Source organism: Pedobacter sp. KACC 23697, assembly GCF_045348445.1.
In the GTDB taxonomy this organism is placed as follows: Bacteria; Bacteroidota; Bacteroidia; order Sphingobacteriales; family Sphingobacteriaceae; genus Pedobacter.
Genome location: NZ_CP157485.1, coordinates 4,383,032 through 4,440,702 on the forward strand (window position 1 = coordinate 4,383,032; position 57,671 = coordinate 4,440,702).

Consider the following 57,671-nt stretch of genomic DNA (forward strand, 5'->3'; position numbering starts at 1 on the left):
TCCTGGTTGATGTACGCGAAGATTACGAACATGAAGAAAATAATATTGGCGGAGTGAATATATCTTTATACGAATTAACCAATGCGCTTGAAAACATTCCAAAGAATAAAAAACTGGTATGCTATTGCCAAACGGGGCAAAGAAGCAAAATGGCGGTGCAATTATTAATAGGTATTTATGATGGAGAAGTGTATAGTTTGAAAGGAGGGGTTTAGTTAAGTTGTTCATTAGTTATTAGTTTATTGGTCCTTAATGATTTCCTGGCAAGGTTAATTGATTAATATGCGTTGCGCCTAAAGCCAAGTGAAGAGAACACCAGGCCAGATCATTATCTTCATATGCTTAACCTCTTAATGGTAAAAACATCTTTTGTAAACCAACGCCAAACGCCGACGCTCGACTGATCAATGTACCAGGCACTTAAGTGATCTTATATTTCTTATATGGTAAAAACCCAAAAACGGCTCAATCTTTGCTTCTACCGAAGCTTAAATTTCATAAGGAAAACCCATTTAGATCATGAACAAATTACAAGCACTAGCCCAAAAATCAAGATTCGCTTTTTTAATCCTCTTTACACTTTTTTTATCCTCGTGCTCAGAAACTCCTGAACGCTTTTTCGACATCGCCATCCTGAACACGAACATGATCAACGATTTTGCCAGCGCAGATCTGGCCCGTCATATCAACGATGAAACGAAAGAATACCCTGATATTCCATCCAGTAAAAAGAAAGGTGACGAAGCGGCCATTAACGTCAAGAACAAAATATTATACCTCGAGCAATCGCTCGATAAAGTGAAAAAACTTTCGGCTTCAGGAGAAGAAGAAAAAGAAATTAAAGCCCTCTCCCAGCAATTATATGAGCTCGTTATCCCGGTGTATAAAAACGAATACCTGGCTTACGCTAAATTATGCGACAGTAAAGGCAGCCAGGCCGCTAAAGATGATATCATTAAAAATATTGATGAAAAATACGGCACCCGTTTTGAGCAAAACTTTAATGCCTTAATGGAAAAAGGCAAAGTATATGCCCAAAAACACAATATCCAGGTAAACTGGGGACAATAAAGTAAAATTAGATGGTTTAATTCAGGTTTGAAAACTTGGATTAAACCATTTTAATGTCCAAAACTCCCTATATATTTTCACAAATGCTACGCATTGGTAGCCTGCAGCTCGCTGCTGTGAAATTCTGGTATTTCTTCTTTCTCAGTCTCTGTTTCTATTTCTTTTACAGGGGGCTTAACTTCTTTCTCTAGCCTACTCACTGCAAAACCGCAGAGGCTTATAAAAAAAGCGGCACATATAAACCATACTAAACGGGTAAGCATATACCTGTAATTGGAAGTATATTTGGTTAAAATATTATTAGTGAGTGGCTTTAATACTCTTTGTAAATCTTGAGGATACGCACCGCTATCTGTAAAAAACTCATGATCCTTTCCATGCCCTTTATACCACACTTTACCAATTGAATAACTGGTCAAGGTATCGGGTAATGTTATTTTCTGTTGCTGCGTTAGTGTTTTTTTATTTAAAGGAATGATTGGCGCACCAACATTTTGTTTTCCATCCTTAACCGGCTCATAGTGATCTTCATCCCAGTACATAAATTTTTCATCTGGTTCTGGTAGCCTAATTTTATTCCAGCGTTCCCAAACCGCAAAAGAAGTGGTGCCAATAATTAATAAAATGATGCAGAAAATAGTGATATAAGGCTGGGAGAATTTTGGCACATAAACTGGTTCCTTAGGTTCTTTAGGGTCGTGCTGTTTGGTACCACCACCAGGCGGAGTTGAATGAGGAAAAAGATCATCTATGGGCACCCCACCTATTTTGATTGTTTTATCTGGGCTCAAATAATAAGAGCTTCTCGGTCTAGGTTCCAAATCTATTAACCATGCTAAAAGATCACTATTTCTCTCATCGGTTGTAAATGTTTCACCTCTTATATGCTTCCAAAGGGCTTTATAATCATCTGGATCAGAATCATTTAAAGTTTTTTCGAAATCGCAACCCATTTTATCTACTTCAAAAAACGTTGCAAGTATATCCACATCCTTTGGATCGAATCTATTTTGGTAAACCTTCAAGCACGCGCTTCTTAATTTGGTAGTTGTTTCTCTAGGCAGAATTGCGCTCAGCTTCCCATTATCTCTCATCATTTTATAGGCAGCCAATACTATGTCTTGATAATCTTCAGGCATTTTTCAAAAATTTAGGCGTAAAAATAGAAATGGAATTTTTGGAATCTTTACGGGTTTCCGGAATTCTCTGGAATTTAAAAAGAATTCTTTAGAATCTTTGGAATTATCTGAAAACTAGCATTTTGAAGCTTGGATATTTGTCCCAACAATTAATTCAAGCAACGATTCAAACGATAATCCAAGCAAAGAACTAAATGTTAAAAAAGAGTAGAAATCGCGGTAGTCATTAGCCGGTTTGGGAAGCAGTTATTGGCTCCCGCGAAAGACACTCAAACACTTCCCAAATTTTCAGAAGGCCTTCTGATTTACAAACTGCAGAAAGGCCCGCGAATGGTCGCGGGTACTCTGCCTAATAAATCAATTCTAAAAATTTAAGAAATGTTCATTCCATTATTTATTGCTATCCTACTAGGATTGGCAACGCCTACAAATACAAATAACAATTGCGGCCACAACGGTGGTACAGTAACGACTAATGATAACAATCCTGGTGATCCGGGAAGTAATGACCCAGGAAATGGTGGTGATACCGGTGGAGATAATGGGCATTTACCTCCTCCAAAAATCGACTAAAAATAGAAAGGGCGGCACCATAGTCGCCCTTTTCTATTTAAATATATTATAATTATATAGCGGTATTTAGCTCATAAATAACTTCGATTAATTTCGTAATTTAGATAAAAATCTAATCAATTGAAATATTATCATTTTTCGCTCATTTTATTACTACTGTTTTCTTGTTCACAAAATAGACCGAGAAAAGAGGAGGGAACAATTAACATTTATTACGATCAGGCATTCGATTTCAGACAAACTAATAGCCCCGATAGTGCCTTTAAATATTTTAGCAAAGCTAAAGATCTCTTTTCACAACAAAAAGATAGTTTAGGAATTGCAAAATGCCTGGTAAATATGGCTTTAATTTCTATTGACAGGGGGGATTATTTTGGTGGTCAAGAATTTTCATTAGAAGCTTTACGTTATTTTAACGTAAACGAAAAAAAACAATTCGTGTATTTTGAGTCAAATCTACACGAACTTGCACTAGCCTCCTTTTACTTGAAAAATTACGATCAGGCCATAAAATATTATAATCTCTCCTTAAAATATGCTCCCGATAGTATTTCAACTTTAACGACGAGAAACAATATTGCAAATGCTTATATAAATAAAAAAGAATATGCTAAAGCATTAGAAATTTATCAACATGTTTTACAGCAAAAAATCATCAGCCCAGAAATTTACGCTATGACGCTAACAAATTTGGCTTCGGCTAAATGGGAACGAAATGAAAAATATAATGCTGTACCAGAATTATTAAAGGCACTACAAATTAGAAAAAGAGAGAATGATATTTGGGGTCAAAACTCAAGTTACTCACACCTGGCAGATTATTACTTTAAAAGTCATCCAGACTCAGCTCTTTTCTATGCTACTCAAATGTACCATATCGCACAGAAGATAAAAAGTCCCGACAATCAAATAGAAGCCTTACAAAAACTTATTAAATTAAGTCCAAATGAGGAAACAAAATATTTCTATAGTGTTTATGAAAAATTAAATGATAGCGTTCAAACCGCTCGAAGTGCCGCCAAAAACCAATTTGCCCTTGTTCGTTATGATGTCGAAAAAAGCAAAGCCGATAACCTGGTACTCCAAAAAGATGTTTCTGCCAAAAGATATCAGTTAATTATAATTATCTCAATTGCGTTGCTCTTATTTAGTTACGGAATACTCTGGTATAGAAAAAGGAAACAAAAGATAGAATTAAAAGCTAAAAATGCTATCCGTGAAAACCAGCTCCAAACTTCAAAAAAAGTACATGATAAAGTGGCCAATAAAATTTATCGGGTAATGTCGGAAGTGGAGAATAAGGATGATTTAAACAAAGACCATCTGCTTGATCAATTAGAATACATTTATAATACCTCAAGAGATATTTCTTATGAAATCACTGAAAACAGACAGCTCAAAACGTTTAGCCAACAGCTTTCAGATCTGTTTTCTGCCTATATTTCTAATACATGTTTAATAGAGGTAATGCATAATGAAGAAGAGCTTTGGGCTAATGTCCAGGAAAAAATTAAAGGAGAAATCTTTATTGTGTTATTAGAGCTCATGAACAATATGAAAAAACATAGTGGCGCCACAAGGGTCAAAATTGAGTTCAAAAGACATCAGAATATCATATCCATAAATTATCAGGATAATGGCATAGGGTTACCCAAAAAAATGACATTTAATAATGGGTTAAGAAATACGGAAACCCGTATAGAAAATATTTCTGGCACCATTACTTTTGAAACCATGAACAAAACTGGTTTAGGAATCTCTATTTCTTTTCCAATTCATTAAACAAAAAATTATGTTTCAAAAAATATTGATTGCCGAAGATCACCAGGGAATGAACTATTCCATACAAATGACACTGGAAAAATTAGGGATTAAGCACGATTTAAAAAGCTACGTTTTTGATTGTGATAGTGCCCTTAGCCGTATCCGGAAAGCCAAATCTGAAAACAACCCTTACGAACTGATCATTACAGATCTATCTTTTAATGAAGATTTCCCCAAGCAACAAATAACAAATGGCACACAATTAATAGAAGCTGTAAAAGAAGTACAGCCAGACATCAAAGTAATTGTATTCTCTAGTGAGGGCAGACTGTCTGAGGCACAAGTTCTTTTTGAAAATTTTAATATAGATGGGTTTGTGCCGAAAGGGCGAGGTGATGTTAAAGATTTGGAAAGTGCCATCCAAACTGTTTTTGCTAATAAAAAACATGTCTCACCCAACCTCAAAAAAACAATAAATGACAAGGTATATCACTTCGAAAAATTGGATATAGCCATTTTGAGATTACTTGCTGATGGTGTGCCTCAGAAAACGATGAAAGAGCACTTGGAAAAGATGGGCATTGAACCAAATAGCTTAAGCAGTGTGGAAAAACAATTAAAAAAAATGCGGGAAGGCCTTGATTTTCAGAACAACCCACAATTGATCGCCTATTGTATAGATCGAAAGATCATATAAAATATTGGCAAGACTTTAATTATTGTCTGTTTCCTGTAAGGAACCATCAAAACATTCTCGTATAAATGAAGCAAATGTTATAAAGCGTGAGCCAAGGAACCACTGAGTGCTCACATAAAAGGCAAAGCCCTTATAAATACTTAATGCCAGCGCTTTAAGATTAGCTTCGCTGAGCATTTCGTGGTTCCCGCATGAGCTTGATCCGATAACCATGGATGACGACCTCAACGTTAGGTTCTATCACTGGTAGTGTAGGCGAAGATCTCTAATGATGAAAATGAAGTAGCCCATTTTGTAAGCTGAGCGTCAAGTTCAATTAACCAGTTTCAACAATTAACCAATTTACCTAACCTTTTAACCAAACCTGCTACGGTTTCCCGTAAGAATAACATCTTCAGCTGCTTTACTTTTGATCAACAAACCAAAGCAAGCCTAAATGGACCTTAAACTTAAGTTAGAACAACTCCACCAGCGGGTGGTTGGATTAAAAGATCAGATCAATACCGAAGAAGCTACGAAAAATGCATTTGTAATGCCATTTATTCAAATCCTGGGTTACGATATTTTTAATCCTACCGAAGTTATTCCGGAGCACATTTGTGATATCGGCACTAAAAAAGGCGAGAAAGTGGATTATGTCATCCGAAAAAATAACGAACCTATCCTCATTTTCGAATGTAAACACTGGAAAGAAAATGCTGATGCACACAATTCTCAGCTGCACCGGTACTATCATGTTTCTAAAGCCCGTTTTGGGGTGTTAACCAACGGTACGGTTTACAACTTTTACGCTGATTTGGAAAAACCGAATATTATGGATGAGAAGCCTTTCCTGACGATTGATATCGAAGACCTGAAAGATAACGCCATTAAAATCCTGGAAAGTTTTACCAAAACTGAATATAATTTAGAGAACATCCTTGATTCGGCCGAAGGTTTGAAATACATTAAAGCCATTAGAAAGGAATTTGAAAAGGAAATAGACAGCCCTTCTGATGAAATGGTGAAACTATTGGTGAACCGGTTTTTCAACAAACCATTAACCGCAAACCGGATGATTGCCTTTAAAGAATATACGAAAAAAGCCCTCGCCATTTCCATCAACGAATCCATCAGCGACCGCTTAAAATCGGCACTGAGTATCAACGAGAAAATCGAAAAAAAAGAAGAAGATAAAGTGGTTCCGTTGATAGAAGATGCTGATACTGCTAAAATTGTAACCACAGAAGAAGAATTAGAAGCCTTCCAGATTGTAAAGGCCATTTTACGCGAAAAAATTCCTTCAGCACGCATAGCTGCCCGTGATACCCAATCTTATTTTGGCGTATTGTTAGATGACAATAACCGAAAGCCCATCTGCAGGTTCCACTTTAATACGGCGAACAAATACCTCGAAACTTTCCAGAACGGAAAAGATGCCGGCGAGAAAAAACAGTTGTTTAGCCTGGATGAACTTTACGGTTACAGGGCGCAATTGCATCAAACTTTAGAAAATTATTAATTATCCGCTCAATACTCAAGAAAATGCAGGGATTGCTCCATCGTTTGTTGGGAGCAGGCAGGGCAGTCTCTCATTTTTAAACGCCTAAAATCCTTCTCTATTTGTCATCCTGAGCGGAGTCGGAGGATCTTTTATGATGGGACCTGAAATATCCCTTTTGATACGCTTTCTGTGCGCTCAGTGTGTTATCTCATTGAATCTTTGTGGTTAAAAAGGCGCTTACGTCCGTAAGGTTAGCCGTAAGGAATCCGTTTTTAGCCTTAATACCTTAGCACAATGAAAAACTCGATCATAGTGCTGTTGTCAATATTTGCTGTAGGCCACGCCCAGGCGCAAAAAAAGAAAGTAATTACTTATCAGTTAATGGAACCTGGTTTTAACACTAAAATAATTAAAGGAACCATCAGCGAAGTTTACACGACACAACGCTATGGAAAAAAATTCTGGTGGATTGTAGTTGGCCCAGATACCATTATCCATGTATGGCCCAGGCACCTCGATACTGCCACCATGAAGCCCGGCATTACCCGAACATTTATGTCTGTTAAACGCCTCGATAACAATTGGTGGAAGAAAGAAAAATCGGAAGATGATATTAAGCCTAAGGAATGATTTTTCGCATAAAAATTAATATAACGATTGGCAGTTTTTGAGTAGGTTATAGGTCTTGAGAGATCGTCATTTCGACCGCAGTGGAGAAATCTGATTAAAAATAAACTTATAAATTTTGCTTTACGGTTTTCCGTAAGGGATAGAGCCTAGGCGTGTATACATTTGAATAGTTAAACATTATAAACTTTATTTTAAAATAAAAAATGGAAACAAACGCTCCTATTGGAACTCCGGTAATACCTAGATACTTTCATCAATTGGGTATTTTAGTTTTAGATGGCAGTGGCTCAATGACAGACAAAGCTGCTATGAATTCGACAAAAGCCAAAGAGGTTAATTCTGGTGTGGTAGAATTATTCAACAGACTAAATGTTAGTCGCGTAAAACAGAATTTTTCTTTTGCTTGTATAAAATTTGATGAAAGTGCTACAGTAACATTGCCACCAACATCTTTCGACTTTAATCGCTTAATGTGTGAAGACTATGATCCAATTGTTGGGAAGGGTGGTGGGACACAAATTTTTGAAGCATTAAATGAAGCAAAGAAACTGGCTGAAAATTTTTTAAATAGTAATCCCATAGATGGAGTACCTCATAAAGTCCTAATACTATTGATGTCTGATGGTATGTGTTTCCAACCTCAAACAACGATTAGTGTTGCGTCGAACCTAAAGTCAAATCCTAAAATAAATATAGCTTGCGCATATTTTGGAACTGTTGGAGAAACCGCCATCGATGCTCAAAAAGTCTTGAAAGAAGTTAGTACTGATCCCTCAACATTTTATACAACAGTTTATGATGGTGAAGCATTAAGGGCTTTTTTTGAACGTTCAATAAGCCAATCAGCTGGGATCAAAATTGACTAACATATGGGAAAGCTAATAGCGTGTGCAACTGATACAAACAAAAACAGTATAAATCAAGATTATTGTTTAGTAGTCGAAAATAAAATTATAGGTATTTCTGGTGTAATTATAGCTGATGGCATCGGTTCTCACTTCAAATCAGAGATTGCTGCTAAATTTTGTTCCATTAAATTAAAAGAACTAGTAGAACAGGTACAAACAATTGAAGAGCTAAATTTTGAAATACTTTATAGAGATGTTAAAATATCTTTAATGGAATTTGCCAAAAATAGTGATGAGTTTGATTTTAATATGATTGACAAGAACTCCTCACTAGGCACAACACTTATTTGTATCCTTGATTGTGGCAATACATATTTTATTGCATATTCCGGCAATGGATCTATATGGCATATAGATGGTAGGTTTAATACATTTGGCAAAAACTTCTATTTACCCTGGAATTCAGTAAACTTGTTAAATCCACATACTATTGAACAAGACGGTAAAGCTGCTTTATATCGTTATCTATCGTTATCAGATAGACAATATTTACCAACTATCTTGATTTTAAATAAAAATCAATTCTCCCCTGGTGAAATAATTCTAGCTACCACTGACGGTATATTCAGTAATGATGCTGTGCCTATTGGGAAAGACTCCAATGATACGATATGGATTAAAGGAGAAGAAACCATGCCGATTCTTTATTCACAACTTTCACATTTTCTTAGCAGAAATCCCAAGGATGCAAAGGCTGAAGATCTTGAGTTTGTACTAGCTCAATATCTAAGTGAATTAAAAGAAAAAAATATTATGCATGATGATACGACGATTGGTGTTATAATTTCAGAAAATACAATAGAATATCATCAGTCTATTTATGAGAAACAGTTGGAAAATACACTCTAAATGAAGAAGGTAATAGTTAACAGTGGATTATCAAGCGGTCTTAGGACAGAGTTTGATCTTGTAAATTCAATTGAAATTGAAGACAAGCCGTTTGCTGTTGGTGGATTTGGAGAAGTTTATCACTGTATATCCATTAATGGAATTCCCGTAGTTAAAAAACTGGTTGTTAAGATTTTTAAAGACAATCTAAAAGGTTCTGAAGAGCACAGCTTCAAAACTACGCAAAGGCTACAGAAAAAAGTTAACAATGAAAATCAGATGCTCTTGGCACAAAAGAATCAAGACATTACAGAGGTTTATCCTGCTTTCTCCGGGTTGCCACAATACAGTTTTAAGGGAATTATTAACGGAAATCAGATTTCTGGATTTATGGCTGACAACCTTATAAGCCTTGGTTTTACTGAGTTCCAGCATTTTTTACAAAACCCGTCATATTTAGGCCAATATCAAAACTTTCCAATTGAAAGAAAAATGCAAATAGCTTATCAATTGGTTTCAGCATTTAAAGTATTAGAAGATTTTCGATTTATACATGCAGATTTAAAGCCAGAGGCGTTGTTTGTAAACTTGGCTTTAGGCCAAGTTGCTATAATTGATTTCGATAGCGGAGTTATAACAGAAAACCCAGATGATGAACCATCAACTTGGGGTGCTGCGAACGATTGGGTTGCACCTGAAATATGGGAGCAACAAACAAATATACAACGAGGAGATAAAATAAAAGTTGATATTTATTCTGATAGATGGTCTGTTGCTGTCGGCGTTCATTACCTAATAACCACGTTCCACCCATTATTCTATTTAACAGAACTCTCTCCTAGGGTAGCAAAGCATTATTTTACTCCTCAAAATCAATGGCCTAATGTTAATAAAAGTGCGCCCTATTTTCAAAAAGCAAACGAAGCTATTTACGATCAATACCTACCTTGGCTTAACTTAGCCATACCACAGCTAGTTAGAGAAAAGCTAGCGCATACGATGAATTTCGGATACAAAAATCCTGTTGCCAGAACTTCTTACAGTGATTGGAAATCTGCACTATTCGCAATACAACAACCACCAAAAATCCTATTCTTTAAAACTGATAAAAATGCTATTATAGATAGTTTGGATGTTGAATTGAGTTGGGAAGTAGAAAATGCACATACAATTGAAATTGAACCCAGCTTAGGTCAGTTACAATCTAAAGGTTCTTTGAAAACGAAGCCTGTTAAAAATCAAAAATTTAAGCTTACAGCAATAGGATATTATGGGCAAACGGATTCAGAATTAGAAGTTAAAGTTTTTCCAATCCCAATAATTGAATCCTTAATAATTCCCTCTCCTGAGATTCAACAATACTATAGTATAGATAGACTAAATTTTCAAGGCTTTAAGCTTGATCTATCAATTAATATCGAAACAAATAATATTTCGCAAACTTCAGAACGGCTAATTCAGGAAAATCCTAAAATTCATAGCATATCACAAATAATAGATCAAATAAAACGTATATTATAATGGTTGAAGATTTTTTCATCTGGTGTAGCGGAGCTAAAAAACAAGTCCTCTCAGAATGTCCTATTGAAAAAGGAAAATTTATTGGAATGGGGATGGCTGTATTTTTTGTGTCAATTTTATCGGTTATATCATCAACTTTTTTTATAACCTACGCTTTTGCAAAGAAAGATACAAACGAATTATCTTTTGATATCCATTGGCAATATACATTATGTGGGATTTTATGGGGTATAATTATTTTTACAATAGATAAAAATATTGTAACCACTATTCGTAAAACAGGTATTATAAAGAATGAATTACAAAAAGCATACCCGAGGTTTATTCTCGCTTTGTTTATAGGAATTGTTATATCGACGCCTTTAGAAATGAAGTTTTTTGAAAAAGAAATTACCCAAAAAATTGAAGAAAAAATTCTTAGTCAACAAATTGGCCAGAATAACCAAACAACTACTCCACTTAAAGACCAGATTGCTAATACGAAACAACAGATAGTATTAAATACTTCATTAAGAGAAGATGCTTACGCAAAAGCAGTTGCAGAAAAAGATGGAAAAGGCTTAACAGGAATAAAAAGGTATGGGCCGAAAGCAAAGGAATGGGAAAATAAATCTTTCCGCTATAGCCAATTAGTTGATTCATTAAATGCCAATCTTGTAAAATTGAATGATGAATTAATGAATAGCCAAGGTGGATTATCTATAGAAAAATTATACGAAAAGGGAATTATCCAAAAATTTGATGGAGCAGAAATGCGGATCGGGGCTTTGTATGAACTTGGTGTATTCCATTGGGTGATAACTTTGCTTTTTATTTCGCTCGAAATACTTCCTTTGATGGTTAAGCTCATGATACCAAGAGGGCCTTATGATGAAATTTTAGACCGAATGGAGTACGAAGTTTTTATTGAGCAAAAGAGAATCATTTCAGACAAAAATTCAGAGATAAATAATCTTTTGGAAGAAATCGACAAAATTACTAAGCTCAAAAGTGAAACTCGGCTTTTAATTAATAAAACTAAACTCGATGCTGAGATAAAAGCAAATGAAAGTCTCCTTAACGACATCTCTCAGAAACAGGCAAATCTCGCAAAAATAGCCGTGAAAAAATGGTACGATGACGAGCTAAATAAATTAAAGTCAAATCAAAAATCTCAATACATAACAACTAATATCAATACCCAGAATCCTGATCTACTTTCTGAATCTGATAAAAAGATATCTGGCATCTTTTGGGCGCAGAAGGGAGGAGTAGATAATACTGAGTATTATTTCCGCAATGGCTCGTTAACGGAAAATGCTTTACTTTCCCTCCAAAATAATCAGTTCAATAAGGGAGAATGGAGATATAAGAGTAAAAATGAAATTGACATCGTTTTGTTAGGTAATAAGGTGGAGTATATAATAATTGAGTTAACCGATAATTATTTAAAGTTAAAAGATAAATTAACAGATGAAATTCTTGAATTTGAAAAGTCAACCTGATTTTAATAAAGAGCGATACCTTAACGAAAATTAGTTTAATAGTGGAAATTAAAATAAAGGTCTCGCTTGCATTACTCTTATTGATTTGCCTTGTAAATATGCCTTATGGCTACTATCAATTGGTTAGGTTTTTAGCAATGATAGGATTAGGAATATTAGCTTATCAGGCAAACAGAAAAAGTCATCTTAACATAGCTATTATTTACGCTGCATTAGCAGTTTTATTTCAGCCTATATTTAAAATAGCGTTAGGTCGTTACCTCTGGAATCTGGTAGATGTAATCGTGGCGATTGGACTAATCCTTTCAATTTATATAAAACCTAAAATTTACCGTGATAATAATACAAATTAATTAATGATATAAACTTTATTAAAATGAAAACACTCTCCTTACTCATTATCGTTTTTTTAATCAATATTACCTGCAAAGAAAGTACAACCGTATACATCTGCAACAGTCCCGGCGCTAAAAAATACCACAACACTTCCGATTGTCGTGGTTTAAGTAATTGTACTTACAAAATTGTAAAGGTTGATATCGAAAAAGCCAAAAAAGATGGAAAAGCATTATGCGGCTTCGAAAAATAAGCTTCCTGTTGCTGCTTATGCTTCAGGCCTGCAACATTTCACCATGGCCGAATAAAAGTCCTAATTATAACCATCTTGCTTTTACCGCTAAGGTCATCCGGATTTTAGATGGCGATACCATGGAAGTATTGTATCAGGACCAGCCTCTTAAAATTCGTTTGGCGCATATCGATTGCCCCGAGAAACGTGGCCACCAGCCTTTTGGCACCAAAGCCAAACAAGCCCTTTCCGATTTGTGTTTCGGGCAAATGGTAACCGTTCAGGGCCAAAAGTACGACCGCTATAAAAGATTGATCGCCATAGTTATCAATGATAAAAAGGAGGTCATCAATCAGGAAATGATTAAGCAGGGGATGGCCTGGCACTTTAAAAAGTATTCCGGCGATCTGCTCTATGCCCAATTGGAAATTACTGCAAGGAAGAATAAAGTAGGCTTGTGGCAGGATAGTACTGCGGTAGCGCCATGGGAATGGCGGGTGGTAAAGCATGTTTTGGCGAAGTAACAGTTCTTCATGCTTCGTATTTTAACCATAATACCTGAAAGATTTCGGAGCACTTGTGAAAATTTTGTACAATACTTATCTCGCACTACATAAAGAAACCTTCATTACCCTTGCCATCTATTTGGCGGCCCGAAGGAAGAGTTCGCCCGCCAGGAGCTAAAATACTACCTTAACATAAGTGAAAGCACCTACCATCAAAAGGTAAAAGATGGAATTTAAACCCAGAAAAATGCCGGGTGGCGACCGTTTTTACCTGAAAGACCAATTGGCTTCTTATTTAAAAAAGCTGTCCATTCCTAAAAAAAGTTTACATAGAAAGTTTTTCAAAAGAAAAAAACATTATGATAAGAGCAAAAGCACTTAAAGGTGAGGGTGGTCGTGAATCTATCCATTCTGATAGTTTCCGAATCCAGGTTGCATTAGAATATCTGGATGGATCGTTCAGCCAATCGCAAATTGAGAAAAAATATGGACTTGCGGAAAAATCCGTATATCGTTTCGTAAATTGGTACAAAGAAAACCAGATCGCCACTATGGATCAACACCCACCTGAGCAGGAACTATGCGCTAACAGTTCCGCAGATCAACGAGCACTTGAGAAAAAATTAGCGCTTGCAGAGCTGAAGATTGCCGCACTTGAAAAAGTTATTGCGATGGCCAACCATGAGTATAACACTGACCTTAAAAAAAAAGCTGCTACCAAGTGATGGCTGAACTACGCGGAACACGCCGATATTACAGTATTGATAATCTCTGCTGGGCATTTGGCTATACCAGACAGGCCTGGTACAACCATGTTAAAAGATCAGAACTTCAGTCCTTTCAGGAACACATCGTACTTCAAAGAATAAAAGAGATCAGAAATGATCTGCCAAAAACAGGTTGCATTAAGCTTTATAAAGAACTCAATAATGGGTTCTTGCAGACCTTAGGGATAGCTATGGGCAGAGATGCTGTATTTGAACTTGTCCGTGAAAATGGTATGCTAATAAAGACTAGAAAACGGTATGCGGTAACAACCAATTCATTTCACAGATACCGGATACATCCAGATCTGGTGCAGCGCAGGCATGCGGAACGGGCGGAAGAAATATAGGTGAGCGATATTACCTATATCACTACGATGAGCGGTTTTACCTATCTGTCCCTAATTACAGATGCATACTCAAGAAAGATAGTTGGCCATTACCTATCCACAAACCTGAAAGCTTCGGGTTGCCTAAAAGCACTTGATAAGGCGGTACTGTCCAGACTATATCCAGAAAGCAAATTGATACACCATTCTGACAGGGGAACGCAGTATTGTTGTGATGATTATGTTGGACAACTCAAAAAAAAGGAAATCAGAATCAGTATGACCCAGACTGGTAGCCCTTATGATAATGCCATCGCTGAGCGGGTTAATGGAATACTCAAAACAGAATTTGATCTCTACCAAACCTTTAAGTCACATAGCCAAGCCAGTGCAGCAATAGACCATGCAATCTATAAATATAATAACCTAAGGCTACATGCAAGTTGCAACTACCTAACACCAGAAAATACACACAATGAGCAAAAAGTAAATCAAAATAAAATAAATCAAACCCATGTAAACAAGTATCAGGAAGAAAACATAACATTGTAAACCCAATACAGTAAAAACAAATTCGATAGTAAACACAAATCAGTAATAAGACTTTTTACTGTAAACTTATTCCAGTATAGGACATCGAGACAAGTTAACCCCATGTTTACCTATTATTTACCTTTTGTTTACCCCGGCGTTACCTTTTAGGTAAAGAAAAGGTAATGCCGGGGCCTTTTGATGCCGGCAATAGGGTTATGCTCTGCGCCAGCTGTCTGCCAGCAGGGGCGCAGATTTCTGGGTTGAAGTTTTTAAAATTTCATTTTTTGGCTCAATTATACCTGTAACGGGTTCAATTTTGGCACATGAAGTCCGGATAATGCATTACGAAAGCCTGTGGCTAAGTGTGGGATGGATTTTTGCGGTTAAATCCGAAAACAATATGTCATCAACAGCCAATACCTGGACGGTTTTACCAGGCCTAAAGCTTAAATAATAAACCCTGCTCCGAGCAGCTATGGTGTGCTGGAGCAGGGTTTATTAAATTTTTGCTTTTAGCTACGCTTTCCGCACTGCAGTTTTTAATACTGAAAGGAGAAAAAGGATCAGAAATGCGAAAATCACGGGCGCAAAAACTTCTAACCAGCCGATGCGACCGAAAATGATTTTGAGGGTAAAGAGGATGCCGCTAAAAAGCATCCCCAACAGGATTAAGATTTCTTTAAAACCGCTTTGTTTTGTTTTTCTGGTTCTTCTTTTTGCCACAAGACTTTTTTTAGATGGTTCATTTATAGAAACGTAATTTCCACCCGCCTGTTCTTTCTTCTTCCGATGGCGGTTTTATTTGAGGCAACCGGATTTTCAATGCCTTTTCCCGTAGCACTTATCCGGCTTGCTTCAATATTTAATGCCGTTAAATGATTTTTAAATACATTGGCCCGTGCCTGCGCTATCTGCTGGTTTAGGGCTATCGGACCATCGCTGCTGGCATAACCATCAATATGGATGGATGCCGTTGGGTTTTTGGCCATATAAGAGACAATACGTTTGATTAAAGTTCTGTTAACGTTCGCAAAAGATGATGATCCCTGAATAAAGGTAACCGGCACGGCATGGTTGAGCGTCTTAATTGCTGCAACTTCTCTTTTAGATGTAACCAGAATGGCTTTATCGTTTGAATCATTTTTTATAACCGACGATTTTACCTCTGCAACAGCCGTAGTATCTATATTGCCAGCTTTTTCTTTCGCTGGTGTAGCAGGTATAACAACTGAAGCCGGACCGGAAGAAACGTTTGAAGTAGATACCTTTGCTGCAGCATCTGTTTTACCTGTTGCATAATACCAGATGCTGCAACCAACAACCAGTACTCCGAACAAACCGATCAGCCATCCCCTCGATCTGCCAGCTGGTTTTTCTATCTCTCCCTTTGAAAGATCAAATTTGGATGGCGCTGTTTTAGCACCATCGTTTTTATTTAAATTGAATGCCATAAATCTATTTTTTAAGTGTACATATCAACCAAAGTTTGCAAACTGCCCGTATGCGCCCGGCCCATCGCTTCAAACTCCCAGCTTTCGCCAACACGGAACAAACGCCCGAATTCTACCGCATCTTCATTGGTATATTGGTCCTTAAGGTCGTAACGCAGGATTTCCAAACCGTTACTCTCATCTACAATCCTGATATAACAGTCGTTTACTTTTCCAAAATTCAGATCTAATGTCCTCCTGTCTTTTTTATTGTCGTTAGGATATTTGCAGATGGTACAGCAGATGATAATCTGCTCGATTTTATCGCTGACTTTGGATAAATCGATAAACATATCTTCATCATCGTCGCCGTCACTTCTGCTTCCGTCAGGATCATCAATAGCGCCAATGATTGCACCATCTTCTGTGAATGGTCTGAAAAGGCCTTTTTCTACTTTATCCTCAATTTTATTACCCATACGAATTTGCCCGTAAAAGGTAAAGTATGAATCAGAAGGGATCTTGAAATCACCACCAATTGAAAATGCCGAAACATCGAGGTCAAACTCCGGACCGCCCGGTTCTTCGTTAGGGTTCCAGCCCATTCCTATTTTTACAATAGTGAGTCCGGGTGCTGCTTTGGAAAGGGAGAACCGATCTCCCTTATTTAAATTAAAACTGCTCATGATTGATATAATTCTATTAGTGTATTTAAACCGCCCGAAAAGGCCTGGCCAAGGGCCTCTACATTCCATGCTCCCCCATTTCTGGAAATGGAAGCAATCATCAGGGAATCTTCTTTTGTAAATTCCTCTTTAAGCAGGTACTGGCACAGAATCGATTTATCGTCGTGGTTGCTGATGTTGATATAGGAGTTTTGAACGTGGCCAAAATGGTGGCCTCTTTCCTCACTCTGATCAATGGTTACGGCGAAATAAAGGAACTCTACTTTCGGATCTATTTTGGATAAATCGATGTGGATTACCTCATCGTCTCCATCGCCTTCGCCTCCCCTGCTGTCGCCCGGGTAATGGGTAGAACCATCCGGACTGGTGTTGTTGTTATAAAAAACAAAATATTCATCAGCAAGCAGTTTGCCGTTTTCGCCCAGCATAAATACGGAGAGGTCAAGGTCTACCGGGTGCCCGTTTATAACAGCGGTATCCCAGCCGAGGCCGGCAATCATGTGTTTTAAGCCCGGTTCTTCCGCGATCAGGGAAACGGGTTTTCTTTTTTCTATTTGTATAGCCATTTTGTTAAGTTTTAGATTTTATAAGCCCTAACCCTTTTTTGGAGGTAAGGGCGGTGGTTTTACCGGATTGTTTTTAGTGTTTGGGCTTGCTTTTATTTCGGGCAATCTGGGGATGTTTATGGGTTTTGGGGCACTGCTTTCCTTTTTTGGTGGTAATGGCGGTGGCAATTTTGGTATTGGCAGCGGAGGACGTGCTAATACCGGAGGCGCAATTGTTGCTCTTACCTTAACACTATAACCGGCACTGGCAATTGTCTGGAAAATAGCCTGCATGGTATCTTTAATATCGACCGGCTGTAGCGCCAAAACATGATGATACTTTTTTAACAGTTTATCAGAAAAATACACAGTACTGATCTCTTCTGATCCGAGTAGGATCATTAAGTCATCGGCCTGCAGGTTGTTTGTCCTTAACAGATCGTCTATTGCGGCAAAAATCATCCCGTCATTGGCATAATATTGCAGCCTGTCGTTCAGGTTTCTTTCTCTTACATTAAACCAATGCCGGTTTCCATCAGATAGTTCAGCTTCACCTTTAATAATCGCACTGATGTTTTGAAGTAAAGCCGCACAAAATGGGAGTAAAAAAGCAATTTCGGTTTCTTTATTAACAGATAGATAAGAGTTTTGCAGGATAATATATTCTACAATCATATCGGCCAGGATTTTTACCCTGGGGTCAGCACCCTGGCCGACTAATCTGGCCGATCCAAGCACTTCAGCCTTACTATTTTTGTAAAGGTTTAAATAAAGTACATCATCAACGCCATTCATGAATAAAATAGCCTTGTTGCTTGATAAAATCTGCTTTTGGGTAAGTATATTAAAAAGGATATGATGATATCGAATACGGTCTACATTAAAATAGCCAGCCTCCTGAAAGAGGTTCTCGATCAGCGATTTCTCGTTGTCTTCAATATCATCATCAAATAAAAAGCGCAAAGGAAACTGCTGCCTGTACGATTCGATAGAATCGGATTTGTACAATACCGTGTTTAAAAAGTGCGATAAGTATTGTTCAACACCATAATAAAACAACTGTTTAACAGGTTTTTTATTGCCATATATACTGAAATGTTTAGCCGGATCTTTTACAATTTCGAAGTAATTGCCATAAGCATGCGGGTCGTTTCTGTAAAAGCGTTCCCTGGCGGCCGCACCAAAAATAAAATCGTTGCCGTTTACATAAAAGTATAAGGGAACCTCGTTCGATTCCCTCATTTTTAATGGGGCATAAGGGTTACTGTCTGATTGATACCAGAAAGTAACCGTCCGCTTCGATATTTTTGCCAATACACAGAATCCCATCATAACTATTGTTTTTGAATGCCCTTAAGCAGGTGTTTTTCAAAGAATTTCATCCCTTCCAGAATGATGACGGGCGCTACATAATCGAAATCTTTCTGATCGTCGTGTTTGCGCTTTTGTGCTTTGATAAAATCGGGCTCTCCTTTGATGTAGTTCTCGATGTTCATGTCCTGAAAACCCGCCATAAAATCTGTCGCATTCATTTTTAAGCCGAACATGCCGGATGATACTTTGTAAAACAGATCGGCAAAATCCATAAACCTAGGGCAATGCGGTTTGCCTTCCTGTGGCAAACAGATAAAATGATTGCCAATATGCTCCAGCATTTCAGGCGTAATGGAATTGGTTGATTCGAGGTATTTAAATTCGCCATTTGGCGTAACCACGCAGAAATTATCTTCGCCCAATATTTCAATGGCCTGTTTATTGGTGGGTACCAGAATGCTGGTGATATGGGTTGGGATGGCCAAACCTTTCGATACTTCGTATTTAACATCCGCATTATCTGTTCCGCGTTGCGAATTGATATCGATTATTTTTAAAGGGCTTGTGGTAATCGGACTAATGGTTTGTTTGGCCATTGCTTCCCCGCCCATTCCCCTGATAAACATCTGTGTATAATAATCATCTGCTGCGGCCGGATTTACTGCGGTAAACCAGTCGAATATTCTTGCGCCTTTACCTGCAAAGGCAATTTTTATTTTTGGTGGAATAGCTTTAACCGCTGGTGGCGCATCTTCTGATTTTAAAATCTCATTCCTTAGCTTATAAGCCAACTGACCTGCGTAAAACATAATCAGGCCGGTAACGTAAAGGTTAATGCTCATCATTTCCTTACATTCGGCAGCGATTAAAAGATAAAAAGTTTCAAAATCCGAAGCCTCTAAGCGGTCAACAACCTGTTCAAAATAATAGGGTGCCGTATTTTCGCTAAATTTAGGCGTACCAGAATTTAGTCCCTGAATAGATATTTTTTTCTTTTCACAAATCCTGAGCAGTACATTTTTAAAGTTGGGCGAAAATCTGGTGGCCTGCGCCACACGTTCGGCCGCAAAGCGGATGGAATTCTGCTTGATCATTGCCTTTCCACCTTCCATCTGGCATAGTGCCGTAATATCTGTTGTACTGCCACCAATGTCAAAACAAAGTACCAGTTCTCCGGGATTAATAGCGTAACCGCCGTTTGGGCGCACCAGGTAATTGGCTACGGCACAGGCTTCTGATAAGGATTCTTCGTTGCTTAATTTTTTGAAATCGAACCTCACCGGACCGGTTTCGGTTTTGATATCTACCACTGCAAGTGTTTTTTTAGCCTCATTGCCCCATCCTGTTGCCACTTCTGCCTGGGCTTGTTCGCCCCAAGCGCTATTGCCGGTACCGGTTGAACCCCATGCCGAGGTTTTGGCTGCAGGTACCGAAGCCTGACTGCCCCAACCACCCGATTGTGCTGCGGGAGAGCCCCAGCTGTTGTTGCCCGATGTATCACCGATATCTGAAAGATCAGAAGGAGGGAAGGTTTTTAATTTAACCTGGCTTTCAATGGGTGATATTTCTTTAAGCGAATCCCATATCCCCCTGTATTCGCTCAATAATTCTTTACCCATTGATGAAGGGTACGACCATTTTAAGGTATGCGGCTCATGCCCCTCGATAAATAACTGTGCGTATACATGAAGGAGTAAAGTACTTAAATAGGCGGTTTTGTAACTCTTGTCAATCTGCTGGGTAGACCACTTCATGTTGTACACCAGCTCGGCCCTGCCAATCCGGTTATAGCCTAAAATGTAACGGTTGTTTTCTGCATTTTCAATGGGTAGGTTTTTTTCAAAACAGGGGAAACCACCTTTTACGGCCTGTGCCATTAAGGAGTTGACCTGGATATTGCCATCGTTCACTACTCTTCTCGAATCGTGGATGGTTAATACAGATTTGATGGAATTGGTGAGGATTTCGTCGTTCTGGAAAAAGAAAATTTCATCTTCCACGGCTGGCCGTTCATCGTTGTTTTTACTATCGCTAGCCAGTAAGGATACCCTTTTGTTGGTAAGTTTCAGGTTTTCGCAAACCTCATTCCGCTGATCGGAAAAATAAGCAATAGAAGAATTGGTACTGCCAAAATCGACCCCTAAGAAGGCAGGCGACAATGTTCTTGGTGCATTTAACATGTTCACCGGTAAGGCTTGCGTATTGCCCGATCCATCGTAACGGATAATTCCAAAACCGCAATCAACCCCTGCATGTGCAAACTTTATCCCTTTAAAAGGTTTATTGCTTTCGTATATTTCATATTTATACTTATTATCGGCAACGGCATTGTTGGATGCGATGTGCAACTGGGCTTTAATGTTGCCGTATTTTTCAGAAATTATTGCTGCCCTTCCGTTAGCGGCCAGGTATAAAGGAATGCCTTTTTCATCCAGGATAATCCTGAAAAAATCATCGTCCACATTTCCGATAAATGGCGTCGCCTGAAATTTTGCATCGTTATGCGGTATTTCGGAATACAAAAAATAGCGGTTCCATTGTTTGGAAATAAAATTTGGCCACATCAAAATGTCCTTACCGCTTATTGATTCTGAGGTTACTTTGTAAATGACCTCTTTAATAATTTCATTTCCGGTTTCGGTATATAGCTTTAACTGAACAATCAACCGTTCGCCATCTTTATCGGCCGGGTCGTAAATGGCGGTAATGCGTGATTTTACGTTTGATGATTCCGAAATGCCGACCAATGCATCAAGTGTGGCGCCGAAAACATTCAGGGCCAATGGCGTTAATGGCAGGGTAAAATAGGCAAAGCTGTTCAGCTGTCCTTTAGTTTCGGCCGCCAGTAGCAATATGGGTTTGGTTTTGAGGAAATTCCGGGTGTCCATGCCATTCCTGCCAAAATCGATCTGGGCAATTTCAGTAGTATCCGGAAGCAGTAGATCTTTCGGATCAAACAGGATACTGCCTTCTTTCGATTCGTTATAGATCATTCCTTCAGAACCGAATAATGCTGTAGAATAGTTAAAAAGAAGACTAAAAGGATAATTGAACAGGGAGCCGACTTCGGGTGGGGTAGATTTATCAAGTTTAGGGTAACCTTTGGTCTGCTGATAAATGACCATATCGTTCATCCAGGCCTGGATACAGGTCGATATATTTCCATATTCTGGCCGGATCAGTTCTTCTACTCCGGCATAATTTAATCTGAACTTTTCAATGTTCTCTAAAATGTATTTGGCATAACCATACAGCGTAGAGAGTTCCTGCGGATTAATTTCCGACTGTAAGGGATCGATAAATTTTCCGTTCTGTACGTTAATGAAAGGGAATTTTTCCTTAATCTGGTATGATACCGAAGTGAAAACAAAACTGTCAGGAGAGGTTCCGCCAATCACATGGCCTTTAAATGAAATGACATCGATAAAGGGTATTCTATCGGCATTATTGGCCAAAGATTGATCGCACCATAAAGGTTTACGCTCAAACAGCATGTTGCCAAATGCACCGGTAGGCTCGTATAGGTTTGCAGTTGTATTTAATTGCTGTCCATCGGAATAAGATAGATGAATTCTATTCGCTTCTAAATCTTTATAGTTTAAAGCTATACAACTGATCAACCCTTTCCATTCGCTGATCAGTGATTTATAAAATAACATTAAACCTGATGCTTCAGCGTCTTTATCGCGGATGTTATCTATAGCATTTTTGAATAAGTTGGCCCGGGCAAATACAGAAGGTATACCTGATACAATGGTTCCGATATTAACAGCAGAATTACCGTCCTTATCTACAGCGATTTCAGGGATCAGGATATTTTTAGTGAATACTTCAAGCTGAGGGATTTTGTCCCAGGCAAATTCGACACCGTTTGGCTCTGTTTTGGGATGAACTTTTATGGCCAGGGCTTTGATTCTTTTATCAGACATAGTGGCTTTAGTTTATATCGAAGTTTTGTGAAATGGTAAGTGCATTAAAAATGTGCGCGAGGAATTTCTCTTTGGTGGTATTTACCTTTTGCTCCTCCTTAGGATTAGTGTCGATCAGATTCTCCACAAAAACATTATAGCGATCGCTAAAAAACCGTCCTTTACTCCAATGGTGTTTTTCATCCAAGAAAATGGTACCGACATCCAGTTTTTTTAGTTCGGAAGGGTTGTCCGGAAATGCCTTGCTATTGAAAAGGAACCTGCCCGGGGCAACGGAACTTCTCACCTGGTAAAGCCAGCCAGGGATAAACTTGGCATCTTTAAAGGTATATGCAAAAAGCTTGAAATATTCGTTAATGTCTTTACACTCGGTATCGGTAATGGTGCTGTATTGGTTCAGTTTTTGGTTTTCGCACTGTTTGATGAAACCTTTTATACCGGCATCATCAAAAGCCCCACCATTTTTGGTTAAAGAAATGTGTGCCAGGGAGAAAAAAGCACCCAGTTTATTTACAAATATCTCTCCTGATTTATTTTCATTGCCTATAAAGTCATCAAAAGAAAAATTGAACGAGTTATCTTTAAATTCTACTGCTTTATAGAGGTAATCAGCCTTTGCGCTGTTAAAACCATCTTTACGGGTAAAAAAATCGTACGCCGCACAGGCACATAACAACTCTGTAATGTGGCAGGGATTTTTCTGTTCGCTGCCACCGGTTATGGTTTGATTGGAAACGTTACTGCCATCGATTTTTTTACTTTCTATGGGCCAGCCGATATGGTAAAGCAATTTATAACATTTCTGAACGGTAGGGTCACTTTGGTAAAACTGCAGCGCAGCCTGACTGTTTAGCGGAAAAAACGACGAATCGGCAATTACACTATTGGCTTTGCTGGCCTTCTGTTTGTCATCTGGTTTATTGAAAGTGAAATATTCCGTTAATAAAGTAGAACCAAATTTGGCCTTGGCAAAATCGATACTGGCATTTCCGTTAGAACGGATTTTAACAAAATCCTGCAGTGCTTTAGGGATGACCGGAATAGATGATGCACCTGTACCACCGAATATAGAGCCAAAGATAAAAACCCTGGCATTTGCACCAGCACCCTCCAGTTTGCCCATAAAGGTATCCAGTTCGCGCTCCTGCGATTGTACTGCAGCACCTTTAATGATATTGCGGGCGGCTTCTACTATGCCATGGTACATCAGCATGGAACCCAGATGGGTTTGTGCCCGGTAGCCGTGGTCTAAGGCAAACTCCTGTACAGAGCTATTGTCTAAAAACAGATCCGAAATTAACTTATTGGCGCTCTGCTGCTGTGGCGAACCGGTGGTAATTTTACTGATGTTTTTATAGGTTTCCCTTCCCGGGCCGGCATAATTGGTGAAAAACCGGTGTAAATTCAGTTTAGCCGAGAAAAAGGTGTTTGCATTTGGCGTTCCGCCTATACTGGTACCAGTTGTTTTGATCCGGTTGTAAAGACCGATCAGTTCTTCAACCCGGCCTTTATTCCCGTTATTCTGATCGGTATCAAGCGTGAGTACTTCGATTTCCTGATTATCGAACATCCCGATTCCACATAAGTGGGTAAAGGCTTCTAAACAGCGCATCCCGGTACCGCCTATGGCGATGACAAATAATTTATCCATTATATTTTGATTAGGGATTAAAACCAGTGTCCGATTTTTCCGGTGGCAAATATTTTGCTCATCACAAAACCAATCATGATGTAAAGTATAAAGCCGATAGCTGTACCGATACTCAGGGCGGTTACATAATTATTTACGACCATGATATTTGCATCAGGCTTAAATGCATAATAACCCAGTAAAAAACATACTGCCGGATTTAAGATGGCCAATACCCAGAACCAGGTTTTGCGTGCTTTAGGATCTTTTGGATTACTCCCTCCCTCAAACCTGATGGCATTTGCAATAATGGCCGATAGCAGCAGAAAGATTAATGCAATAATAATAGAGATGATGTAAGCTGAAGTTGATTCCATTTTAGAGTTTATTTTAATGATTTAGATTACTGTTTGGTTTTGATGTAGTACGAGTACACTACTTTATCTGCAGGTTTAAGCTCCTGCAATGTGTTTTTGATTGATTCGGATAAAGCTGTATTTGGGGTATTTTTAGCATTTATCCACTCAAATTTGGCCATTTTAGCGCCCTGTAAATTGGGTCTGGCCGTGTTTGTTAAAATATCTACCTTGATCAGTCCATCTGGATTACGGATGTTGGCTACACTGAATTTAGGATCGAAAGCAATACCCAACTCTGCATGTTTTGGATTAGCTGCCCTGGTATTGCTAAAAAGGGTTTGGTTTAGAGTAAAAACCTCATTAAGGGGACTTGAAGGCTGTGCCTGATAAACCCATTGCGCCTTTAATTTTCCGTCGGGATTGTAACATGCCAGTGCAATTGCATCTTTTTCCTGATCAGAAAACTTGGCCTCGCCGTTACTACCTTTGCTTAATTTCGGCTGGTGTTTTTTGGCTTCTTCTGCTTTTGCAAAGTTTTCGAAATCGGTAGCTACATCCGAAACTTTTACACTGAAGTTCCCAAAAGTGTAGCTGTCTTCATTACTGAGGTCGATAAAAAGTTTCCTCAAGAAATCGTTAAACTGGTTTTGGGCTGCGTAAGTACTGTGCAGCTGATCGATGTTTTTCCAATCTAATCCGAGCGGATAAAACTCAAAGTTGTGTCCGTTATTTAGTCCGTTGATGTAACCTTCTTTTAAATCGAGTACATTTTTGGCTTTATCTGATTTTGCAGTCTCATCATAAAAAATACCACCTGATTTTTCCGAAGGATATGCTGTAGAAAGCTGATAAGCACTGTTTGATAAATCAAACCGGGTTGTGGATGGCGAAAGTTTTGATTCGAGTTTTGAAATCATACTTCCTGCATCCGGATGACCACAACTGAATATGGTAAAGTAAAGATGTTTATTTACCTTGCCTTCTTTATAATCTGCAATAAAAAAGTGGACAGCGTTTCCTTTTTCGAGCCATTTGGAGAATGGGATTTTAAGAAAAGCCGTATTGGTAACTTCTATATTTTTTTGCCACTCCTCAAAATCGGTAATCAGGAGAGCATCGCTATTTCCGGTAACAATTTTTTCTACTGTTGATTGCAATGGTGCCCAGATATCAGCGTATTGTTTCGGGTCGCTTACCTGTTGCCCCAACTCGGTAGTATTGGCTACGTTGAGTAATGATATTTTATTAGAACCTAATTTGTAAACTTCAAACTGCTGGGCGAGAACGGTGTTGAAGCAGGCCGACATCATGCTTTTAATCGTAGGATCGCTAAAAGCCTTATTTATTCCAGAGGAGAAATCAATATAAAGTGCCGGTGTACCTTTTTTGGTCTCACTTACTGGAACATTAGTGTTATGGTACGCTTCGATACGCTTTCCTAAATCCTGATCATAAAGGTTAAAATTTGTAGCTGCAAAAGGATCTTCTGTTTGGGAGCCTCCGGAACCTTTACAAGCTGAAATTGCAAATAGCCCCAATAGTCCCATGATTCTGATAAAGTTACGGGTATTGCCTGTTTTCATAATTTATACATTTTAATGCTTTTAGTATTGTTTAGCTGATCAAAAGTATAAGCACAGCAACGGCAATCCTTACGGAAAACCGTAAAGAGAAAATTATAGGCATAAAATTTTAATTTATTTTTTTAGAACCGAAGGAAAGATGCTGCCTGAAAAATCGTTTATTGCTTACCCGAATTTTCTTTTCTGTATCTGCAAAACCATAGCCCTTTTCAAAAACAACCTTACGAATATTAATTACCTAAATTACAAGCACTTGAACCTTAAATATTCATTCGCTAGAGCAAATTGGAAGTAATGTAATTACTAGTCTGTACATTCCATGTTAGACAGTCTTCAATCTGTTAGATCCGGTCTTAAAGGGTAGATTGCGCAAGAGTATTGCTAAAAATGAAAACCAAAAAAACAAAACCAGCATGACTGTTAATTATAGTTTTTTTAATGCCCTTCTTCAGAATAGCCAAATGGGGTATTTATATATTTTTTATACCAGGTTATCTTGGTGTAGTCCAGAACAGTTCAGGATTATTGGTTTTATAATTGATAAACTTAACCCCGGTTTTCTGATTTACTGATTCTTTTTTCTGCGGTCCCTGCACAATACCGTCAAGTGGCAACAGTTCTACATAGGCCACTTCTTTTCCGCTGGTCCAGGTTTCGGCATCATACTGGCTCATTACGGGTGTTTCCAGGCGGTAGAGATTCTTTGCCATATAGGTCTGCAGGTAATATTCCTTGGATTGTAACGCGGTACGGTTCCAGTTTGCATCCGCATTTAATACCAGCGGCATACCTTTTACCAATCGCTCCCTTACTTCCCGTATACCGAGCAGATTGCCTTTTTCATCCATTACATACGAATCAAAGGTAGGGTCAATCCAGATCCATTTCTTAAGGTCCTTACTGTATACCATATTAATCACATGGCAATCATCAAAGTTTGTTTCCTTTGGCATACAGGTAATATATCTGGAAGTGATGCCCATAGCGAGGTAACATTCATTAAGCACCGTGGCCAGCATACGGCAGTTTACCCCGCGGTTTTGTTCCCTGCATACTTTAATCAGCTCAATTGCATTTTTAAGGTTCGGGTTATTGCTGTTCCCATCATGTCTGATCAGGTTATGTACCCAATTCATCAGGTTGAAAATTTTAGAAAGCTCATTTCCTTTGCCTGCAACAGAATCCAGCCTGAGATCCGTTCTGATGCGCACCAGATTCGGGTTTTCCATAGATTGGTAGGTAAATACCGGGACTTCACGTACGTCAGAAAGGTTATATTTTCCGGCCTTTTGAAGTGTATCCAGGTAGGCAATAGGCTTCCGGTTTGGTGCCTTTGCATCATATTTTACCTGTGTTCTTGCGGTATCGGTTCCATTAACCAGGATAATAAAATCATATTCCCCAACCTTTGGATCGATATTGAAGGATATGGATTCCTGGTCGGTATAAAAAGTTACTTTTTTGGCCGAGGTGGTATACACATCCAATTTTTCTTTAGGCATAACTGTCCAGGCGTTCTTTCTAACCGGGTAGTTATCGTCTTTGATATCAACACTGGTAGAAGTTGCCTTAACGATTTTAAGCTGCTTTTGGGCGAACGCAGTGATTACTGAGAAAAGGAGTAAGGATAGAATAGCGCGTTTCATTTTCAATTGTTTTAAGGTTCGGACTTAAAACAAAGACGCCCTGAAAATCAGTAAGGTTGCATGGAATCAAAAATATAATTGGCGGTTTAAAGCCTAAGTTGCCTGGTAGAAATAACAACTACGCCATATGCTCATTTTTAAACATGCGGCCTTATAGTTTTGCGTTATAAAAAATATTCCTGGAACCACTCCCTTAAACAAAAAAGCCGCCCAAATAGGCAGCTTTAACTTATCTGATTGATACTTTCTATTTGGCTAAAACCATTGCATTTTGCTCTGCTGTCATGATTGCTTCAGAAGCATAGGTTTCAGATTTGAGACTGGCAAAGTCAGTTAATTTTAAATTTTTCATGTTGCTTGCAATCATTGTACTCTGATCAGCAGTACCATTTAATTTTAATACCGCATCCTCTTTAACGATGGTATATAAACTGCCTGTTGTAGTTTTAATCTTAGCGGTAGCACTCTGGCTCAAAAATAACTGAAGGTTTTTTACATCAAAATTATTGCTGGTTATCACAACCGATTGACCATAAGCTTCGATTCTCTCCAAATCTTTTACAGTAATATTAAGCGTTACCTGGCTGGTTTCCATTGAATTGATAAATAAGGTTTTTCCATCGGTTAGTACTGAAGTTTTTTCAGCATCGTAGTTGCTTGCGCCTGCTACATTTTGTTTGTCGCCCTGCGTTAAGATCAGTTTTACGTTACCGCTTACCCAGATCCGGTTGAATGTAGATAATGAAGCCGTTTTGGTTTCTGTTTTAACAGGCTCGGCGGCAAAAGTTGCCATTGCTGATGAAGTAAATACTACTGCTGTTAATGCTGCTGCGAATAAGGTTTTTGTGAAGGTTTTCATATCTTTAATATTTTAAGTTCTTGTTATTGTTTTGTTATTAAGACGCAGTTGTGCCGTAAACGTTGCAGGCAAAAACTTCATATTATACCAGCATCAATAACTACTAGACCAACGCCTGTAATTTCTAGACGAAACTGAAAATTATTTTGTTTGTAAATCTTAAAATAACAATGAAAATATATTTCTTTCAGGCAATTACCGCTTAAGGCAGAGCGAGAATTTTCTAATTACACCGGCAACGGATGGAAATTTATAAATGAATTTAATTTGACGTTTATAGTTATAAATTAGCCAGTAAATAGATCTAAAAAATGTTTTATCATGCAACATATACAACGAACTTTTGTCTTAATTGTAATAGCAGCAGTTAACTTAAACAACAATCCATTCAATATTATTATGAAGTCTTTCTTTATTTCCTTGTTTATTCTTTTTTCCCTATCTGTATCCGGGCAACAAAACTATTACTATAAAATGCCAAATGGCAAAATCATTGATTCTGAAACTTATCTGAAGGTTAAGGAAAACCTTTCTAAAAACGGAAAGGCTGAAGAACGCGTTGTTACGCGAATAAATCGTAATGATTCGGTAATCATTACGCCTAAAATTACTGTTCTTACCGGAAAAGATAAAAACGGAAACTATATTGATCCTTACGGTGAACAAAAAAAACTGATTGGCACACGCTTTCCTATTGAACGCTTTAAGAATGAAAAAGGCTCAAACTACTCAAAGGCTTTTTTGAGTGGTAAACCAACTATCATTAACTTCTGGTTTACAAATTGTATACCGTGTGTAGCTGAAATTCCTTTGCTTGATTCGTTACATCTACAGTCGCGAGATAAATTTAATTTTCTTGCGATTACCTTTGAGGACCAAAAAGTGGTTAATGCCTTTTTAAAGAAAACTTCTTTTAGCTTTACCCATATTCTCAATGCAAAAAAAGAAATAGATAAACTTAAAATTTCTGCTTTTCCTACAAACCTAATTCTGGACAAGAAGGGTTTTATTGTTGATGTTTACGGTGAAATCTCAGATTCGTGGAGACAAATATCAATTTTACTAAACGACCTGCTGTAAAATTCCACCCCTCCACAAAAGAACCGTCTACAAGTATCAGGGCGGCTTTATGCCTATTAAGAAAATATTTTATTTTGCCAATACAAGGTATCTACCGTGGTATACATAGTCGAGGATTTAAAAATTTGGATTTCAAATACCATTTAGTTGAGCTGTATAAGCAAATTATTTGGGCTGTGTACGCAATTCATTCTCTTTCCGAACGCTGATATTTGAATTATGAAAAACATCAATAAAATTCAGTTAGGCCAGAATGGGCCATTAGTATCAGGCCTAGGACTGGGCTGCATGCGTATGTCGTCGATTTGGGGAGGACCAGCACCTGATGAAGCAGAAAGTATGGCGACGATAAAGGAAGCTTTGGACCTTGGCATCAATTTTCTGAACACCGGCGATTTTTACGGTGCTGGCCATAACGAAATGCTGATTGGAAAAGCGATTAAAGGAAGGCGCGATGATGCCTTTATCAGCGTAAAGTTTGGAGCCATCTTTCACAACGGCCAATGGTTAGGCATGGATCTCAAACCGAATTCAATCAAAAACTTCATTAATTACTCACTTACCCGCCTTGGTATTGAAACCATCGACCTTTATCAACCCAGCCGGATGGATAATAGCGTGCCCGTGGAAGATATTATCGGCACTGTTGCCGATCTGGTTAAGGAAGGCAAAGTTAAACACATTGGTGTATCTGAAATTACCGCAGCGCAACTGCGCAAAGCCAATGATGTCTATCCGATCAGTGCATTAGAAATTGGTTATTCGCTTGCTGAACGACAGATAGAAACTGAATTGTTACCGGCAGCAAAGGAGTTAGGTATTGCTGTTGTGGCTTTTGCAAATACGGCAGAAGGTTTGCTTACAGGCGAATTGACAGCACCACTAAACGATAACGATTACCGGAATCATTTCTCTCGTTTCCAGCATGAAAATCTTGTGCATAACCTCGAAAAAGTTGAGGTGCTGAAACATTTGGCCATCACAAAAGGTTGTACACCGACACAGCTTGCCATTGCCTGGGTAAAAGAACAGGGCGATCAGATCATGCCATTAGTAAGCATGAGCAAGAGATCGCGTTTGGCCGAGAATATCGAGGCGATGGAAATCAGCTTCACCCCTGAAGAAATAAATGTATTAAATACTACTTTTGCAATAGGAGCCATTAAAGGCGGCACCTACTTAGAACGATAAATGGAAAGTCCGGCAGAAATTCTTCCTGGTGTAATCTTTTACTCTTACCTGTGTACCGAAAGGAAACAGAAAGCGTGCTTCTGGGACCATCATACCCTGGTACTGCAGGTTTCAGGTCAATTCACCTTAGAAACTTCTGCTCAAACCATATCTATGGGCGCAGGAGAAATGCTGTTGATTGGTAAAAATCAACTGGGTATGCTGACCAAAACACCTGGCGGCGGAGGCAGCTATGAAACCATTGTGATCTCACTACAGGAAGACCTGATGCGCAAAATTGCATTGGAGGAAAAACTGGAATCTGGCGGGAAATATATTGGTCTGCCAAACCTATTGATTCCCTCCAATGAATTTTTGCAGGGCTATTTTCACTCCATCGTTCCGTATGCCAGAAGTTCGGGAGCCTCCATGACTGACGAAATGGGCATTTTAAAGGTAAAAGAGGGCGTTAAATTATTGCTGCTGGCGATGCCTGTATTACGAAGTTTTTTATTTGATTATTCAGAACCCTACAAAATAAATCTGGAAAAGTTTATGCTCAATAATTTCCAGTTCAATGTTCCTGTGGAAAAATTTGCCCAACTCACGGGCCGCAGCCTGGCCGGATTTAAGCGTGATTTTCAAAAAACATTCGCTCTTCCTCCTCGCCAATGGCTGCTCTCCAAACGGCTTGACATGGCAAAATTTTTAATCGAAAATAAACATCAAAAGCCTTCTGCCATCTATTTGGATTTAGGTTTCGAAAGCCTTTCGCACTTTTCACATACCTTTAAAAAGAAGTTTGGGTTAGCCCCAAGTGAACTTATCCATCTTGAAATAGCTAAGCAGGTATAACTTGCAGGCATTTAGAACACCTGGTGTAGCCCAGGCAATTCTTAAAATCACCAACGATTAGTTTTAATAGGTTACAAAACCAAAAGGTTTAACTACTTCTCCAGTAACCATGCTTTAGCGGCTGCAATCACGCGGTCATGCCTGGTATTAGAAACATCGTCAATAAAAACATCGGGTTTAATGTTTTCGGGATAGCCTTTTCCATTGCGGTCGGCGACGAAGGTTCGGGCCAGTTGCAACTGGTCACCATTGGAAAGATTAAACGTATAGTTAGCTGTGGTATATCCGGCTGATGTTTGTCCAAAAGATTTAACATTGGGCAGCCCCAATAAGGAAACTGCTGTCATTTCACCACTGCTTCCGGTTCTGGCATCCAGCAACACAGCGATCTTTACCGAGTTGTTTTTAATTTTATAAGTACTGATGTTTGCTGGCTTACCCGAAATTTTACCATTTTCATTTGGCCAGGGCCGCTTTTCCTCCATGCTGCCAAAAACAAAGTAACCTGCGGTACCATCAACAATTAGGGCATTCAACCCCGCCAGCATAGGCCACATGTTACCACCTGTATTATGGCGCAGATCTACAATCCAGCCTGCAATGTTGTTTTCCGTATCTAATTTTTGAATGATCAGACGGATGGTGTCGGCAAAACGAGCGTCTTTCGTTTCATCAAAGCTCAAACACTTTGGTACCTTAACCCAGGCAACACCATCTCCCAGATAGTCGCCCTGCGGCCATTCTGCCACTGGTGTCTCAGCAATCTGCTTCATCCGTTTTGACGACACAAAAAATGAGTGTTTATCTCCAGCTGCCCTTAGCTTCTCTGTGTAGAAATTATAAAGCATCTGCTGGTTGGCAGAGTCGTTCGTGGTTAACGATAATGTTTTGCTCTCCTCCTGTATGCCTCGCCAATCCAATTTGTTGCTGAACATGGAATTATTTTTCAGTATGGTGAAAATTTCTTTATTTAATTTCACTGTAGCACGGCCCGGTGAGTTGTTTTGGCCATAAACGGGGTTATAAAGTATAGCGCATAAAATGATTAATAGATAGGCAGGGATCTTCATCAGTTTCTATAAAGTATTGATACATTTTGAAGACGTGAGGTTAACGAAAAGGGTTGCATGGGAAAACGTATAAATGGTTGTACAGATCATTACTATTTTATAAATACACGTTCTAAAATAGCATATAACTATAAATAAGAAATTTCCTGGATATTCAATAGCACCCAGGATAAGCTATTTAATATCGGGTCTAAAGCATTCAAGTCGCTCCTTCAGCAGCATAGGTGATATCGACAAAAACCCCTTTAAGGAAAACTTAAAGGGGTTTAAAGCAGTGGTCCCGACGAGAATCGAACTCATATCTAAAGTTTAGGAAACTTCTATTCTATCCGTTGAACTACGGGACCATTTGTTGCGCAAATATAGCAAAAGTTTCGTCGCAAGAGAATTCATTTTAACAAGCATTTATCTAAAAATAATTGTCTTTAAAAAATATAAAAAATCAATTACAACAGTTGCCTGGTAGGATTATTGCGTATAGGTAAACAATAAAAAAGCCATTTGAAATTAATCAAATGGCTTTATATTTTAGTGGAGCTAACACTATCTAATTACACTGCCTTCCTGGAACTTTTCTACAGGCGCTACAAAAGTGAGTTTGCCTGCTGCATTTTCGGCCATCAAAATCATGCCTTGTGATAAAATTCCCTTAATCTCTCTAGGTGCCAGGTTCACTATCATGCTCACCTGCTTACCTATAATATCTTCAGGTTTATAATATTCTGCAATACCAGAAACCACGGTTCTTTCATCAATGCCTGTATTTACCGTTAACTTCAATAACTTTTTGGTTTTCTCTACCTTTTCTGCAGCTACAATAGTGGCTACGCGGATGTCCATGGCAGAAAAATCGTCGAACTGGATATTCTCTTTTGCCGGAGCAGCAACAACATTATTAGCCGCATTACTGGCCTTACTTTGATTCAATTTCGCGATCTGGAAGTCGATCTCTGCATCTTCAATTTTATCAAATAAGAGCACGGCCTCTCCAATATCATGACCACGTTTTAACAGGTTAACGGTACCCGCATCATCCCAATCATGACCGCCATTTTTAAGCATTTTCATTAACTTTTCTGCTGTAAAAGGCATAAAAGGTTCAATAAGGATCTGAATATTAGCCGCTATTTGAAGTGCAATATGCAGGATCGTTCTTACACGGTCTTCGTCAGTTTTAATGAGTTTCCAGGGTTCGGTTTCGGCCAGGTATTTGTTACCTAAACGGGCAACATTCATTACTTCTGATAAAGCCTCCCTAAAGCGGTAGTTTTCTATAGATGCAGAAATTTTAGCCGGATAACCTGCCAATTCATCAATAACAGCCTGATCAACTGCTGTAATTTCCATACAGGTTGGCACAGCACCATCAAAGTATTTATGCGTAAGCACCACCACGCGGTTTACAAAATTACCGAGTATTGCTACCAGTTCATTATTATTTCTAGCCTGAAAATCTTTCCAGGTAAAATCATTGTCTTTAGTTTCAGGAGCTGTTGCTGTTAATACATAACGTAATACATCTTGTTTTCCTTCAAACTCTCTTAAATATTCATTTAACCAAACGGCCCAATTTTTAGAAGTTGATATTTTTTGTCCTTCCAGGTTTAAGAATTCATTTGCAGGCACATTATCAGCCAAAGTATATTCACCATGTGCCATTAACATTGCCGGAAAAATAATGCAATGGAAAACAATATTATCTTTTCCGATAAAGTGAACCAACTTGGTTTCGTCGCTTTTCCAGTATTCTTCCCATCCACATTTATCGTTTTCGTAATTATTAATATAATATTCCTCTGCTTTTGGGTTCCACACATCAAGTTTGGCATAGTTACAGAGCTCCTTGGTTGCAGAAATATATCCTATTGGCGCATCAAACCAAACATAAAGTACCTTACCTTCCGCATCACGGAGTGGAACACGCACCCCCCAATCTAAATCTCTGGTCATTGCCCTTGGCTGCAAACCTGCGTTTAGCCAGCTTTGGCATTGGCCGTATACATTTGGTCGCCATTCTTTATGGCTTTCAATATAAGTCCGTAAACGATCTTCATATTTATCCAGTGGCAGAAACCAGTTTTTAGTTTCCTTTAAGATGGGCTTATCGCCGGATAAGGTAGATTTTGGATTGATTAAGTCGGTTGCATTAAGTGTAGAGCCACAGTTTTCGCACTGATCGCCATACGCATTTTCATTACCACATTTAGGGCAGGTACCCGTAATGTAACGATCGGCCAAAAATTGTTTTGCAGTGGGATCATAATATTGCTCGGTAACTTCTTCCGTAAAAACACCTTTCTCGTAAAGGGTTTCGAAGAAATCAGCAGCCGTTTGGTGATGCGTAAGCGATGAAGTACGGTGATAAATATCGAAAGATACGCCAAACTCTTTAAAAGAATCGCCAATGATTTTATGGTATTTATCTACCACTTCCTGTGGCGTAATGCCCTCTCTTTTGGCTTTTAAAGTAATGGGTACACCATTTTCATCAGATCCACAGATGAATTTTACATCGCGTTTATTCGATCTTAAATAACGGGCATAAATATCTGCAGGGATATAAACACCAGCCAGGTGCCCAATATGAACCGGTCCGTTTGTATACGGAAGCGCTGCAGTCACGGTATATCTTTTTATTTTACTATTATCCAAAACAATTTTTATTAATTTGGCAAAGATAAGTGTTTTTGAAGATGATTAAGCAGCCCCCGTATTTAAAAAAAGGAGATAAGATTGCGCTGGTATGTCCGGCAAAGAAATTACCCAAACCTATAGACCAAGCCATCGCGCAATTAGAAAGCTGGGGCCTGGAAGTTGTTATTGGCGATAGTGTATATGCCAGCCACCATCAATTTGCAGGGACCGATGCTTTAAGGACTAAAGATATTCAGCGTTTTTTAGATGACCCATCTATAAAAGCCATTATTTCAGGTCGCGGAGGCTACGGTACCATCCGGATTATTGACGACCTTGACTTTACAGAATTTAACAAGAACCCGAAATGGTTTGTAGGCTTTAGCGATATTACGGTTTTGCTATCACATTTAGTTGCGTTATGCAATTGCCAATGCATACATGCACAAATGCCTTACACATTTGATGAATCTACACCCGAGGCCTTACTTTCATTACAAAAAGCTTTATTTGGTGAAAAACAGGCTTATTCTTATCAAAGCTTATTTAAAAACAGGGCAGGAGAGGCAAGCGGGGTTTTAATTGGCGGCAATTTAACTCTGCTCACTATGGTGCAAGGTTCTGTTTCTGAAATGGATTTTACCAATAAAATACTCTTTTTGGAGGATGTAGGCGAACAAGAATATGGCATAGACCGCATGTTGCGCATGCTGAAAAGAGCAGGTAAGCTCAAACACTTAAAGGGTCTGATTATTGGTGCCTTTAATGAAATTGAAGAAGAGAAAATTTCTTTCGGGCAAACCGCGGATGAGGTAATCTGGGATATAGTTAAAGGTTACGATTTTCCGGTCTGCTTTAATTTCCCGACGGGTCATATCGATAATAACCTGTGTATGGTTTTAGGCGCTGAAGTGAACTTAAAAGTAAAAATAAACAACGTTCAATTTAAATATTTATAATATGGCAATTTTAGACAATTTAGGAAAATACCGCAATACCGGCCTTTTACTGCTCCGTATTGGTTTAGGCGTAATGTTCATTATTCATGGTTTCCCGAAACTTGCAGGCGGGCCAGGCGGCTGGACTAGCTTAGGCGGAAGCATGAAGGTAATCGGCATAGATTTTATACCGATATTTTGGGGCTTCATGGCGGCAGCAACAGAAACCTTTGGTGGTTTCCTGTTAATTGTAGGATTGTTTTTCCGCCCGGCATTGATTCTGTTAGTCTTTACGATGGCTATAGCTGCACTGGTTCATTTTGGCAAAGGCGAAGGCTTACAGGGTGCCAGCCACGCCATTGAATTAGGCATTGTATTTATCGGGTTGATTTTTATTGGGCCGGGTAAGTATAGTGTGGATAAGAAGTAAGAGGAATCTATTATATAAGTTAAACATTCAGCTCTTCAGGAGAATTTAGTTAAGCGTTCTGCTTTCAGCTAAAGATTTAAAAGCGAAACATCAATTTCAGATTGAAATTGATGTTTCGCTTAACAATACCCATTACTACGAAGTCTGCTTAAAAAGAATTATCTATCTTTTTAACGATTTAAAAACTGAAAAAATGAAATAATATCCTCTTCATCTTTTAAGCCCTTGTTGGTGGCTAAATATGCATCTACTTCACTCTTATGATCAGCAAAAGCACTTTCTATTGCTTTTTTATTAGGCTTAAGCTCTTTAAACTTTCCCTTTTCTACGTAGTAATACTTTTTATTTTCATCAATCACCTTATTGATATTCGCCGAGTTATATCCCTTGGCTTCCAGAACTATTTTTTTTGCTTTTTTATATAGTTTGAATTTCCCATCTGCTAAAGACTCAAAATATCCGTTAAGAGGTGCTCCGGCTTCCTTCGTTAAATAGATAAATTTTCTGCTAACATTTCCTGATTTAATTACAAATGAGGCTACTTTAGGCGTAAATTCGTAGCTGGCACCATTTGCCTGAAAAAGTAAATTATCTGCTACCTGATCATATTTCAGAGAAAGGTTCTGTACCAATTTCTTTTCATTGGTAATTACCTCGCCAGTCTTCCAGTCTGGAAACAAGTAAGCACTTCCTTCTACATTTTCGTATCTCTTATCAGTTAGTAGTTTTCCTTTTTCATCAGCCACAAATTGATATTGCGCCCTTAGATTATTTGCTGCAAGAAGCGAAACAAATAAGATTGTTCCTAAAATTTTAGTGTTTAATTTCATAGCGAAAAAAGATGAAGGAGCCCTGCTAAAGGCTCCTTATTAATAACAATTATTTACCAGGTAGGATTTTGTTGTGCCTTCAGGGTTGGGTTATTGGTTGTTTCAGAAAGTGGAATAGGCCATACAAATCTATAATCTGCATATGGAATTGCTGCTACAGATCTTGAACCTGCATATGGCGTAGATGAATTCCAGGAGGCAAATGTAGTGTTTGCAAATGAAACTTTGGCAGGGATACCACCAGTAGAAAATACTGGATCTGTAGCTAGCCTATGTATATCTCCCCAACGATGTCCTTCAGCCAGAAATTCAATTCTTCTTTCATCTAAAATAGCCTGTATTAAACTATTCGGTGTTACAAAATTTGCAATCGTATATTGATCTGCGACTGTAGTTACAGCTCGGTTACGTACTGCATTTAACAAGGCCAAAGCTCTCAGATCAAGACTATTGGTTCTGGCTAATGCTTCTGCCAGGTTTAATAAAACTTCTGAATATCGAATAATGGGGTTGGCATCAGTAAAGGTAGCCGGATCGCGATATTTGTTAGAAAAGTAAGCTCTGCCATCGTTAGTGGCCAATAGACTTCTCCTTAGGTCATTTGGTTTCCAAGATGCTGTATTCCAGATAATAGGTGAGATTGCGATCAAACCACGACCAGGAGTTTTGCTGTACATCGTCGAAATAGCACCATTTGTTCCCGAATTTCGGTTGGTATTATTCTCAATCGAGAATACAGACTCATTTGTACCATAATTTTGGGAAAATGGCGCATCTGGAGAACCTGCCAGTTCGTATGATCCTACAGAACTCTTAAATGGCGCGGTTGATGATACGATTTTATTACCTTCTTCAATCACTTTAGACCAATTATTCATATGCAAGTATATTCTGGTTTTAAGTGCAATGGCAGCTCCTTTTGTTGCATGCGTAATTTTTAAATTCGCGGTGGAATAAGTTGCAGGAAGGCTGTTTTCTGAATAGGTTAAATCTTCGATGATTTTATCATAGCATTCTTTAACGGTATTTCTACCTTGGCTAAGATTTTGGGTTACCCTTTCAGGTGTATTAACCGGCGTTGTACGATAAGGCACACCAGGGTGCGTTGCACCGGATGTATGTCCATAAGGACGTGCATAATGAATTAACAATTCATGGTGCGCCAAAGCCCTTAAAAAACGGGCCTCGCCCTCATACTGTTTAGCTAAATCGGCAGAAATTACCCCATTAGCGAGCGCACCCTGAACACCTTCTATTACCACATTCGCTCTATTAATTAATGCATAGAGCGTCTCCCACATAGCAGTTCCGTTTGGAGAGTTTGTAGCATTGGTTGTTTCATACGTAATTAAATAAAATGATGGCACAGCAATAACATCTTCTCCTCTTGCATCCTGCTGTTCTGTATTAGCAGCACCAAAAGGATACCCCCTGTTAGATCCGTCTGTGTAGGCGCCCGCTTGTGCTGCACTATACACACCATTAACGGCCTGAGCTACACGATCTGGTGTAGTGAAAGCAGTTTCTTCTGCGAAACTATTATTGGGTACTAAATCTGTAAATTTTTTGCATGAACTCACAGAAAGTGTAAGTCCAATTATCATAACAGTTACACTGCTACGGATATTTATTTTTTTAATTATACTTTTCATTTTCCTTTGATTTTGTGATAGACGATTAGAAACCCAGGTTTAAGCCAAAAGTAAATGTTCTCAACTGAGGGTTACCGTTAAAATCTACACCCGCACCCGATGTGTTTGTTTCCGGATCAAGTCCTTTATAGCCTGTTATAACAAATAAATTTTGTGCAGAGGCGTATACCCTTACTTTTCTAATGCTGCCTTTTGATAAAATTGAACTTGGTAATGAATAACCTAGGGCTAAGTTGTCCATTCTTAAAAAGTCACCCTTTTCAACAAATCTTGACACTGCATTATTATCTAAATTGATAAATGCACCCCTAGCTGCCCACAATCTAGGCATTTGCCCGTCGCCAGGATTTTCCGCACTTTGCCATCTGCCTAAAACTTCAACACTATTGTTTACAAAGTTGTTGCTTAATAAATCCTGTCTGGTCCTATTCATAATATAGTTTCCGCCCTGGAATCTTAAGAATACATTCAAATCAAAATCACCATAAGTAACAGTATTATTAAAACCACCAAACCATTTCGGTAATGAGTTACCTAAAATTACTTTATCATTTGCTGTTAAAGATGAACGGTTATCTGGGTTAGTTGCGCTAACAGGTTGTGCCGCATTAAAGAAATAATTTGGATTGGCAGGATCATATTTATAATAAGTAGTGTTACTTATTCTTCCCTGAACCAGGCTACCATCTGCCTTAACATATAAAGGATTACCGTTTGCCGCATTTACACCAGCATACTGATAACCGTACAATGTTCTGATGGATTCGCCAACGCGGGTTAAATTGTAATCTCCTACGATATCATTTCCGTCAACCAGTCCTGTAACTTTATTACTTTGTACCGAGAAATTCAATGTCGTATTCCATTTTACTTTACCGGCTGGAAGTACGTCTGCATTCACAGAGAATTCCCACCCTTTGTTCGTCATACTACCCACATTTCTGCTGATTGAGTTTCCAGGAACACCCAATACCGGTGCTGTTGGAGCAGCTAAAATCAAATCTTTGGTATCTTGCTTCCAGTAGCTAACACTTAGATTAACACGGTTACTCAATACGCCAACATCCAAGCCTACATCATATTTTTTCTGTGATTCCCATTTCAACAATGGGTTTCCGGTATTATTAAAGCCAATCCCTCCCTGGTTTCCATAAAGAGCCGCACCGTAAGTACCAAAGTATGGGAAAGAACCAATATCCGTATTACCTACTTCAGCAAATGATGCCTTCAGTCTTAAATCAGAAATGAAACTTAAACCTTCAGCATTTTTAAAGAATTCTTCCTGATTAATACGGTATTGAACACCCACACCAGGAAAATACCCCACTCTATTGCCCATTGGCAATGAAGATAAGGCATCTCTACGGATCGATCCGGTGATGTAGTATTTGTTTTTATAATTATAGTTTAATCTACCTAAATAGGATTCAATGCCATTCAGAGTTAAACCACCCGATACTGTTGGTGTAATAAATGTTCCGGATGTAATGTTCTGATTAAAGTAGATGTTTAAAAGATTCGACACATTTGCCTGGAAAAACGACGATCTCTGTTTTTGAAGCTCGGATACTAATGTTACATCTATGTTATGTTCACCGTTGATAGATTTGGTATATGATAAAATATTTTGCCAGTTCCATCTGAAAAACGGACTATATGCCTGTGACATTGATCCATTACTGCTAAAGCCATCACCATGACGGGGATCAGTATAAACAAAATCTTCGATGTATGATCCATCTATACCAAGCTGTGTTTTAAATTTCAATCCATCCATAATCTTCGCTTCCAGATATGTAGACCCGATTAAGCGAATAGTTTGCGATTGACGTACGTTATTATCCAATACAAATCTGATATTAGGGATGTTATCCGAAATAGGACTCAAATTTGCGCCCGGACCAAGCGATCTTCTGTCAGCACTGATATTGTAGCCTGTGATATCTGTAGCACTATAGACCGGAACATTTGGAAGCATACGTGTAGCAGCAAAAATATTTCCGGATAAGTTATTTGAACCGGCTAACGGACCTAAGTTCTTCTGATAGGTTACCCCTGATGTGATACCAAAAGTTAAAAAGTTAGTAATTTTCTGATCCAGATTGGCTCTAAAACTATATTTTCTTAAAGAGTTAGACACAATTGCGCCTTTTTGATCGGTAAAACCAAGCGACATGAAATATTTAGTTTTATCTGTACCGCCAGAAGCAGATACGGAATGACTTTGCTGCACTGATTGCTGGAAAACAGCATCTTGCCAATCGGTATCAACAAAGCCGCCTGATCCATCTGGAGTAGGTTTAGCCTGTGGCGTTTGCCCCGCATTGGTGAAGCGCTCATTCGCAATAGTTACAAATTCATCCGCATTTAACAGGTCAAAACGGCTGGAAATATTGGCTATTGCGGTCCAACCATCATAGTTAAACTGTGTACCTGATTTTCCCCTCTTGGTGGTAATTAAAACAACACCATTTGCTGCTCTTGATCCATAAATAGCAGTTGCAGCACCATCCTTTAGGATTTCAATTGATTCAATATCGTTAGAATTGATATCCGCCAATGCATTCACCGATGTAAATCCACCTACATCACCACTAATTACCGGAATTCCATCAACCACATATAAAGGCGATGCGCCTGAAGTAATAGAGTTGATACCGCGAATCCGTACCTGCGGCGCTTGCCCCAATAAACCTGATGGCGTAATAACCTGAACACCAGTAGCTTTACCAGCTAACGCCCTATCGAATGAAGGTGCTGGAATATTTTGAAGTGACTCTCCGGTTACTTTGGCAACACTTCCGATCACATCCTTTTTAGAAGCCGTACCATAACCTACAACAACAACATCTGTTAGCGATTGAGCATCTGACACTAAGCTTACACTTATTGAATTCCGACCACCAATGGAAACAGATTGACTTACGTAGCCTATAGAACTGAATTCAATTGCAGACGCTGATGACGCGACCCTTATGGTAAATTTACCATCGGCACCAGTTGTAGTTCCACTAGATGTACCTTTAATTTTAACACTTACGCCAGGAAGTGGCAACCCATCTCCCTTACCCGTAACTGTACCAGTGATTGTTCTTTCTTGCGCCATTGCAGAAGATGCAATGAATAGCAATATGAACAAACTTTGTAGAAGTTTTTTCATAAAAATTTAGTTTAGTTAATAATGATACAAGATATGATTTAGTATGATGTAATGCAAGTTTTACAAATATTTTTTCACACCTTATTTTATTAAAACGCTTAACATAATAGTTAGCATTCGAATCGAAGTAATTCTTTAATAAAATTTTAACTAAAATGTAACTATTTACCACAAAAAAACACCCTGATCATCTAAACCACAGTTAAGCAGTCATTGTTAATTTTTTTAAAATTTCTCTTAGGGAGAAAAGCCATATTGCAATAAAAAAAATATACATATTTTTCTAAATAGCGGGCATTTACAAAAAGCTAATAGTTGAAATCTCCATGATCTTATTCCTTAAAACTTAAATATCTGATAACATTAACAAAGCAGGAGTATAATATAATATTCATTTTCAAGAAATAAACAAACTACAATTAATCGTCAAAGAACAAGAAAACAACTATAATAAAAAGCATTTTTTATAGTTGTTAACCGCTATTAAAAAGCAAACACCTAAATCACTTCACGAACCATCAAGCATTATTGTATTTTTAGTTGGAAAAAAAAGGCCATCTAATAAGTCTCTTTTTTAAAAAAGCGAAAAATAAAATTTACCTAAAATCTTTTATAATACAAAAAGGGCAATTTTCAAAATTGAAAATTGCCCTTTTTGATATTCAGGTTAGGCCGTTATTGGTATTCGGCCAAATTAATTCTGAGACGGCTGTCTTGTTTTTACTTTTGAGACAGCCGTATTATAAATTGTTATTAGTAGCCCGCATTTTGTTGACCTTGTAATCCAGGGTTATTATCAATCTCTCTTTGAGGAATTGGTAATATGGTTTTGGCACCACCAAATGCTGCCGCTGCATTACCGGTCCTAAGGCCTTGTCTATTACGAAGCAAATCCATTCTGCTATGGCCCTCAAAAGCCAACTCTTTACGTCTTTCGATTAACAAAGCGTCGATAAGTGCTTGTTGAGTCACTACAGCTTTTGGAAGTAATCCTGCTCTACTTCTGATTCTGGTATTCAAAATCGTAACAGCTTCAACACTTGGGGTTGTACTTTGGTGTGCTAATGCTTCAGCAAGGTTTAAATACACTTCTGTAGTACGGATTACTGGAGAATTATCAGAATTATTTACTGCATCAGGAAACTTAGAAGTAAATAAGTGAGGCAAGCCATCTGCCGCATTTCCTGATATTTTCAAATTATAACGTTTGTCTCCAGATTCTGAAGTATAAGCATTGATCAGGTCTTGAGAGAAAGGTGCATCACCACGCCCCCCTAATGCCGCTGGGTTATAATAAGAAGCCCAGCCGCCGGAACCCGTTCTACCGTTATCGATAGCGCTGTTCTGAATGGTGAATACATCCTCACTAGTATTACCACTATAGAAAGCGTAATTTGGCGCAGTATCATAAATACCTTGTGCCAATGTGCTTCTTGCTGCACTTTCTGCTTTAGCCCATTCTTCTCTGTACAAATATAATCTTGACAGAAGCGCATAAGCAGCGCCTTTAGTTGCACGACCGCGGGTATCAGCTGCATCGTCATAAGATTGAGGCAAAGCAGGTATGGCTTCAGTCAAGTCCTGAACAACCTGTGCATGCACTTGATTTAACGTATTTCTTGATGGGTACTTAACTGTACCATCAAATGGCTCTAGCACTAAAGGAACAGCCAGGTTACTTCCTGAACTAACCTGGAATGGTTGGGCAAAGAAATTAGCCAACTGAAAATAAGCTAATGCGCGTAAAAATTTGGCTTCACCAGCATACTGTGCCTTTTCTGCAGCAGATAAACCATCTACAAGATTAATTTTTGCGATAACGTTATTCGCTCGGGTAATCACTTGATAGTGAACTTGCCACATGGTAGCTACGTTTACGTTTGTAGATACTGTTGAAAAGTTGTTTAACTCTTGTAGTGTAGGGAAAGTACCTACAAAGTCAACATTATTTCCCATGTAGTCGCCGATTACCTGGGGTAAACTTCCGTAAAAATCAAAAGTTTGGGCAGTACTGTAAACACCTCTAAGTGCACCTAATGCTGTTGATGGCGAGTTAAACGCAACTTCTTCAGCAATATCCTGTTGTGGTAATTTTTCCAATTCTTTCTTGCACGATGAGAAAGACAGTACAAGAGCTGAGGATATAATATAATATTTTAATTTCATCTTATCAAATTTTAAAGGCCAATATTTACACCGAAAGTAAAGGTTTTCGCCTGCGGCAAAGCAAAGAAACTTTGCCCTAGCACCAGGTTAGATGCACCATTTGCAGATATCTCAGGATCACCTCTAAAGTCTTTATTCTTAATGGTCCAAATATTCTGACCTTGAAAATAAATCCTCAAGCTTGTGAAAAGCTTCGTTCTTTGTAACAATTCTTTAGGAAAGCTATAACCTGCTGATAGTGTTTTTAAACGCATGTATGAACCATCCAACAATTGTTTTGTAGATGCCTGCTGATAGGTTGTTCTTGTTGAACTATTTAATGCCGGAGCAAATGCATTATCTCCAGGCTGTTTCCAATAGTCTAACAATTTAACACTTTTGTTGTAAGAACCTGAACTAAAGTTATCTGCAAACTGTAAACCATCCAGATAAACATCGTTACCATAGCTAAAGTTGAAGAATGCTGATAAATCAAAGTTCTTATATGTAAATGTATTGGTAATACCTCCTGAAAAATCCGGGTTACCTTTTCCTACAATTACCCGATCAGATGCTAACGGCGTGGTGGTAACTGTACCATCTTTTTTCAACCATTCAGCATTTCCTGTTTGAGGATTGATTCCATTGTAACGAATTAGGTAGAAAGAGTTTTTAGAATAACCCGTAATCGCACGTTGTACGGCACTTCCGGTTAAGAAATTACGACCGTCTTCATCAGGATTAACAGGTAAATCTATGATTGTATTTTTGTTGAAACCAATGTTGAAAGAGGTTCTCCAAGTAAAATCACGACCAACAATGTTATCAGAGTTGATGGAAACCTCATAACCCCTATTTCTCATTTTACCTACATTTCTATTTGCAGATGCATACCCTGTAGTGTAAGGATAAGGTACTGTTAATAATGCTCCAGTTGTGTTTTTGTTATAGAAGTTGAACTGAACATCAATGGCTTTAAATAATCTAGCAGAAAGGCCGATATCTAACTGTCCGGTTTCTTCCCAGCTTAAGTCAGGATTTGGAACATTACTAGGTGTTAAACCTGCTTGTCCTAAATAATTAGACCCAGAGGCGAAAGTACCGTAGTAAGCATTAAAGCCAATATTATCATTACCAGAGGTACCATAACTTGCTGTTAGTTTTAAATTTTGCGCAAAATTATTGTCTTTATTGAAAAATGCCTCATTAGAAATTAACCATCCACCAGATACCGCATAGAAGTTACCATATTTTTTATTCGGGCCAAATCTTGAAGAGCCATCTCTTCTCAATGAAGCTTCAAAAAGATATTTTTTATCAAAATCATAATTTAAACGTCCAAAGAAAGATTGCAACGCCCATTCATAAATATTTTCAGAAGCAGTTATTGGCGTGGAAGCTGATCCTACGTTCGGAAGATCATCACTTACAAACCCCGAACCCTCAACCATCATTTGAGTTAATTTAGCTGCTTCAAAACTATATCCAGCTAAAGCCGCTATGGTATGTTTACCGAAAGTTTTGTCGTAATTTAAGGTATTTGTACTTACCCATTTATTGTCGGTGTAGTGGGTCCTGTAAGCATAACCACCAGGAGTTAACAAATCTGTTTCACGATATTTTTCGTCAATACCATAATTATCAATACCCCAGTCTGTTTTTAACCTTAATCCAGGAATGATTTTATATTCTAAGTAAGCATTACCTGTACTTCTATCTGAATAGTTTTTATTAATACCGGTTTCAGCAATCGCAACAACGTTTGCTACGAAACCTGTATTCTGAAACTTTCCATCCGGTCCGTAAGGGGTAACATATGGCAATTGTAAATAAGCTGCAGTTAATGGCGCATAGGTGTTATTTTCTGAACCAATACGATCCATGTCAATATGCGATAAACTGTAATTTAAGCCCACGGTAAACTTATCAGAAATTTTATGATCTAAGTTTAATCTTCCTGAAAGACGTTTTAAATTATTTCCAAGTGTATAACCGCTTTCATCAGAATAAGTTCCACCAAGATAAAATTTAGTTCTTTCATCACCACCAGATGCGTTTAAATTAACGGTATTTGATTTACCTGTACGTATAACAGCATCAATCCAGTTATAACTAGTCGTAGGGTAAGTTGGTACTGTTTGATTGTTTGCTTTAAGATAATCGGTTCTGAACTGACGAAATTGATCAGCTGACATCATCTCATCTACCGATGTTGGAGAAGAGAAACCATTTTGATAATCTGCTGAGATTCTAGTTTTGCCAGAGGCACCTTTCTTTGTCGTAATCAGAATTACCCCGTTTGCACCACGAGATCCATAAATAGCAACAGCAGAGGCATCTTTTAAAACCGTCATGCTTTCAATATCATTCGGACTGATGTTGATCAATGGATTTAATGCAGATGAACCACCTTGAGTCTGAGTATAGTCTCCTCCACTGCTGTTCAGGGGAACACCATCAACAACATACAAAGGTCTTCCAGCAGCACTAATTGAACCTCCACCACGAATGGTAATTTGCGCCTCTGATCCTAAAACACCTGAAGAGTTAATCATGTTAACACCTGCAGCCTGTCCCTGTAACGCTTGTTGCGGCGTTTGAATAGGCATGTTTTTAAACGATTCGGCCTTAACTGTCGCTGTAGTTTGGGTGGTTAATGCTTTGCTTTGTTGACCATAGCCTACTACAACTACATCTGATAGCGTTTTAGAATCAGACTCTAAAGCAACATTGATCGTGTTGGAAGAGGTTATTGCCACGTTTTTAGCTAAGTAACCGATAAAAGAAAAATCCAAGTTTTTCGAACCCGAAGGAACTTTAACTGAGTATTTACCATTAGCGTCCGTAACAGTTCCAATCTGTGTTCCTGTTACCCTTACGCTTACTCCAGGAATCGGTAGTTTATCATCTGAAGATGTTACCGTACCAGTAATTGTTCTATCTTGAGCAATTGCGGTAGATGCAAAAAACAAAAGTACGAACAAACTTTGTAAAAGTTTTTTCATGAAATTTAAGTTAATTAATGATTAATTATTTGAAGCCCTAAATATAATAGAGATAAGCAATAATTTAACAAATTTTAACAAACACAACGAATATAATGACTTTATTTTGACAATATAATTGTCTGATTAAAAAGGCGCTTTTGGGTAAAATTTTCCATAAACTAGACAGTAAGGAGAAGATTTCTGTTTTTATTTTAACTCAAAATGGGCGAAAATTAACATTTGGAGACTAAAACAATATCTATTTAAGTTTAAAAAAACTGTGCCAAAAATTAGTTTATTTACAAACCAATCTAATAACTCTTACCATAAACAAAAAGAGACCTCCAAAATGGAGATCTCTTTATTTAACAACTGCTCATTAACGAGCTGCATAGATAACATTTAAGGAAGGTCTTCCAAAAATCCAGTTTTATGATAGCCGCTAACTTTATATACGATTCCGCTAACATTTAATTCGAAATAAATCGAATCTGTTGGGCTTTTAGAAACTGGTCCTTTTGTACCATTAGGAATAATTTTACCGTTAGCAATGGTAAAAGTTGCCGGCCGGCCTGTAGTTGTAGAAACGTTTGAAATATTGGTTCCTGAAAAAACTTTGTTAGGATAATCAACTCCTGTTTTTCCCTTAATTGCTAAGACCAATGAGCCAGATTTTAAACCCGCTCCCTGAACCCACATTACATTGGGTGTGTTTTCTGATGTATTAAAGGTAAGCAGCGTAGAATAGGATCCCGTTTGGTTTACCTTAACATGCCAATCTCCTGCCATATCCTGAACAGCAGTACCTCCTGGTTCAGGATCTTTTTTACAAGCGCTTATTGCAACTGTAACAAGTGCAATAAAAATGAATATTATATTAATCTTTTTCATGATATCAATTTATAATTAAACCAATTATTTAGCCCACCAAACCTTAGTATAAATAGGAACCTGTGCAGGGGTATTAGCGTTTCTGCTTCGCTCAAAATCAGGATACACAAATCTTCTAGGGAAATTGCCGGCACCTGTTACGCCATTTGGTGTGTAAACCAGCTCGCCAGGGGTATAACCAGCATCTGTTGAATAAACTGTGCTGGTTTTAGGATAGCCCGTTCTATTCTGTTCGAAGAAGGCCTCTAAGGCGTGTGAACCAAATAGCGATGCCCATTTCTGTATAATAATAGCTTTAATACTTTCTTCCAGATTACCACTAGCTGGGTATGGGTAGATAGACGGATTACTTAAGCCCACTTTAGCAAATGCAGCATCAACCCCACTATTATAAAGAACTTCAGCTCCAGCACCGCCAAAATATCGTACACGCGCCTCAGCCTGCATAAAGTAAGATTCTGCCAGCGAAATAATAGGTACTGCATCTGCTGCCTTAACAACTGGATTTACAGCATCATTATATTCCGGAAATTCAGCTCCCCCAAGATAATCTCCCTGATTAATAGAAGGAACCGGATTTGGAGCACCAAAATAAACCTCAGCTCTTGGGTCATTATTTGCGTTAAGCCAAGAAGCGAATGTTTTACTGGCTTTTAAGTTATCCGGGGTATTTAACCTTCTAAAGTTATACTCATAAAAAGGATTACTTTTATTTGGTACATCTACAAAAATAGCAACTTCTGCTTCTGTGCTTAAAAATTTTGCACCATCCTGATAAAGCTTTGTAATACCCGCTTGTGCTTCCGGTTTTTTGGAATTAACCATCCTTAAATACATTTTTAGCTTTAAGGTATTTGCCAATCGTTCCCAATTATCCATCACCTGCGCTGAGGTAGGCAATGTACTTACAGAAGGCTTATTTCCGAAGATCAGATCAGTTTTAATCTGTGCATCAGTAAGTGGTTTAGTTTTATAATCTTTGGCCAGTGCTGCATCGATTTCGGCAATTAATGAGGTATAAATACTATAACCGTCATCAAATTTAGGCTGAAGGTTTGCCCCAGCTTTAAGTGCTTCTGAATAGGGTACTCTATCAAATAAATCAACTAAAACCTGATAAGTATAGGCTTTCATAACCGTATTCATCAAATTGTACCTCCAGTCTTGCGCTGCTACTGATTTGGTAATACCTAACTGATAATCCGTTAAAGCGCCAGAAAACAATTCAGCATACGGCCCGTTAATAAATTGTGATGTTGCCTGTACGTCGTAAGAATCTACTGTACGGAACTGACTCGAGTTATTATTCTGTGTCCAGAACTGCGACCATATACCTCCAATAATTGAAAGATCTCCACCTGTTCTGGATACTGTTGAAATTACTGCAGAGGGAAACAGGGTCTCAACCGTAGCAGATTCAACAGGAGGGTTATTCGGACTTTGGTTAATGTCGAGTTTCTTACAACTTGCAACAACTAACAAAGTGGAAAAAGCTAAAACTTGCGTTTTTCTAATTATATTTTTCATACTTAGATGCGGTTAAAAGGTTAAGTTTAAAGAGAGACCAACATTACGAACAGAAGGTCCTGTTCTGAATTCTCCAAACTCACTGGTTAAATCATTACCAAAGTTAGAAACCTCTGGGTCGATAGTCCGGTTTTCTCTCGGTAACCAAGTAATAAGGTTACGGCCATAAACAGTTAGGGTAGCTCTATCTGCCCTAATTTTTTGAGCTATCGATTTTGGTAACGAATAAGATAAAGTAATATCCCTTACTTTTAAGAAGGTCTTATCTAAAATTCTATTTTGATAAGCCACCGCTTTACCGTTATTGGTATAATATAATGCATTTACGTTTCCTTCTGTGATAGGGGTTGTATTTTCTACATAACTTACTCCACCACCTGAGTTGGTTACCTCTACAACTGAGTTTGGAATAATAAAGGTCCTTCTGTCGTTATATAAGGTTTTGATATCATTACCCACAAAGTTTAGCAAATCTGCTGTTCCTGAATAAAATACGCCACCTTTACGATAATCTAAAGTAAAACCTAGAGTAAATTGCTTAAATTTAAAAGAGTTGGTTAACCCCATAATGAAATCACGTTGTGAGGTTCCATAACTTCCGTTATTATCTGCAAGTAATGGGAACCCATTACTACCAACAACAATCCTTCCCTGTGGATCGTATTTTGGAACAGGTGCCTCTAGTACCCCTAATGGTTGACCAACCCTCGCCACAAACTGCGCATCATATGCTGTGTTCAATACCAATTTATCCAATCCATCAGGAAGTTCTAATACCACGTTACGATTTCTCGTAAAGGTATATCCGATATCCCAGGTAAAGTTTTCGTTTTTAACTGGTGTACCCGTTAATGCAATCTCCACACCGCGGTTACGGATTTTACCAAAATTTACAATCCTAGAGGTTACGCCTGATGATGGTGCAGTTACAACGGGAATAATCTGATCTTTAGTTACACGATTATAGTATGAAACATCTAAACCTAAACGGTTATCGAAGAATCTGATCTCTCCACCAAATTCTGTCTCCGTACTGATCTCAGGTTTAAGATCTGGGTTATTTAATACATCAGAAACAGAATAACCTGGAACGCCTGCGATAGGGAAGATGATATTACCAAAACCCAATGAAGCGCTGGTTCTAGATAAAGTATTGAAAATACGGTATGGATCTGTATCACTACCTGTTTGACCCACTGCGGCCCTAACTTTCAAAAAGCTAATTTTGGCACTAGATAAATCTAAAGCATCCGAAAGAACTACAGCTAAGTTAGCGCCTGGATAAAAGAAACTTCTGTCACCTGCAGGAAGTGTAGAACTCCAATCATTTCTGGCATTTAACGTTAAAAACGCATAATTTTTATAGCCCAGCGTTGCAGAAGCATATGCGCCGAACAATCTTCTTTCACTCTCCGCACTTGTACTGGTTGGATCGTTTGCGCTATTGTTAATCTGGTAAAATCCTGGGATAGCTAAATTCTCTACACCAGTGTATAATGAACGATATCCCCTGTCATTATAGTTAACACCAATTAAACCATTAATATCAAAATCATTTCCCAACTTTTTTGTAAAGAGGGCATTTAATTTCGAATCGTATTCAAAATATCTTTCTGATCCTTCGATAACATTACCCACACTTTCTTGCCTGGTATAACCTTCATCATTTCCACCACCGGCCCAGCTACCAATAGCAGGGTTATTTTTCGCATTCCAAAACTTACTCGCATTATTTGTTAAATCTGCTCCTTGTTGGAACTGGAAAGACAACCATTCTGTTGCTTTATACTTTAAGTCTACGTTTCCATAAAAACGGTCGCTTTTGAAACGTGAACCATTTTCATAAACAGAGTAGTATGGATTTTGAGAAAAAGGAGAAAAGTAATTATCTACGTTGTAAAATTTATTGTTATAATCTTTAAAGTTGGTAAACGGATAATCTACCGGAATCTGTAATAAATCTTCATAAAATGATGACCCTATACCAGATACTGCCTGTCCTGTCTGAACTGCTCTGGTATTTTTACCTACATAATTGGCTGATGCAGCTACGGTAAGCCCTTTGTATTTGGTTGATCCGCTAAGCGATAAATTATTACGCTTATATGTATCATTTGCCCCAGGAAGAATACCATTGCTATAGATATTACCATATGATAGGTGGAAGGTTGATGTCTCATTACCACCACTAAGCGCTAAGCTGTTATTAAATTCCTGACCCGTATCAAATGCATCACGAAAGTTATCTTTAACTGCTACAAACGGTTTTGTTTCCTGATCACCATTAACGATTGGCCCCCAGGGCCTGGTCATACCATCGAGCTTCGGGCCCCAGCTTCCGTTTTCAGCCAACCAATTCTGTTTGCTCCATCCTTGTCCGTATTGATCCTGGATGCTTGGAACAATAGCAACATTTGTAAAAGAAGCCGATGAACTAAGATCAATTTTTAAAGCGCCCGCTTTACCTTTTTTAGTGGTGATTAAAATTACACCGTTTGATGCCCTGGACCCATACAATGAACTCGCTGCCGCACCTTTAAGAATACTGATGGTTTCGATATCATTTGGATTGATATCGTTAGCGCCATTTCCAAAATCGTAATTCTCAGAGACGTCTCCAACCGTACCGGCCGCAGAAGTTCCGCCTGGCCTTGAATTATTAATTGGAACCCCGTCAATTACATAAAGTGGCTGGTTGTTTCCTCCAACTGAAGAAAATCCCCTTAAAATCACCTTACTTGATCCACCAGGGGAGCCGGAAGTAGTAGAAATATCAACCCCTGCTACTTTACCTTGTAGGCCTGCGACTGCATTAGTTGGCGCGCCTCGGTTAATTTCATCGGTTCCTACCTGCGTAGAAGAGTAACCCAGGGTTTTCTTTTCTCTGGAAACACCTAAAGCAGTAACAACAACCTCTCCAAGTTGTTTGGAATCTGGTGATAAAGCTACATTAATTACAGTTTGAGAGCCAATCTCCCGTGAAAGTGTTGTAAAACCAATAGACGAAAATTCTAATGATTTTGCTGTTGAAGGAACTTTTAATGTGTACTTTCCACTAGGATCAGTCGATGTTCCTAATGTTGTTCCCAGTACTTTGATGCTGACTCCGGGAATGGGCAATTTGTCATCTTGCGCCGTAACCGTTCCTGTGATTGTTCGCTCCTGTGCTGTTGCGGAAATTGCACAAAGCATCAGCATGAACAAACTCTGTAGAAGTTTTTTCATTGTTTTAAATAGGTTAGTTAAATGTGCGTCAAATTTAGCCTTTGCCATTGCTCAAGCCAAGTAATTTTTAACATTTTTTAACATAACCCAGGCTAACACAACTTATTGTGCTAGTAATCAAACAGATACAACTTTGTATTATTTTAGTGATTGTTTTATAGAAATTGATTGAAAATTTTTAGTATCCACAAAAAATTACATTAGAAAATAAGGTTTTTCCACCCTCCCAAAAATTCCTGAAAAGTGGATCATTGGCCAAATAAACAACCTGGCCACGCCCAAAATCCTGCGTACCGATCAGTAATCCCGTTTTAAGCTCTTCTCTCGCCTTTTTACCCACAACGCCGGCCATTAAGCTTTTTTCGTTAATTAAACCCACATTCCAGCCATTAACAAATGGCTCATAAATTTTACGGTCTGTTTTTAAGCTATAATAGGTTTTACCGAGGCCATAAGAAATGGGATGACTGGAATCAAGATTGATTCTATATATGGCACCGGGAATAGTCGTTTCAAAATCATCCTTATCCTTATTTTTAAAAAGAAGTTTGCTTGCCTCCGGCTTTTCATCTTTTTTAACCAAAGCTTCCTTCTTCTTAATATCAAAACCCTTTTTATCCAGCACACTTTCAATGGCGTCTTCCATCAAAATCAGCCTACCACCTTTGTTTAACCATGCCGTTAAACCATCGCCAATAAAAGCGCCGTAACTTCCATCCGGCAAAATCAGTGTATTTATCTTATTAATATCCAGGCTATTCAAATCTTTGGCATTAATAATAACAGGCGAGAGATTTAGGTCATGTTCAAGAAAAAACCAGGCTTCACCAAAAGCCAGAGAAGAAACTTCCATACCCGATGCGATGGCGATTTTCGGCTGCTTTAATAAGGGGTAAACGTTTGAGCCAAAATCTTTGCCTTTCTCTACAAAACCACTGCTGACTGCCTCAATAGGCTTATCCAACATTTTAGCAATAAAGGCTATTTTATCTTTCATCCCCTTTATTGTTTTTTCATTTTCTGCCCTTAAAACAATCAGCGTTCCGGCAGGGTAGTCTTTGCCATTTACCGAGAATGGCTGATCAGCCTGCCTCACTTTCATATTTTCTTTTTGCAGCGCCGTTAAAACCCGAACATCTTCGCTTGTTCCCCAGCTAAACAGCCAGGCCAGGGGCTTCTCAAACTCAGTATTGATAATTTTAGACTCTTCAATTGCCGGAAATTTTCCTTTTATACTTTCTTTACTGGCATAACCCCTTAATCCGTATACATAGGGTAGGGCCCAGGCCGTGATATCGTAAGTATTAGAATCAGTTACAAAGGTTTGTGGTTCTAATAAAACATTTGCCAAAACTGCCCTTGGCTGCTGCATGTTCACAATTAAATCGTTCCGGGAGACACTAAAATTTTCTTCTTTTTGGGTATCATAATCATAACCTCTTCCGCTTTTATCGCCACCAAAGGCAAATTCGATTTTATTTTTCGTTAACAGTTCTGTCAGTTTTTTTAAGCGTGATAAATTGGTTGCTTTTATAATATAACTTTTATAAATGCCCGGGCTATTGGCCAGTTCCTGCCGGAAATATTTTTTATACTCGTCTATTAATTTCTGATGGTTCAGAGAAGTTACTTCGAGCGTAGACATTCCTGTTGTAAAATGGTGCGCAATACGGTCTTTTAAGGTTAACGTATCGCCATCGTTGGTGACTACCGATAATCCGGCCCTGATACCGCCCTGCTCATAAGTCATGCCAATTGATCCATTATATAATGGATAAGTATCGCCATAAGAGGGGTAGAGCAGATCAAAACGTTCTTTGGTAAAATATTGCCAGCCTTCGGCATCGAAGTATTTGGCGTTGTTTTTACCCACAACCACCTGGAAACTTTTTTGCCAGGGTGTAATGTCCTGGTGAACCGGTTCTGCTGCCGGCGCAAAATAGTAAGGCTCATTATAGCTCTGTTCGTGAAAATCAACATGTACCTGTGGCATCCACTGGTTATATAAAGCCAAACGCTGCTGACTTTCAATCTGGGTTTGCCAGGCCCAGTCGCGGTTTAAATCGAAATAATAATGGTTTGGTCGCCCGCCCGGCCATGGTTCTATGTGTTCTCTTGACGAGGGATCAGCATTAGGTGTTTTCCCTACCACACTGTTAAAATAGTTTACGTAACGGTCTCTTCCATCAGGATTTAAACAGGGATCGATAACCACAACGGTGTTCTTTAACCATTCTACAGCAGGCTTATTACTGCCAGAAACCAAGGTATAAAGCATCTTCATGGCCGTTTCAGTAGAGTTTGCCTCATTGCCATGTACATTATAGCTCAACCAAAGTATAGCAGGCTGATTGTTCAGGTCGATCGTATTATTGGTGCCAGTTGCCAAAACTAAATTATTGCTCCTGATTTGTTCCAGTTTGGTTATATTTTCTGGCGAAGAAACCACTGCCACCATTAATGGCCTCCCCTCATTGGTTTTGCCATATTCAATCAGCTTCATGTTCTTAGCAGAAGCAGAAGCGGTTTGCCTAAAATAATCGGCTACTTTATGGTGAGGGGTAAAGTGCGAGCCTAACTGGTAACCCAAAAAATCATCCGGGCTTTGTATTTGGCCATAAACACATAGATTAATGAATAAAGCAATGGAAAACAGAACGTATCTCATGAAAAAAAATTGTTTATTCAATAATACATAAAATAAATATGATTTTGATGATGTGATTTTATATCATTTTTGTGGTCAAACACCTAGAGAAGCACTTACAGGAGTATAAAAAACGAAAAAGGCAACCCAGTTTGGATTGCCTCTAAAAAAAATCAAAAGCTTAATTGGCCCACCAGACTTTCGTTGAAGTAGCAATACTTTGTTGTGGTTGTGGGTTTGAGGTGATTTCTTGTGAAGGATAAGGAAACCGTTGTGGAATATAAGGCTTAAATGCATTTTGAACCACTGATAAGGTAGGATAACCCGTTCTACGCCAATCGTTATATACTTCCAGCGATAAAAAATCGGCTATATATTTTTCACTAATTATTGTTTTTAAAGGGGCTGAAGGATCAAGTGTGGCATGAGCAGCAAGATAGGTAGCTTTATCTGCAGCAGCTACCTTCAACATATCCATGTGTGCTGCAATAGCACTGTTGTATATTGGCGTTGCCGCAGCAGCTCCCGATTTATAAAGTGTAGCTTCAGCTTTAATAAATAGTGCTTCAGCGTAGGTAGCCAAAAAAACAGGCGCGGCAGCACCACTACCATTTCCATCAATATATCCTCCATAAAATGTTCCCACAGTAGCATAAAGAGTGGGATCTGTAGCGGCAGCTGTACCGCTCGTTCTTCCAATATAATCGTTACCTGAACCTTGGTTGGCCAGAATTGGTAGCCTTGGATCGTTATTAGCTTTCAAAATGTTGACCAAATTAGAAGACAAAACAACCCCACCAGCACCTGGTAATGTATTTTGATACCAGGGATTTTCTGCTTTTGCCGTTCCTACGTAAGTGATGGAAGCATTATCAGCATTTGAAGTAAAGCCATTCTGAAGTGCTGCGAGTGCCAAATCGGCCTGGGCTGCTGCATTATAGCCTGCGGCTTTGCTTAAACGTAAATAATATCTTGCTTTGAGTGTATAAGCAAATTTTTTCCAGGCCGCTAAATTTCCACCATAGATGAAGTCGTCAGAACCAATAGCTTTTCCAGATGATGTACTACTTAGTTTCGCAATGGCATCATCTAATGTACTTTGAATTACCTTGTAGATAGTCTCCTGCGAATCATATGCTGGTTTTGTACCATTTAATGCCTGAAATGCCTGCGAATATGGAATATCACCCCATAAATCAGTACATACGGCTAAATTATAGGCAAGCAATACCTTGCCAACGCCTGAATAAGCAGTACTTCCCTTCTGATCTGCATTACTGATCATGGTACGTAGATTGTAAAAAATAGCGGGATAAAGATCAAAACTCCAGGTATTGTTTACATCTGTCGGGGTGATGCGATAAGTATCGATATTGGGCGATTCTTGATTTAGCGCCAATTGCTGTGTCCAATAAGCAGTAGTAACCGCCGGATAACCAGCAGCGATCTGCGTTGTAGTATAAAGTTCAATTGGAGATAAAATCAACGATTCCTGTACCTTTGTAGGATTATTCGGATCTTGATTAACATCAAGAAATTTCTTACAGCTACTAAATGAAAGCAGCAATAAAGTAGCTATTGAATAATATATAATTTTCATGTTCTTCTAGATTAAAAGGTTGCTTTTATTGCAAAATTATAACTCCTGTT

47 protein-coding genes and 1 tRNA gene (2 of these 48 running past the window's edge) are annotated in these 57,671 nt (G+C 38.5%); 22 read left to right on the forward strand and 26 right to left on the reverse strand.

Annotation, left to right across the window (positions count from 1 at the left end; translation table 11 throughout):
* Together moeB and ABEG20_RS17690 are read left to right on the forward strand one after the other, a co-directional pair.
* A protein-coding gene (gene moeB, locus ABEG20_RS17685) for a molybdopterin-synthase adenylyltransferase MoeB (RefSeq protein ID WP_406824575.1) crosses the window boundary here: on the forward strand, positions 1 to 215 show its end. It extends 814 nt beyond the left edge of the window; the window shows 215 of its 1,029 coding nt (coding positions 815–1,029); the start codon falls outside the window, past its left edge; its stop codon occupies positions 213 to 215.
* Between the two features lie 304 nt (positions 216 to 519).
* The gene (locus tag ABEG20_RS17690) at positions 520 to 1,071 is read left to right on the forward strand and encodes a hypothetical protein (RefSeq protein WP_406824576.1); all 552 of its coding nucleotides are present in this window, start codon (positions 520 to 522) and stop codon (positions 1,069 to 1,071) included.
* Positions 1,072 to 1,157: 86 nt separating this feature from the next.
* Here ABEG20_RS17690 and ABEG20_RS17695 read toward each other — a convergent pair whose 3' ends face one another.
* On the reverse strand, positions 1,158 to 2,210 hold the full coding sequence (locus tag ABEG20_RS17695; protein ID WP_406824577.1) for a hypothetical protein: 1,053 nt from the start codon (positions 2,208 to 2,210) through the stop codon (positions 1,158 to 1,160).
* Between the two features lie 378 nt (positions 2,211 to 2,588).
* Here ABEG20_RS17695 and ABEG20_RS17700 point away from each other — a divergent pair, with 378 nt between their 5' ends.
* From ABEG20_RS17700 to ABEG20_RS17770, 15 genes are all read left to right on the forward strand, one after another.
* Positions 2,589 to 2,783, forward strand: a complete 195-nt coding sequence (locus ABEG20_RS17700; RefSeq protein WP_406824578.1) for a hypothetical protein — start codon at positions 2,589 to 2,591, stop codon at positions 2,781 to 2,783.
* A 120-nt stretch (positions 2,784 to 2,903) separates the two neighbouring features.
* Positions 2,904 to 4,565 (forward strand): tetratricopeptide repeat protein, encoded by a 1,662-nt coding sequence (locus ABEG20_RS17705; protein ID WP_406824579.1) that lies wholly within the window; start codon positions 2,904 to 2,906, stop codon positions 4,563 to 4,565.
* A 25-nt stretch (positions 4,566 to 4,590) separates the two neighbouring features.
* Positions 4,591 to 5,244 (forward strand): response regulator, encoded by a 654-nt coding sequence (locus tag ABEG20_RS17710; RefSeq protein WP_406824580.1) that lies wholly within the window; start codon positions 4,591 to 4,593, stop codon positions 5,242 to 5,244.
* A gap of 436 nt (positions 5,245 to 5,680) precedes the next feature.
* The gene (locus ABEG20_RS17715; RefSeq protein WP_406824581.1) at positions 5,681 to 6,745 is read left to right on the forward strand and encodes a type I restriction endonuclease; all 1,065 of its coding nucleotides are present in this window, start codon (positions 5,681 to 5,683) and stop codon (positions 6,743 to 6,745) included.
* A gap of 276 nt (positions 6,746 to 7,021) precedes the next feature.
* Positions 7,022 to 7,357, forward strand: coding sequence for a hypothetical protein (locus tag ABEG20_RS17720; protein ID WP_406824582.1), 336 nt, complete (start codon positions 7,022 to 7,024; stop codon positions 7,355 to 7,357).
* 203 nt (positions 7,358 to 7,560) lie between these two features.
* Positions 7,561 to 8,223, forward strand: a complete 663-nt coding sequence (locus ABEG20_RS17725) for a vWA domain-containing protein (protein WP_406824583.1) — start codon at positions 7,561 to 7,563, stop codon at positions 8,221 to 8,223.
* Between the two features lie 3 nt (positions 8,224 to 8,226).
* Entirely contained in the window at positions 8,227 to 9,114 is an 888-nt protein-coding gene (locus ABEG20_RS17730) for a protein phosphatase 2C domain-containing protein (RefSeq protein ID WP_406824584.1), read from the forward strand.
* Complete coding sequence (locus ABEG20_RS17735; RefSeq protein ID WP_406824585.1) at positions 9,115 to 10,614, forward strand: protein kinase domain-containing protein; 1,500 nt, start codon at positions 9,115 to 9,117, stop codon at positions 10,612 to 10,614. It abuts the gene before it with no gap.
* Positions 10,614 to 12,098 (forward strand): DUF4407 domain-containing protein, encoded by a 1,485-nt coding sequence (locus tag ABEG20_RS17740; protein ID WP_406824586.1) that lies wholly within the window; start codon positions 10,614 to 10,616, stop codon positions 12,096 to 12,098. The genes ABEG20_RS17735 and ABEG20_RS17740 overlap by 1 nt, the downstream gene beginning before the upstream one ends.
* Positions 12,099 to 12,139: 41 nt before the next feature.
* Positions 12,140 to 12,451, forward strand: a complete 312-nt coding sequence (locus ABEG20_RS17745) for a DUF6804 family protein (RefSeq protein WP_406824587.1) — start codon at positions 12,140 to 12,142, stop codon at positions 12,449 to 12,451.
* A gap of 23 nt (positions 12,452 to 12,474) precedes the next feature.
* Positions 12,475 to 12,687, forward strand: a complete 213-nt coding sequence (locus tag ABEG20_RS17750) for a hypothetical protein (RefSeq protein ID WP_406824588.1) — start codon at positions 12,475 to 12,477, stop codon at positions 12,685 to 12,687.
* Positions 12,669 to 13,190: a thermonuclease family protein gene (locus ABEG20_RS17755; protein ID WP_406824589.1), complete on the forward strand. Its 522-nt coding sequence runs from the start codon at positions 12,669 to 12,671 to the stop codon at positions 13,188 to 13,190. The genes ABEG20_RS17750 and ABEG20_RS17755 overlap by 19 nt, the downstream gene beginning before the upstream one ends.
* A gap of 341 nt (positions 13,191 to 13,531) precedes the next feature.
* The gene (locus ABEG20_RS17760; RefSeq protein ID WP_406824590.1) at positions 13,532 to 13,897 is read left to right on the forward strand and encodes a helix-turn-helix domain-containing protein; all 366 of its coding nucleotides are present in this window, start codon (positions 13,532 to 13,534) and stop codon (positions 13,895 to 13,897) included.
* Complete coding sequence (locus ABEG20_RS17765; protein ID WP_406824591.1) at positions 13,897 to 14,286, forward strand: hypothetical protein; 390 nt, start codon at positions 13,897 to 13,899, stop codon at positions 14,284 to 14,286. Before ABEG20_RS17760 ends, ABEG20_RS17765 begins: the two co-directional genes overlap by 1 nt.
* Complete coding sequence (locus ABEG20_RS17770; protein WP_406824592.1) at positions 14,287 to 14,817, forward strand: IS3 family transposase; 531 nt, start codon at positions 14,287 to 14,289, stop codon at positions 14,815 to 14,817.
* A 498-nt stretch (positions 14,818 to 15,315) separates the two neighbouring features.
* Here the strand turns inward: ABEG20_RS17770 and ABEG20_RS17775 are convergent, their stop codons facing one another.
* From ABEG20_RS17775 to ABEG20_RS17825, 11 genes are all read right to left on the reverse strand, one after another.
* Complete coding sequence (locus ABEG20_RS17775) at positions 15,316 to 15,522, reverse strand: hypothetical protein (protein WP_406824593.1); 207 nt, start codon at positions 15,520 to 15,522, stop codon at positions 15,316 to 15,318.
* 23 nt (positions 15,523 to 15,545) lie between these two features.
* On the reverse strand, positions 15,546 to 16,250 hold the full coding sequence (locus ABEG20_RS17780) for an OmpA family protein (RefSeq protein ID WP_406824594.1): 705 nt from the start codon (positions 16,248 to 16,250) through the stop codon (positions 15,546 to 15,548).
* 11 nt (positions 16,251 to 16,261) lie between these two features.
* Positions 16,262 to 16,915, reverse strand: a complete 654-nt coding sequence (locus tag ABEG20_RS17785; protein ID WP_406824595.1) for a TerD family protein — start codon at positions 16,913 to 16,915, stop codon at positions 16,262 to 16,264.
* Positions 16,912 to 17,481 carry a TerD family protein gene (locus tag ABEG20_RS17790; RefSeq protein ID WP_406824596.1) on the reverse strand — a complete coding sequence of 190 codons (570 nt, stop codon included), beginning with the start codon at positions 17,479 to 17,481 and terminating at the stop codon, positions 16,912 to 16,914. Before ABEG20_RS17790 ends, ABEG20_RS17785 begins: the two co-directional genes overlap by 4 nt.
* A 27-nt stretch (positions 17,482 to 17,508) precedes the next feature.
* On the reverse strand, positions 17,509 to 18,792 hold the full coding sequence (locus ABEG20_RS17795; RefSeq protein ID WP_406824597.1) for a hypothetical protein: 1,284 nt from the start codon (positions 18,790 to 18,792) through the stop codon (positions 17,509 to 17,511).
* A gap of 2 nt (positions 18,793 to 18,794) precedes the next feature.
* The gene (locus ABEG20_RS17800) at positions 18,795 to 22,703 is read right to left on the reverse strand and encodes a hypothetical protein (protein ID WP_406824598.1); all 3,909 of its coding nucleotides are present in this window, start codon (positions 22,701 to 22,703) and stop codon (positions 18,795 to 18,797) included.
* A gap of 7 nt (positions 22,704 to 22,710) precedes the next feature.
* Positions 22,711 to 24,354 (reverse strand): hypothetical protein, encoded by a 1,644-nt coding sequence (locus ABEG20_RS17805; RefSeq protein WP_406824599.1) that lies wholly within the window; start codon positions 24,352 to 24,354, stop codon positions 22,711 to 22,713.
* A gap of 17 nt (positions 24,355 to 24,371) precedes the next feature.
* Positions 24,372 to 24,710: a hypothetical protein gene (locus ABEG20_RS17810; RefSeq protein ID WP_406824600.1), complete on the reverse strand. Its 339-nt coding sequence runs from the start codon at positions 24,708 to 24,710 to the stop codon at positions 24,372 to 24,374.
* Between the two features lie 26 nt (positions 24,711 to 24,736).
* Positions 24,737 to 26,275 (reverse strand): hypothetical protein, encoded by a 1,539-nt coding sequence (locus ABEG20_RS17815; RefSeq protein ID WP_406824601.1) that lies wholly within the window; start codon positions 26,273 to 26,275, stop codon positions 24,737 to 24,739.
* Positions 26,276 to 26,766: 491 nt separating this feature from the next.
* On the reverse strand, positions 26,767 to 27,921 hold the full coding sequence (locus ABEG20_RS17820; RefSeq protein ID WP_406824602.1) for a transglutaminase domain-containing protein: 1,155 nt from the start codon (positions 27,919 to 27,921) through the stop codon (positions 26,767 to 26,769).
* A gap of 247 nt (positions 27,922 to 28,168) precedes the next feature.
* Positions 28,169 to 28,780, reverse strand: a complete 612-nt coding sequence (locus tag ABEG20_RS17825) for a GIN domain-containing protein (protein ID WP_406824603.1) — start codon at positions 28,778 to 28,780, stop codon at positions 28,169 to 28,171.
* A 321-nt stretch (positions 28,781 to 29,101) separates the two neighbouring features.
* On the opposite strand from ABEG20_RS17825, the gene ABEG20_RS17830 reads away from it, so the two are divergent.
* The 3 genes from ABEG20_RS17830 (at position 29,102) to ABEG20_RS17840 (ending at position 31,885) form a co-directional block, all read left to right on the forward strand.
* On the forward strand, positions 29,102 to 29,860 hold the full coding sequence (locus ABEG20_RS17830) for a TlpA family protein disulfide reductase (RefSeq protein ID WP_406824604.1): 759 nt from the start codon (positions 29,102 to 29,104) through the stop codon (positions 29,858 to 29,860).
* Between the two features lie 219 nt (positions 29,861 to 30,079).
* Positions 30,080 to 31,051, forward strand: coding sequence for an aldo/keto reductase (locus ABEG20_RS17835; protein WP_406824605.1), 972 nt, complete (start codon positions 30,080 to 30,082; stop codon positions 31,049 to 31,051).
* Positions 31,052 to 31,885 carry a helix-turn-helix domain-containing protein gene (locus ABEG20_RS17840; protein ID WP_406824606.1) on the forward strand — a complete coding sequence of 278 codons (834 nt, stop codon included), beginning with the start codon at positions 31,052 to 31,054 and terminating at the stop codon, positions 31,883 to 31,885.
* Between the two features lie 92 nt (positions 31,886 to 31,977).
* On the opposite strand, the gene ABEG20_RS17845 is transcribed toward ABEG20_RS17840, so the two are convergent.
* From ABEG20_RS17845 to metG, 3 genes are all read right to left on the reverse strand, one after another.
* Positions 31,978 to 32,955, reverse strand: coding sequence for a S41 family peptidase (locus ABEG20_RS17845; RefSeq protein WP_406824607.1), 978 nt, complete (start codon positions 32,953 to 32,955; stop codon positions 31,978 to 31,980).
* Between the two features lie 275 nt (positions 32,956 to 33,230).
* Positions 33,231 to 33,302, reverse strand: a tRNA-Arg gene (locus ABEG20_RS17850).
* Positions 33,303 to 33,498: 196 nt separating this feature from the next.
* Complete coding sequence (gene metG / locus ABEG20_RS17855) at positions 33,499 to 35,607, reverse strand: methionine--tRNA ligase (RefSeq protein WP_406824608.1); 2,109 nt, start codon at positions 35,605 to 35,607, stop codon at positions 33,499 to 33,501.
* A gap of 41 nt (positions 35,608 to 35,648) precedes the next feature.
* Between metG and ABEG20_RS17860 the strand changes: the two genes are divergently transcribed.
* On the forward strand, positions 35,649 to 36,548 hold the full coding sequence (locus tag ABEG20_RS17860) for an LD-carboxypeptidase (protein WP_406824609.1): 900 nt from the start codon (positions 35,649 to 35,651) through the stop codon (positions 36,546 to 36,548).
* 1 nt (position 36,549) lies between these two features.
* Positions 36,550 to 36,957, forward strand: a complete 408-nt coding sequence (locus tag ABEG20_RS17865) for a DoxX family protein (RefSeq protein WP_406824610.1) — start codon at positions 36,550 to 36,552, stop codon at positions 36,955 to 36,957.
* Between the two features lie 170 nt (positions 36,958 to 37,127).
* On the opposite strand, the gene ABEG20_RS17870 is transcribed toward ABEG20_RS17865, so the two are convergent.
* The 11 genes from ABEG20_RS17870 to ABEG20_RS17920 all read right to left on the reverse strand — a co-directional run.
* Positions 37,128 to 37,787 carry a hypothetical protein gene (locus ABEG20_RS17870; protein ID WP_406824611.1) on the reverse strand — a complete coding sequence of 220 codons (660 nt, stop codon included), beginning with the start codon at positions 37,785 to 37,787 and terminating at the stop codon, positions 37,128 to 37,130.
* A gap of 53 nt (positions 37,788 to 37,840) precedes the next feature.
* The gene (locus ABEG20_RS17875; RefSeq protein ID WP_406824612.1) at positions 37,841 to 39,439 is read right to left on the reverse strand and encodes a RagB/SusD family nutrient uptake outer membrane protein; all 1,599 of its coding nucleotides are present in this window, start codon (positions 39,437 to 39,439) and stop codon (positions 37,841 to 37,843) included.
* Positions 39,440 to 39,464: 25 nt separating this feature from the next.
* Positions 39,465 to 42,599: a SusC/RagA family TonB-linked outer membrane protein gene (locus tag ABEG20_RS17880; RefSeq protein ID WP_406824613.1), complete on the reverse strand. Its 3,135-nt coding sequence runs from the start codon at positions 42,597 to 42,599 to the stop codon at positions 39,465 to 39,467.
* A gap of 753 nt (positions 42,600 to 43,352) precedes the next feature.
* Positions 43,353 to 44,765 carry a RagB/SusD family nutrient uptake outer membrane protein gene (locus tag ABEG20_RS17885; protein ID WP_406824614.1) on the reverse strand — a complete coding sequence of 471 codons (1,413 nt, stop codon included), beginning with the start codon at positions 44,763 to 44,765 and terminating at the stop codon, positions 43,353 to 43,355.
* Between the two features lie 11 nt (positions 44,766 to 44,776).
* Positions 44,777 to 47,749, reverse strand: a complete 2,973-nt coding sequence (locus ABEG20_RS17890; protein WP_406824615.1) for a SusC/RagA family TonB-linked outer membrane protein — start codon at positions 47,747 to 47,749, stop codon at positions 44,777 to 44,779.
* A gap of 384 nt (positions 47,750 to 48,133) precedes the next feature.
* The gene (locus ABEG20_RS17895; protein WP_406824616.1) at positions 48,134 to 48,622 is read right to left on the reverse strand and encodes a lipid-binding protein; all 489 of its coding nucleotides are present in this window, start codon (positions 48,620 to 48,622) and stop codon (positions 48,134 to 48,136) included.
* A gap of 24 nt (positions 48,623 to 48,646) precedes the next feature.
* Complete coding sequence (locus ABEG20_RS17900; RefSeq protein ID WP_406824617.1) at positions 48,647 to 50,149, reverse strand: SusD/RagB family nutrient-binding outer membrane lipoprotein; 1,503 nt, start codon at positions 50,147 to 50,149, stop codon at positions 48,647 to 48,649.
* 12 nt (positions 50,150 to 50,161) lie between these two features.
* Complete coding sequence (locus tag ABEG20_RS17905) at positions 50,162 to 53,374, reverse strand: SusC/RagA family TonB-linked outer membrane protein (RefSeq protein ID WP_406824618.1); 3,213 nt, start codon at positions 53,372 to 53,374, stop codon at positions 50,162 to 50,164.
* A 178-nt stretch (positions 53,375 to 53,552) separates the two neighbouring features.
* Complete coding sequence (locus tag ABEG20_RS17910; RefSeq protein ID WP_406824619.1) at positions 53,553 to 56,042, reverse strand: M14 metallopeptidase family protein; 2,490 nt, start codon at positions 56,040 to 56,042, stop codon at positions 53,553 to 53,555.
* A gap of 160 nt (positions 56,043 to 56,202) precedes the next feature.
* The gene (locus ABEG20_RS17915; protein WP_406824620.1) at positions 56,203 to 57,621 is read right to left on the reverse strand and encodes a SusD/RagB family nutrient-binding outer membrane lipoprotein; all 1,419 of its coding nucleotides are present in this window, start codon (positions 57,619 to 57,621) and stop codon (positions 56,203 to 56,205) included.
* Between the two features lie 11 nt (positions 57,622 to 57,632).
* Positions 57,633 to 57,671, reverse strand: partial view of a SusC/RagA family TonB-linked outer membrane protein gene (locus ABEG20_RS17920; protein WP_406824621.1) — the end only. 3,009 nt of this gene lie beyond the right edge of the window; the window shows 39 of its 3,048 coding nt (coding positions 3,010–3,048); the start codon falls outside the window, past its right edge; its stop codon occupies positions 57,633 to 57,635.

Bases quoted from the DNA above. Each gene is read 5' to 3' on its own strand.
- ABEG20_RS17690 (WP_406824576.1), top strand. From the start codon at position 520: ATGAACAAATTACAAGCACTAGCCCAAAAATCAAGATTCGCTTTTTTA.
- ABEG20_RS17695 (WP_406824577.1), bottom strand. From the start codon at position 2,210: ATGCCTGAAGATTATCAAGACATAGTATTGGCTGCCTATAAAATGATG.
- ABEG20_RS17700 (WP_406824578.1), top strand. From the start codon at position 2,589: ATGTTCATTCCATTATTTATTGCTATCCTACTAGGATTGGCAACGCCT.
- ABEG20_RS17715 (WP_406824581.1), top strand. From the start codon at position 5,681: ATGGACCTTAAACTTAAGTTAGAACAACTCCACCAGCGGGTGGTTGGA.
- ABEG20_RS17720 (WP_406824582.1), top strand. From the start codon at position 7,022: ATGAAAAACTCGATCATAGTGCTGTTGTCAATATTTGCTGTAGGCCAC.
- ABEG20_RS17725 (WP_406824583.1), top strand. From the start codon at position 7,561: ATGGAAACAAACGCTCCTATTGGAACTCCGGTAATACCTAGATACTTT.
- ABEG20_RS17730 (WP_406824584.1), top strand. From the start codon at position 8,227: ATGGGAAAGCTAATAGCGTGTGCAACTGATACAAACAAAAACAGTATA.
- ABEG20_RS17735 (WP_406824585.1), top strand. From the start codon at position 9,115: ATGAAGAAGGTAATAGTTAACAGTGGATTATCAAGCGGTCTTAGGACA.
- ABEG20_RS17740 (WP_406824586.1), top strand. From the start codon at position 10,614: ATGGTTGAAGATTTTTTCATCTGGTGTAGCGGAGCTAAAAAACAAGTC.
- ABEG20_RS17750 (WP_406824588.1), top strand. From the start codon at position 12,475: ATGAAAACACTCTCCTTACTCATTATCGTTTTTTTAATCAATATTACC.
- ABEG20_RS17755 (WP_406824589.1), top strand. From the start codon at position 12,669: ATGCGGCTTCGAAAAATAAGCTTCCTGTTGCTGCTTATGCTTCAGGCC.
- ABEG20_RS17760 (WP_406824590.1), top strand. From the start codon at position 13,532: ATGATAAGAGCAAAAGCACTTAAAGGTGAGGGTGGTCGTGAATCTATC.
- ABEG20_RS17765 (WP_406824591.1), top strand. From the start codon at position 13,897: ATGGCTGAACTACGCGGAACACGCCGATATTACAGTATTGATAATCTC.
- ABEG20_RS17780 (WP_406824594.1), bottom strand. From the start codon at position 16,250: ATGGCATTCAATTTAAATAAAAACGATGGTGCTAAAACAGCGCCATCC.
- ABEG20_RS17785 (WP_406824595.1), bottom strand. From the start codon at position 16,915: ATGAGCAGTTTTAATTTAAATAAGGGAGATCGGTTCTCCCTTTCCAAA.
- ABEG20_RS17790 (WP_406824596.1), bottom strand. From the start codon at position 17,481: ATGGCTATACAAATAGAAAAAAGAAAACCCGTTTCCCTGATCGCGGAA.
- ABEG20_RS17795 (WP_406824597.1), bottom strand. From the start codon at position 18,792: ATGATGGGATTCTGTGTATTGGCAAAAATATCGAAGCGGACGGTTACT.
- ABEG20_RS17800 (WP_406824598.1), bottom strand. From the start codon at position 22,703: ATGTCTGATAAAAGAATCAAAGCCCTGGCCATAAAAGTTCATCCCAAA.
- ABEG20_RS17805 (WP_406824599.1), bottom strand. From the start codon at position 24,354: ATGGATAAATTATTTGTCATCGCCATAGGCGGTACCGGGATGCGCTGT.
- ABEG20_RS17810 (WP_406824600.1), bottom strand. From the start codon at position 24,710: ATGGAATCAACTTCAGCTTACATCATCTCTATTATTATTGCATTAATC.
- ABEG20_RS17815 (WP_406824601.1), bottom strand. From the start codon at position 26,275: ATGAAAACAGGCAATACCCGTAACTTTATCAGAATCATGGGACTATTG.
- ABEG20_RS17820 (WP_406824602.1), bottom strand. From the start codon at position 27,921: ATGAAACGCGCTATTCTATCCTTACTCCTTTTCTCAGTAATCACTGCG.
- ABEG20_RS17825 (WP_406824603.1), bottom strand. From the start codon at position 28,780: ATGAAAACCTTCACAAAAACCTTATTCGCAGCAGCATTAACAGCAGTA.
- ABEG20_RS17830 (WP_406824604.1), top strand. From the start codon at position 29,102: ATGCAACATATACAACGAACTTTTGTCTTAATTGTAATAGCAGCAGTT.
- ABEG20_RS17835 (WP_406824605.1), top strand. From the start codon at position 30,080: ATGAAAAACATCAATAAAATTCAGTTAGGCCAGAATGGGCCATTAGTA.
- ABEG20_RS17840 (WP_406824606.1), top strand. From the start codon at position 31,052: ATGGAAAGTCCGGCAGAAATTCTTCCTGGTGTAATCTTTTACTCTTAC.
- ABEG20_RS17845 (WP_406824607.1), bottom strand. From the start codon at position 32,955: ATGAAGATCCCTGCCTATCTATTAATCATTTTATGCGCTATACTTTAT.
- ABEG20_RS17860 (WP_406824609.1), top strand. From the start codon at position 35,649: ATGATTAAGCAGCCCCCGTATTTAAAAAAAGGAGATAAGATTGCGCTG.
- ABEG20_RS17865 (WP_406824610.1), top strand. From the start codon at position 36,550: ATGGCAATTTTAGACAATTTAGGAAAATACCGCAATACCGGCCTTTTA.
- ABEG20_RS17870 (WP_406824611.1), bottom strand. From the start codon at position 37,787: ATGAAATTAAACACTAAAATTTTAGGAACAATCTTATTTGTTTCGCTT.
- ABEG20_RS17875 (WP_406824612.1), bottom strand. From the start codon at position 39,439: ATGAAAAGTATAATTAAAAAAATAAATATCCGTAGCAGTGTAACTGTT.
- ABEG20_RS17880 (WP_406824613.1), bottom strand. From the start codon at position 42,599: ATGAAAAAACTTCTACAAAGTTTGTTCATATTGCTATTCATTGCATCT.
- ABEG20_RS17885 (WP_406824614.1), bottom strand. From the start codon at position 44,765: ATGAAATTAAAATATTATATTATATCCTCAGCTCTTGTACTGTCTTTC.
- ABEG20_RS17890 (WP_406824615.1), bottom strand. From the start codon at position 47,749: ATGAAAAAACTTTTACAAAGTTTGTTCGTACTTTTGTTTTTTGCATCT.
- ABEG20_RS17895 (WP_406824616.1), bottom strand. From the start codon at position 48,622: ATGAAAAAGATTAATATAATATTCATTTTTATTGCACTTGTTACAGTT.
- ABEG20_RS17900 (WP_406824617.1), bottom strand. From the start codon at position 50,149: ATGAAAAATATAATTAGAAAAACGCAAGTTTTAGCTTTTTCCACTTTG.
- ABEG20_RS17905 (WP_406824618.1), bottom strand. From the start codon at position 53,374: ATGAAAAAACTTCTACAGAGTTTGTTCATGCTGATGCTTTGTGCAATT.
- ABEG20_RS17910 (WP_406824619.1), bottom strand. From the start codon at position 56,042: ATGAGATACGTTCTGTTTTCCATTGCTTTATTCATTAATCTATGTGTT.
- ABEG20_RS17915 (WP_406824620.1), bottom strand. From the start codon at position 57,621: ATGAAAATTATATATTATTCAATAGCTACTTTATTGCTGCTTTCATTT.